This window comes from Burkholderia anthina (assembly GCF_902498995.1).
GTDB classification, from domain to species: domain Bacteria; phylum Pseudomonadota; class Gammaproteobacteria; order Burkholderiales; family Burkholderiaceae; genus Burkholderia; species Burkholderia anthina.
In genome coordinates this window covers 115,343-172,259 of record NZ_CABVLY010000016.1, presented here as the reverse complement: position 1 = coordinate 172,259, position 56,917 = coordinate 115,343, and the positions used below count along the sequence as shown (strand labels likewise).

The 56,917-nt window shown below is 67.4% G+C and carries 50 protein-coding genes, 1 other RNA gene and 1 pseudogene (1 of these 52 only partly in view); 21 read left to right on the top strand and 31 right to left on the bottom strand.

Features of this window, described 5'->3' with window-relative positions; translation table 11 throughout:
* The 6 genes from BME24068_RS20900 to BME24068_RS20875 all read left to right on the top strand — a co-directional run.
* Positions 1-518, top strand: partial view of a LysR substrate-binding domain-containing protein gene (locus BME24068_RS20900; RefSeq protein WP_174927223.1) — the 3' portion only. It extends 436 nt beyond the left edge of the window; the window shows 518 of its 954 coding nt (coding positions 437-954); its start codon lies off the left edge, out of view; it ends in the stop codon at positions 516-518.
* Positions 519-779: 261 nt separating this feature from the next.
* Positions 780-2,066: a Glu/Leu/Phe/Val family dehydrogenase gene (locus BME24068_RS20895; RefSeq protein WP_174927222.1), complete on the top strand. Its 1,287-nt coding sequence runs from the start codon at positions 780-782 to the stop codon at positions 2,064-2,066.
* 241 nt (positions 2,067-2,307) lie between these two features.
* The gene (locus tag BME24068_RS20890; protein WP_162826220.1) at positions 2,308-3,201 is read left to right on the top strand and encodes a glutamate/aspartate ABC transporter substrate-binding protein; all 894 of its coding nucleotides are present in this window, start codon (positions 2,308-2,310) and stop codon (positions 3,199-3,201) included.
* 84 nt (positions 3,202-3,285) lie between these two features.
* A complete protein-coding gene (locus BME24068_RS20885; protein ID WP_174927221.1) occupies positions 3,286-4,026 on the top strand; it encodes an amino acid ABC transporter permease in 741 nt (246 codons plus the stop codon).
* On the top strand, positions 4,026-4,703 hold the full coding sequence (gene gltK, locus BME24068_RS20880; protein ID WP_096506358.1) for a glutamate/aspartate ABC transporter permease GltK: 678 nt from the start codon (positions 4,026-4,028) through the stop codon (positions 4,701-4,703). The genes BME24068_RS20885 and gltK overlap by 1 nt, the downstream gene beginning before the upstream one ends.
* Complete coding sequence (locus BME24068_RS20875) at positions 4,700-5,425, top strand: amino acid ABC transporter ATP-binding protein (protein ID WP_046544940.1); 726 nt, start codon at positions 4,700-4,702, stop codon at positions 5,423-5,425. The genes gltK and BME24068_RS20875 overlap by 4 nt, the downstream gene beginning before the upstream one ends.
* A 127-nt stretch (positions 5,426-5,552) precedes the next feature.
* Here the strand turns inward: BME24068_RS20875 and BME24068_RS20870 are convergent, their stop codons facing one another.
* Both BME24068_RS20870 and BME24068_RS20865 read right to left on the bottom strand, forming a co-directional pair.
* Complete coding sequence (locus BME24068_RS20870; RefSeq protein ID WP_174927220.1) at positions 5,553-10,817, bottom strand: autotransporter outer membrane beta-barrel domain-containing protein; 5,265 nt, start codon at positions 10,815-10,817, stop codon at positions 5,553-5,555.
* Between the two features lie 635 nt (positions 10,818-11,452).
* Positions 11,453-12,367: a class II glutamine amidotransferase gene (locus BME24068_RS20865; protein ID WP_174927219.1), complete on the bottom strand. Its 915-nt coding sequence runs from the start codon at positions 12,365-12,367 to the stop codon at positions 11,453-11,455.
* Positions 12,368-12,573: 206 nt separating this feature from the next.
* On the opposite strand from BME24068_RS20865, the gene pyrC reads away from it, so the two are divergent.
* The 3 genes and pseudogenes from pyrC to rnpB all read left to right on the top strand — a co-directional run bounded on the left by pyrC (position 12,574) and on the right by rnpB (position 14,938).
* Positions 12,574-13,638, top strand: a complete 1,065-nt coding sequence (gene pyrC / locus BME24068_RS20860; RefSeq protein ID WP_096506362.1) for a dihydroorotase — start codon at positions 12,574-12,576, stop codon at positions 13,636-13,638.
* Positions 13,635-14,514, top strand: a pseudogene (locus tag BME24068_RS20855) (DUF3025 domain-containing protein). Before pyrC ends, BME24068_RS20855 begins: the two are co-directional and overlap by 4 nt.
* A gap of 12 nt (positions 14,515-14,526) precedes the next feature.
* Positions 14,527-14,938: RNase P RNA component class A (gene rnpB / locus BME24068_RS20850), an RNA gene on the top strand.
* Between the two features lie 70 nt (positions 14,939-15,008).
* On the opposite strand, the gene BME24068_RS20845 is transcribed toward rnpB, so the two are convergent.
* Entirely contained in the window at positions 15,009-15,473 is a 465-nt protein-coding gene (locus tag BME24068_RS20845; RefSeq protein WP_096506364.1) for an OsmC family protein, read from the bottom strand.
* A 433-nt stretch (positions 15,474-15,906) separates the two neighbouring features.
* Positions 15,907-16,221 (bottom strand): DUF1090 family protein, encoded by a 315-nt coding sequence (locus BME24068_RS35085; RefSeq protein WP_096506366.1) that lies wholly within the window; start codon positions 16,219-16,221, stop codon positions 15,907-15,909.
* Positions 16,222-16,533: 312 nt separating this feature from the next.
* On the opposite strand from BME24068_RS35085, the gene rplM reads away from it, so the two are divergent.
* From rplM to erpA, 3 genes are all read left to right on the top strand, one after another.
* Positions 16,534-16,962, top strand: coding sequence for a 50S ribosomal protein L13 (gene rplM / locus BME24068_RS20835; protein ID WP_009687896.1), 429 nt, complete (start codon positions 16,534-16,536; stop codon positions 16,960-16,962).
* A gap of 11 nt (positions 16,963-16,973) precedes the next feature.
* Positions 16,974-17,366, top strand: a complete 393-nt coding sequence (rpsI, locus tag BME24068_RS20830; RefSeq protein WP_011883283.1) for a 30S ribosomal protein S9 — start codon at positions 16,974-16,976, stop codon at positions 17,364-17,366.
* 206 nt (positions 17,367-17,572) lie between these two features.
* Positions 17,573-17,944, top strand: a complete 372-nt coding sequence (gene erpA, locus BME24068_RS20825) for an iron-sulfur cluster insertion protein ErpA (protein WP_096506368.1) — start codon at positions 17,573-17,575, stop codon at positions 17,942-17,944.
* A gap of 95 nt (positions 17,945-18,039) precedes the next feature.
* Here the strand turns inward: erpA and BME24068_RS20820 are convergent, their stop codons facing one another.
* A complete protein-coding gene (locus tag BME24068_RS20820) occupies positions 18,040-19,188 on the bottom strand; it encodes an anhydro-N-acetylmuramic acid kinase (RefSeq protein ID WP_096506370.1) in 1,149 nt (382 codons plus the stop codon).
* Positions 19,189-19,330: 142 nt separating this feature from the next.
* Here BME24068_RS20820 and tyrS point away from each other — a divergent pair, with 142 nt between their 5' ends.
* The 3 genes from tyrS to BME24068_RS20805 are packed head-to-tail and all read left to right on the top strand — an operon-like array spanning position 19,331 to position 21,713.
* Positions 19,331-20,572: a tyrosine--tRNA ligase gene (gene tyrS / locus BME24068_RS20815; RefSeq protein ID WP_096506372.1), complete on the top strand. Its 1,242-nt coding sequence runs from the start codon at positions 19,331-19,333 to the stop codon at positions 20,570-20,572.
* A complete protein-coding gene (dtd, locus tag BME24068_RS20810) occupies positions 20,569-21,027 on the top strand; it encodes a D-aminoacyl-tRNA deacylase (RefSeq protein ID WP_096506374.1) in 459 nt (152 codons plus the stop codon). The genes tyrS and dtd overlap by 4 nt, the downstream gene beginning before the upstream one ends.
* A 23-nt stretch (positions 21,028-21,050) precedes the next feature.
* Positions 21,051-21,713, top strand: coding sequence for a histidine phosphatase family protein (locus tag BME24068_RS20805; protein ID WP_174927218.1), 663 nt, complete (start codon positions 21,051-21,053; stop codon positions 21,711-21,713).
* 51 nt (positions 21,714-21,764) lie between these two features.
* Here the strand turns inward: BME24068_RS20805 and BME24068_RS20800 are convergent, their stop codons facing one another.
* The 10 genes from BME24068_RS20800 to BME24068_RS20755 form a co-directional block, all read right to left on the bottom strand.
* Positions 21,765-22,904, bottom strand: a complete 1,140-nt coding sequence (locus tag BME24068_RS20800) for a ParB/Srx family N-terminal domain-containing protein (RefSeq protein ID WP_420887517.1) — start codon at positions 22,902-22,904, stop codon at positions 21,765-21,767.
* Between the two features lie 129 nt (positions 22,905-23,033).
* Complete coding sequence (locus tag BME24068_RS20795; protein ID WP_096506377.1) at positions 23,034-23,984, bottom strand: oxygenase MpaB family protein; 951 nt, start codon at positions 23,982-23,984, stop codon at positions 23,034-23,036.
* Between the two features lie 22 nt (positions 23,985-24,006).
* Entirely contained in the window at positions 24,007-25,074 is a 1,068-nt protein-coding gene (ruvB, locus tag BME24068_RS20790; RefSeq protein WP_174927216.1) for a Holliday junction branch migration DNA helicase RuvB, read from the bottom strand.
* A 120-nt stretch (positions 25,075-25,194) separates the two neighbouring features.
* On the bottom strand, positions 25,195-25,776 hold the full coding sequence (gene ruvA, locus BME24068_RS20785; RefSeq protein WP_014898064.1) for a Holliday junction branch migration protein RuvA: 582 nt from the start codon (positions 25,774-25,776) through the stop codon (positions 25,195-25,197).
* Positions 25,777-25,973: 197 nt separating this feature from the next.
* Positions 25,974-26,516, bottom strand: a complete 543-nt coding sequence (gene ruvC, locus BME24068_RS20780; protein WP_096506379.1) for a crossover junction endodeoxyribonuclease RuvC — start codon at positions 26,514-26,516, stop codon at positions 25,974-25,976.
* 151 nt (positions 26,517-26,667) lie between these two features.
* Complete coding sequence (gene purH, locus BME24068_RS20775) at positions 26,668-28,233, bottom strand: bifunctional phosphoribosylaminoimidazolecarboxamide formyltransferase/IMP cyclohydrolase (RefSeq protein ID WP_174927215.1); 1,566 nt, start codon at positions 28,231-28,233, stop codon at positions 26,668-26,670.
* A gap of 44 nt (positions 28,234-28,277) precedes the next feature.
* On the bottom strand, positions 28,278-28,511 hold the full coding sequence (locus tag BME24068_RS20770; protein WP_006476892.1) for a Fis family transcriptional regulator: 234 nt from the start codon (positions 28,509-28,511) through the stop codon (positions 28,278-28,280).
* On the bottom strand, positions 28,508-29,575 hold the full coding sequence (gene dusB / locus BME24068_RS20765) for a tRNA dihydrouridine synthase DusB (protein WP_096506381.1): 1,068 nt from the start codon (positions 29,573-29,575) through the stop codon (positions 28,508-28,510). The genes BME24068_RS20770 and dusB overlap by 4 nt, the downstream gene beginning before the upstream one ends.
* A 143-nt stretch (positions 29,576-29,718) precedes the next feature.
* Entirely contained in the window at positions 29,719-30,906 is a 1,188-nt protein-coding gene (locus BME24068_RS20760; RefSeq protein WP_174927214.1) for a UbiH/UbiF/VisC/COQ6 family ubiquinone biosynthesis hydroxylase, read from the bottom strand.
* Positions 30,907-30,985: 79 nt separating this feature from the next.
* Complete coding sequence (locus BME24068_RS20755) at positions 30,986-32,383, bottom strand: aminopeptidase P N-terminal domain-containing protein (RefSeq protein WP_174927213.1); 1,398 nt, start codon at positions 32,381-32,383, stop codon at positions 30,986-30,988.
* 184 nt (positions 32,384-32,567) lie between these two features.
* Between BME24068_RS20755 and BME24068_RS20750 the strand changes: the two genes are divergently transcribed.
* A complete protein-coding gene (locus tag BME24068_RS20750) occupies positions 32,568-33,182 on the top strand; it encodes a glutathione S-transferase family protein (protein ID WP_096506384.1) in 615 nt (204 codons plus the stop codon).
* A gap of 112 nt (positions 33,183-33,294) precedes the next feature.
* Here BME24068_RS20750 and BME24068_RS20745 read toward each other — a convergent pair whose 3' ends face one another.
* From BME24068_RS20745 to BME24068_RS20730, 4 genes are all read right to left on the bottom strand, one after another.
* Complete coding sequence (locus BME24068_RS20745; RefSeq protein WP_174927212.1) at positions 33,295-34,914, bottom strand: FMN-binding glutamate synthase family protein; 1,620 nt, start codon at positions 34,912-34,914, stop codon at positions 33,295-33,297.
* Between the two features lie 122 nt (positions 34,915-35,036).
* The gene (gene mnmA, locus BME24068_RS20740) at positions 35,037-36,197 is read right to left on the bottom strand and encodes a tRNA 2-thiouridine(34) synthase MnmA (protein ID WP_174927211.1); all 1,161 of its coding nucleotides are present in this window, start codon (positions 36,195-36,197) and stop codon (positions 35,037-35,039) included.
* A complete protein-coding gene (locus BME24068_RS20735; RefSeq protein ID WP_096506387.1) occupies positions 36,194-36,703 on the bottom strand; it encodes an NUDIX hydrolase in 510 nt (169 codons plus the stop codon). The genes mnmA and BME24068_RS20735 overlap by 4 nt, the downstream gene beginning before the upstream one ends.
* 192 nt (positions 36,704-36,895) lie before the next feature.
* Positions 36,896-37,816 (bottom strand): LysR family transcriptional regulator, encoded by a 921-nt coding sequence (locus tag BME24068_RS20730; protein WP_174927210.1) that lies wholly within the window; start codon positions 37,814-37,816, stop codon positions 36,896-36,898.
* A gap of 81 nt (positions 37,817-37,897) precedes the next feature.
* On the opposite strand from BME24068_RS20730, the gene BME24068_RS20725 reads away from it, so the two are divergent.
* Positions 37,898-38,821 carry a carbon-nitrogen hydrolase family protein gene (locus tag BME24068_RS20725; protein ID WP_124827111.1) on the top strand — a complete coding sequence of 308 codons (924 nt, stop codon included), beginning with the start codon at positions 37,898-37,900 and terminating at the stop codon, positions 38,819-38,821.
* Between the two features lie 61 nt (positions 38,822-38,882).
* Here the strand turns inward: BME24068_RS20725 and BME24068_RS20720 are convergent, their stop codons facing one another.
* From BME24068_RS20720 to BME24068_RS20685, 8 genes are all read right to left on the bottom strand, one after another.
* Positions 38,883-39,569: a helix-turn-helix transcriptional regulator gene (locus BME24068_RS20720; protein WP_096506390.1), complete on the bottom strand. Its 687-nt coding sequence runs from the start codon at positions 39,567-39,569 to the stop codon at positions 38,883-38,885.
* A gap of 73 nt (positions 39,570-39,642) precedes the next feature.
* Positions 39,643-40,047, bottom strand: a complete 405-nt coding sequence (locus BME24068_RS20715; protein ID WP_096506391.1) for a VOC family protein — start codon at positions 40,045-40,047, stop codon at positions 39,643-39,645.
* 303 nt (positions 40,048-40,350) lie between these two features.
* On the bottom strand, positions 40,351-41,649 hold the full coding sequence (locus tag BME24068_RS20710; protein ID WP_096506392.1) for a THUMP domain-containing class I SAM-dependent RNA methyltransferase: 1,299 nt from the start codon (positions 41,647-41,649) through the stop codon (positions 40,351-40,353).
* A gap of 165 nt (positions 41,650-41,814) precedes the next feature.
* Entirely contained in the window at positions 41,815-43,938 is a 2,124-nt protein-coding gene (locus BME24068_RS20705; protein WP_174927209.1) for a site-specific recombinase, read from the bottom strand.
* Between the two features lie 510 nt (positions 43,939-44,448).
* Entirely contained in the window at positions 44,449-45,165 is a 717-nt protein-coding gene (locus BME24068_RS20700) for a PqiC family protein (protein ID WP_174927208.1), read from the bottom strand.
* A complete protein-coding gene (locus BME24068_RS20695) occupies positions 45,162-46,781 on the bottom strand; it encodes a PqiB family protein (RefSeq protein ID WP_096505103.1) in 1,620 nt (539 codons plus the stop codon). The genes BME24068_RS20700 and BME24068_RS20695 overlap by 4 nt, the downstream gene beginning before the upstream one ends.
* Positions 46,774-47,403: a paraquat-inducible protein A gene (locus BME24068_RS20690; RefSeq protein ID WP_096505101.1), complete on the bottom strand. Its 630-nt coding sequence runs from the start codon at positions 47,401-47,403 to the stop codon at positions 46,774-46,776. The genes BME24068_RS20695 and BME24068_RS20690 overlap by 8 nt, the downstream gene beginning before the upstream one ends.
* On the bottom strand, positions 47,400-48,065 hold the full coding sequence (locus BME24068_RS20685) for a paraquat-inducible protein A (RefSeq protein ID WP_096505099.1): 666 nt from the start codon (positions 48,063-48,065) through the stop codon (positions 47,400-47,402). Before BME24068_RS20685 ends, BME24068_RS20690 begins: the two co-directional genes overlap by 4 nt.
* Before the next feature lie 259 nt (positions 48,066-48,324).
* Between BME24068_RS20685 and BME24068_RS20680 the strand changes: the two genes are divergently transcribed.
* From BME24068_RS20680 to BME24068_RS20665, 4 genes are all read left to right on the top strand, one after another.
* The gene (locus BME24068_RS20680; protein ID WP_174927207.1) at positions 48,325-48,885 is read left to right on the top strand and encodes a cytochrome b; all 561 of its coding nucleotides are present in this window, start codon (positions 48,325-48,327) and stop codon (positions 48,883-48,885) included.
* 8 nt (positions 48,886-48,893) lie between these two features.
* Complete coding sequence (locus BME24068_RS20675) at positions 48,894-49,454, top strand: YceI family protein (RefSeq protein ID WP_174927206.1); 561 nt, start codon at positions 48,894-48,896, stop codon at positions 49,452-49,454.
* A gap of 64 nt (positions 49,455-49,518) precedes the next feature.
* On the top strand, positions 49,519-50,100 hold the full coding sequence (locus BME24068_RS20670) for a YceI family protein (RefSeq protein WP_096505093.1): 582 nt from the start codon (positions 49,519-49,521) through the stop codon (positions 50,098-50,100).
* Positions 50,101-50,282: 182 nt separating this feature from the next.
* Entirely contained in the window at positions 50,283-51,560 is a 1,278-nt protein-coding gene (locus tag BME24068_RS20665; protein WP_174927205.1) for an MFS transporter, read from the top strand.
* Positions 51,561-51,579: 19 nt separating this feature from the next.
* Here the strand turns inward: BME24068_RS20665 and BME24068_RS20660 are convergent, their stop codons facing one another.
* The 4 genes from BME24068_RS20660 to yajC all read right to left on the bottom strand — a co-directional run bounded on the left by BME24068_RS20660 (position 51,580) and on the right by yajC (position 56,717).
* Complete coding sequence (locus BME24068_RS20660; protein WP_174927204.1) at positions 51,580-53,133, bottom strand: S41 family peptidase; 1,554 nt, start codon at positions 53,131-53,133, stop codon at positions 51,580-51,582.
* Between the two features lie 163 nt (positions 53,134-53,296).
* Positions 53,297-54,247 carry a protein translocase subunit SecF gene (secF, locus tag BME24068_RS20655; RefSeq protein ID WP_096505089.1) on the bottom strand — a complete coding sequence of 317 codons (951 nt, stop codon included), beginning with the start codon at positions 54,245-54,247 and terminating at the stop codon, positions 53,297-53,299.
* 18 nt (positions 54,248-54,265) lie between these two features.
* Positions 54,266-56,287 (bottom strand): protein translocase subunit SecD, encoded by a 2,022-nt coding sequence (secD, locus tag BME24068_RS20650; RefSeq protein ID WP_096505087.1) that lies wholly within the window; start codon positions 56,285-56,287, stop codon positions 54,266-54,268.
* Positions 56,288-56,393: 106 nt separating this feature from the next.
* The gene (gene yajC, locus BME24068_RS20645; protein WP_006476868.1) at positions 56,394-56,717 is read right to left on the bottom strand and encodes a preprotein translocase subunit YajC; all 324 of its coding nucleotides are present in this window, start codon (positions 56,715-56,717) and stop codon (positions 56,394-56,396) included.
* Positions 56,718-56,917 lie beyond the last annotated feature (200 nt).

Genomic DNA, 56,917 nt, shown 5'->3' with positions numbered 1-56,917 from the left:
GCTATCACCACCCGAGCCACCCGGTCGCGCTCGATCCGGCCCGCTACGACATGCTGGTGCTCGGCGCGGAGCCGATCAGCGCGTTCTCGGCGCCGGGCCGCGCGGGCCGGCCGCGCTACACGCTGCCGGGCACGGCCGATGCGCGCGTGCCGTACCTGTCGTATACGCCGAACGCGTATCTCGGCCGGATGACCGAAGTCATCGTTGCGAACGCACCGACGTCGCTGTTCCTCGACCGCGTGTACGAAACCGACATGGCCGAAGGACTGAAGGCGATGGCGCTCGCGGGACACGGCGTTGCGTTCCTGCCGCACAGCGCGGTCGAGGACGCGGTGGCCGGCGGCCGCCTGATCCGGCTCGACCGCGCCGCGCGCGGCGGCACGCATCCGTTCACGCTGACGATGGAGATCCGCCTGTACTGCGACAAGCTCGCGCTGCAGGGCGACGATCCGCGGCAGAAGCTCGTGCGCGCGCTGTGGGACGTCGTGCGCGACGAGCTGCGCGAAACGGCGGATTGACCGAAACCGGCCGCACATTCGCTGACGACCGCCTTGCGGCGCCTGTCGGACGGCTGTCCGGCGGGCGTTCCGCATATTCCCGGAACGATTTTTCACGCACGCGATGCACGACCGATCGCGTGCGTTCTTGCGCAAATCGACCGCAGATTTGCGAAAAATCGCGATCATGCAAGAAACGCATAATCGAATAAGCAAACGGCATTGGATAAAAAAAACGGGTTTTTCGACAATGTGCGCAATCCGTTGAACGTTGGAGCGTCCATGTCTTCGCAACTGCAGTCCATCCCGTCCTACCTTCACGCCGACGATCTCGGCCCGTGGGGCAACTACCTTCAGCAGGTCGATCGCGTCGCACCGTATCTCGGTTCGCTGTCGCGCTGGCTCGAAACGCTGAAGCGTCCGAAGCGCATCCTGATCGTCGACTGCCCCATCGAGCTCGACAACGGCACCGTCGCGCACTTCGAAGGCTATCGCGTGCAGCACAACGTGTCGCGCGGTCCGGGCAAGGGCGGCGTGCGCTACCACCAGGACGTGACGCTGTCGGAAGTGATGGCGCTGTCCGCCTGGATGTCGGTGAAGAACGCGGCCGTGAACGTGCCGTACGGCGGTGCGAAGGGCGGTATCCGCGTCGACCCGCGCAAGCTGTCGCGCGGTGAACTCGAGCGCGTGACGCGTCGCTACACCAGCGAAATCGGCATCATCATCGGCCCGAACACCGACATTCCGGCACCGGACGTCAACACCAACGAACAGGTGATGGCGTGGATGATGGACACGTACTCGATGAACCAGGGCCAGACGTCGACCGGCGTCGTGACCGGCAAGCCGATCGCGCTCGGCGGTTCGCTCGGCCGCAAGGAAGCGACGGGCCGCGGCGTGTTCGTCGTCGGCTGCGAAGCGGCGAAGAAGAAGGGCCTCGAAATCGAAGGCGCGCGCATTGCGGTGCAGGGCTTCGGCAACGTCGGCGGCATCGCGGCGAAGCTGTTCCAGGAAGCGGGTTCGAAGGTGATCGCGGTGCAGGATCACACGGGCACGATCTACCAGCCGGCCGGCCTTGATTCGAACAAGCTGCTCGACCACGTGGCACGCACGGGCGGCGTCGCGGGCTTCGAAGGCGCCGAGCCGATGGCCAACGAAGAATTCTGGACGATCGAAACCGACATCCTGATCCCGGCGGCACTGGAAAACCAGATCACCGAGAAGAACGCGGCGAAGATCCGCACGAAGATCATCGTCGAAGGCGCGAACGGCCCGACGACGACGGCGGCCGACGACATCCTCGGCGCGAACGGCGTGCTGGTGATCCCCGACGTGATCGCGAACGCGGGCGGCGTGACCGTGTCGTACTTCGAATGGGTGCAGGATTTCTCGAGCTTCTTCTGGACGGAAGACGAGATCAACCACCGTCTCGAGCGCGTGATGCGCGAAGCGTTCGCCGGCGTGTGGGCGGTCGCGGAAGAGCACAAGGTGTCGGTGCGTACGGCGGCGTTCATCGTCGCGTGCAAGCGCATCCTGATGGCGCGCGAAATGCGCGGCCTGTACCCCTGATCCGTCATTGCCGATCGTCGATCGGTTGACTACGATCAAAGCATGACGCAATCCACCCGGTTGCGTGCATGAGCCCTCGCGGGCGGTGCCGAATCCGGCACCGCCCGCGTGCGCATTCGGGGTGCCCGAAGCCGGGAGGACGGCTTCGCACAGGGCGATTCGTAGTGCGGTAAACAACCAGTTCTTTCAAAAATATTACTTTGATACACTGGCGCGGGTTTTAGCCAAGGAGATGACCAAAATGAAATACCACAAGGCAGTCCTGATGGTCGCGGCGCTGTGCGCGTTCGCGAGCGGCGCGCATGCACAGGAGACCGGCACGCTGAAGAAGATCAAGGACACGGGCGTGATTTCGCTGGGGCATCGCGAATCGTCGATTCCGTTCTCTTACTATGACCAGAACCAGCAGGTCGTCGGCTATTCGCGCGAATTCCAGATGAAGGTCGTGGACGCGGTGAAGAAGAAGCTGAACCTGCCGAACCTGCAGGTCAAGAACATCCCGGTCACGTCGCAGAACCGCATCCCGCTCGTGCAGAACGGCACGGTCGACATCGAGTGCGGCTCGACGACCAACAACGCCGAGCGTCAGCAGCAGGCCGCGTTCTCCGACACGATCTTCGTGATCGGCACGCGCCTGATGACGAAGAAGGATTCGGGCGTCAAGGACTTCGCGGACCTGAAGGGCAAGACGGTCGTGACCACCGCCGGCACGACGTCCGAGCGCCTGCTGCGCAAGATGAACAACGAAAAGCAGATGGGCATGAACATCATCAGCGCGAAGGATCACGGCGATTCGTTCAACACGCTGGAATCGGGCCGCGCGGTCGCGTTCATGATGGACGACGCGCTGCTCGCGGGCGAGCGCGCGAAGGCGAAGCAGCCGGGCGAGTGGGTGATCGTCGGCACGCCGCAATCGGAAGAGGCGTACGGCTGCATGATGCGCAAGGGCGATGCGGACTTCAAGAAGGTCGTCGACGACGCGATCTCGCAAGTCGAGAAGTCGGGCGAAGCCGCGAAGATCTACGCGAAGTGGTTCGAAAGCCCGATCCCGCCGAAGGGGCTGAACCTGAACTTCCCGCTGTCCGATTCGATGAAGAAGCTGTACGCGAACCCGAACGACAAGGCGCTCGACTGACCACGCGGCCGTTGATGCAGAAATGACGCTACTGAAACGGAAGAGGCCACGCTTCTTCCGTTTCTTTTTGCTGGAGTCTTGCCCATGTCTTACCACTGGAACTGGGGCATCTTCCTGAGCCCCGTCTCGACCGGCGAGCCGACGACTTATTTCGGATGGCTGATGTCCGGCTTCTGGGTGACGATCGAGGTGTCGCTCGCCGCCTGGGTCATCGCGCTGATCGTCGGTTCGCTGTTCGGCGTGCTGCGCACGGTGCCGAACAAATGGCTCGCCGCGATCGGCACCGTGTACGTGTCGATCTTCCGGAACATCCCGCTGATCGTGCAGTTCTTCGTCTGGTATCTCGTCGTGCCCGAGTTGCTGCCCACCGCGATCGGCACCTGGATCAAGCAATTGCCGCCGGGCACGCAGTTCTTCACCGCATCGATCATCTGTCTTGGCCTGTTCACGGGCGCGCGGGTGTGCGAACAGGTGCGCTCGGGCATCAACGCGCTGCCGAAGGGCCAGCGCGCGGCCGGCCTCGCGATGGGCTTCACGCAATGGCAGACGTATCGCTACGTGCTGCTGCCGGTTGCGTACCGGATCATCGTGCCGCCGCTCACGTCGGAGTTCCTGAACATCTTCAAGAACTCGGCGGTCGCGTCGACGATCGGCCTGCTCGACCTGTCCGCGCAGGCGCGCCAACTCGTCGACTACACCGCGCAGACCTACGAGTCGTTCATCGCGGTCACGCTCGCGTACGTGCTCATCAACCTCGTGGTGATGGCGTTCATGCGCTGGATCGAAGGCCGCACGCGGCTGCCCGGCTACATCGGAGGCAAGTGATGCATCAGTTCGACTGGAGTAGTATTCCCGGCGCGATACCGACGCTGTGGTCGGGTGCGATCGTCACGTTCAAGATCACGCTGATCGCGATCGTCATCGGCATCGTGTGGGGCACGCTGCTGGCGCTGATGCGGCTGTCCGGCGTGAAGCCGCTCGCGTGGTTCGCGAAAGCGTACGTGACGGTGTTCCGCTCGATCCCGCTCGTGATGGTGCTGCTGTGGTTCTTCCTGATCGTGCCGCAACTGCTGCAGGGCGTGCTCGGGTTGTCGCCGACGATCGATATCCGCCTTGCCTCGGCGATGGTCGCGTTCTCGCTGTTCGAAGCCGCGTATTATTCCGAGATCATCCGTGCCGGCATCCAGGCGGTGCCGCGCGGACAGGTGAACGCCGCGTTCGCGCTCGGCATGAACTACGCGCAGGCGATGCGCCTCGTGATCCTGCCGCAGGCGTTCCGCGCGATGGTGCCGCTGCTGCTCACGCAGGCGATCGTCCTGTTCCAGGATACGTCGCTCGTGTACGTGATCAGTCTCGCGGACTTCTTCCGCACGGCCGCCAACATCGGCGATCGCGACGGCACGACCGTCGAGATGGTCCTGTTCGCGGGCGCATGCTATTTCGTGATTTGCTCGTTGGCGTCTGCTCTCGTCAAGGGTCTCCAGAAAAAGGTCACAAGATGATTTCCATCAAGAACGTTTCGAAGTGGTACGGCCAGTTTCAGGTCCTCACCGACTGCACGACCGAGGTGAAGAAAGGCGAGGTGGTCGTCGTGTGCGGTCCGTCGGGTTCGGGCAAGTCGACGCTGATCAAGACCGTGAACGGCCTCGAGCCGTTCCAGCAGGGCGAGATCCTCGTGAACGGCCAGTCGGTCGGCGACAAGAAGACGAACCTGTCGAAGCTGCGCTCGAAGGTCGGGATGGTGTTCCAGCATTTCGAGCTGTTCCCGCACCTGTCGATCACCGAGAACCTGACGCTCGCGCAGATCAAGGTGCTCGGCCGCGGCAAGGACGAGGCGAACGAGAAGGGCATGAAGCTGCTCGACCGCGTCGGCCTGAAGGCGCATGCGCACAAGTTCCCGGGCCAGCTGTCGGGCGGCCAGCAGCAGCGGGTCGCGATCGCGCGCGCGCTGTCGATGGACCCGATCGCGATGCTGTTCGACGAACCGACGTCCGCGCTTGATCCCGAGATGATCAACGAAGTGCTCGACGTGATGGTCGAGCTCGCGCAGGAAGGGATGACGATGATGGTCGTCACGCACGAAATGGGCTTCGCGAAGAAGGTCGCCCATCGCGTGATCTTCATGGACAAGGGCGCCATCGTCGAGGACGACCGCAAGGACGATTTCTTCTCGAATCCGAAGTCGGAGCGCGCGAAGGACTTCCTCGCGAAGATCCTGCACTGAGCGTTCGCAACGCATGCGCGCCTGGTGCGCGCCCATGAAAAAACCGCCTGGCCAGCCACCAGGCGGTTTTTTTTCGTCGGCTGCCCGCCGTCCGCGGACTGCGGCGGACGGGCTCGCGCGTCACGCGTTACCAGCTGTAGCGATAACCGACCTGGCCGGTGATCCCGCGCCGGTAGTCGCCGCCGATGTTGCGCGCGTATTTCGCGTTCGCGTATAGCTCGCCCGACTTGCCGAAGCTTGCGGTCACGCCGATGCCGAGTTCGTACCACGTGCGGCCCAGGTGCGTCGCGAACGGCGTGCCGCCGACGACGGTCTGGCCCGGCGACAGGAAGTCGTGCAGCACGTCGGCCGTGAAGTACGGCGTCGCGGCGCCGCCGCCCGCATTCGCGTCGAGGTTCGGCCGGAAGATGCGCACGCCGACGCGCCCGCGCAGCGCGTTGGTCGTCGTGCCCGACACGGCCGACACGTTGTCGTTGAACCCGTTGAGCTTCAGGTACTGGTACATCAGCTGCGCCTGCGGCTCGACGGCGATCGGCGTGCCGCCGATCCCGAACGGCTTGCCGACTTCCTGCGACAGCGCGACGCCGAAACCGTTCTGCGACGCCTCGTTGCCGTAGCTGTCGCGGTAGCGGTTGCCGTAGTGCGTGACCTGGCCGACGCTGTCGAAGTATGTGCCGTCGGACAGATAGCGCGTCCAGTAGCCGCCGATACTCTGCGCGTGCATTTCGACCGAGCCCGTCGATGTCGACAGGTCCTGCGTATCGGCGCGCGCCAGGTCGCTGAAGCTCGCGTTCGCGATGCCGATGCTCGCCGTCACGCCCGCGTGCGTGCTGCCGCCGGCGCTTGCCTGGTCGAGCGTCCAGTCCTTGCCGAACTGCGCGAAGAACGTGCGTTCGTCCGCCGCGAAGCGGCCCGCGTTCGCATCGAGGCTTTGTCCGCCGATGCGGCCCCATACGCCGTCGCGGTTGCCTGGCGCCTGCTTCTCGAGGTTGTAGATGTCGCCGACGCGTTCGTGCAGTCTGCCGAGCGTCGAGAAGCCGTAGTCGACGTTCAGCAGCGGCGTCATCGCATAGCCCGCGACACCCGGACGATAGGCGAGATTGCCGTCGTTACCGTTGCCGTTGCCGGTGCCGGTCGGATCGACCGGGTCGCCGGGATCGGTCGGGTCGGTCGGGTCGGTCGGATCGAGTTGCGAGCGCAGGTACCAGCCGTTGGCGTCGCTTTGTCCGCCGCGATAGAGACGGTATTCGTACGCGCCGGCCTGCACCGGGCCCGCGAGATGGAACGCCGATGCAGTCGTCGTGCCGCCGTTGGCCGTGACGACCACCGGAATCCCGTCGCCCTGCGTCTGCGCGCCGCTGCCGGCCGTGTTCGCGATCTTCAGGCCCGTCGTGCCGCTCGCGGCGCCGCCTTTCACGATCAGTTGGTCGGTCGGCGAGTTGTCGGCGCCGAGGTAGGTGTTCAGCGCGATCGTGCCGCCGTTGCCGACGTAGCTGCCGGTCGTCAGCGTCCGGTAGCTGCCCGCCACCGTCGGCGCGCCCGACGGCGCGGCGAATGCGACCAGGCCCGCGTTGTTCAGGCTGCTCAGCACCGAGCTGTCGGTCATGTGCCATGTGCTGGTGGTGTCGATGCTCAGCGCCACCGGATCGATCTTGCCGGTGAGCGTCGTGCCGTTCGTCAGGAACACGTTGCCGGTGCTCGACGCGTCGGACACGATGTCGCCGGTCAGGTTCACGGCCGACGCGTTGAAGGTCGCGTTGCTGCCGTTCGCGAGATCGAGCAGCGTGCCGTTGCCTGCCGTCACGACCGTGCCGTTGCGCACCGCGATGTCGACCGTGCCGCCGCGTGCGGCGAACGCCGGCCCGGCGACCGAGGCCACGCTGCCGCCGTCGACGAGCACCGAGCTCGTCGCGCCGGTGGCGGACGTATCGGTGCTCAGCACGCCGGCCGTCGCGCCCTTGAGCGTCGTGCCGGTCAGCGCGAGCACGCCGCCGCCGTCGACGGTCGCGCCGTTGCCGGCCGTGCTCGCGATCGACGAACCCGTATCGCCGATGCGGCCGCCGTTCTGCGCGACGAGGCCGTCGGCTGCCGCGCCCGTCGTGGAGAGCTTCGTGCCCGACAGCAGCGCGGTCGCGCCGCTGTCGGCGACGATCGCGTTCGCGCCGGCGCCCGTCGTCGCGACGGTCGTGCCGTTGGCCGCGAGCGTCGAATCCGCACCCGACACGAAGACGCCGCGCGCGGCGTCGCCGGCGGTGCGGATGACGGTCGCCGCATCGGTCGCGATGCGCGCGCCCGCGCCGGTCGACGACAGCCCGTCGGCGCCGTTGCCGGTCGTGCCGATTTGCGTGCCCGACAACGCGATCGTCGTATGGGTGCCGAGGTTGTCGATACCCTTGCCGGAGCCGCCCACCGCGATCGACGTCGCGCCGGCCGCGATTCCGCCGTCCGACACGCTCGCGTCGATCAGCACGCCGTCGGCGCTGCCGTTCGCGACGACGGTGCCCGCGCCCGACAGCGCGACCGATGCGCCCGCGCCGGTCAGGTGCACGCCCGCGACGCCGTCGTCCGCTTCGATCGTGCCCGCGTTGGTCAGCGTTGCCGACGCACCCTGCACGAGCGCGCCGGTGCCGTTCGATACGCGAATCGACGATCCGTTGTTCACCGTGCCGAGCGTGCCGACCACGACGCCCGTCGAGCCGGCGCCGGTCAACAGCACCGTGTTGCGGTTGTCGAGCGTGCCGAGATTCTGCGCGACGAAGCCCGTCACGCCGGCCGTCGACGACGTGACCGCCGCGTCGTTGGTCAGCGTCGTCGCCACCGGCGCATCGACGCTTGCGCCGGTGAGGTCGTGCGCCTGGCCGTCGACGACGCCCGCGATCGCGCCGCCCGCATTCAGGTTGATCGTCGCGCCTGCGTCGATCGTGCCCTGCGCGCCGCCTTCGAGCGTCACCGCGATGCCGTTCGCGCCGTTGACGTTGTAGACGGCGTCGCCGGTCGCGAGCGTGGTGCCGGCACCCGTCGCCAGTACGCCGCGTGCGCGCTGGCCGTTCACGTCCGTCGTCAGCGTGCCGGCTGCCGACGAGCCCGTATAGGCGGCGCCGCCCGCGATCCGGAACAGCGTCGAGTCGTCGGTATCGACGCTCAGGCGCTGCGCGGCGACGTTGATGTTCGAGCCCGCGCCATACGCGTAGAAGCCGATCTGGTTCGTGCCCGACATGAAATGGGGTACCGCGTTCGCGCCGACGTCGATCGTCGCGCCCGAGCGTGCGTGGACGCCGATCGCGCCGTTCCCCGTCAGGTTGAGTGTGCCGTCGAGCGTGGCCTTGGCGAGCGGCCCTTCGGCCCACACGCCGTAGTTGCGCATGTCCGATGCCGGATCGAGCGCGCCGGCGACGTCGATCGTGCCGGTCGACGTCGCCGCCGTCGCGACCGAGCCGGTGCCGACCACCATGATGCCGATGCCGTTGACGCCGTTCAGCGTGATCGTGCCGGTGTTCGTCACGGTCGCCGCGGTGTTCGCCGCGAGCATGCCGACGTTCGCGAGCGGCGTGCCGGCTGCCGCGCCGTTCACGGCGATCGAGCCCGCGTTGAGCAGCGTGCCCGACGACGAGCCGATGCTCGCCATCCCCGCGCCGTTTTGCGTCTGCGAGCCGATGACGATCGTGCCGAGGTTGCTCGCGGTGCCCGATGCGCCGAGCAGGACGCCGTATCCGTGCGCGGACAGCGCGACGTCGCTCGCGGCGGCGGCGGGATCGTACTGGGCCGCGCGACCGAGGTAGATCGTGCCGCCGGCCTCGTTCGTGAAGTTGCCGCCGGCCGCGAAGCCGCCGATCACCTGGCTGTCGAGCGTCGTCGCGTTGACGCCGACGTTGATCGTGCCCGCGTTCGATGCGCTCGCGCCGCTCGTCACGGCCACCGCGTAGTTCTGCAGGTCCGGCTGGTCGCCGTCGAGCGTCCACGCGCCGACGTTCATCACGCCGTTGTTCACGAACGTGGTGCCCGCGCCGCTCGCGTACACGCCGCTGCCTTCCGTGTACGCGTGGAAGTCGAAGTTGCCGGGCGGCGTGCTGCTGCCGGTGTCGACGTTGTCGCCCGATGCGTATCCGGACGAAATCACGCCGTTGTTGACGCCGCTCGCGCCGCTCAGCAGGCGCACCAGCGTGAAGTCGCCCGACAGGCGGCCGTCGTTGATGAAGTGCGCGCCGTTTTCCGCGAGGACGGCCGAGCTGGATGCGATCGTGTTGGTGCCGCGAAAGTCGATCTGGCCGTCCTTGTCGATGTGCAGCGTCGCGTTCGCGCCGGTGCCGTGCATCACCGACAGGTGATCGATCGGCAGCGCGTTCTTGTCGCCGGCCGATACGTCGTTCGCGTACTGGAAGGTTTCCTGCGAGTACGTGACGGCCTGGCCGAACGCGGTGTCGTAGGCGGTCTGCGAACCGAGCGCGCCGCTCTGGACCGAGCGTACGAGGAAGTCGTTGTACGCGGCGAGCGAGGCGGCGTCGGTGACGGTCCACGTGCTGCCGTCGAACGCGGTGAAGGTGCCCGCATAGGCCGGCACGTCGAGCTGCAGGTTGCCGACGGGGCCGCCGCTCGCGAGATAGTCGCCGGTGCCCATCCAGATCTGGTTGCGCGAGTTCCAGTTCACGACGCTGGGCGCCGAGCCGGTGCCGTCCGCGAAGGTCAGGTCCGTCTGCTTCGGCGCGATCGAGATCGCGTTGCCGGGTGCGTCGGGCGCGTTCGCCGGATTGCCGATCGATACGTTCAGCGTGCCGCCGGAGCTTTCGACGGTGCCGATGCGCGTGTTCACGTACTGGTTGCCGTTCACGTCGTGGTAGACGGGCACGGTGGTGGAGCCGGCCGTCGACGCGGAGAACGCGGACGAATCGTAGGTCGCGACCGACGTATGGGTGCCCGTGATCGAGTCGGGCGTACTGACGCTCTGCGTCTTGCCGCCGAGCGACAGCAGCGCCTGGTTCGGGTTGCCCGACACGATCGACGTGCTGCCGATCGGCGCGAGCGTATAGCCCGGGTCGCCGCCGGCGCCTGTCCAGGCGCCGCTCACGCCGACGGTATCGCCGCCCGACACGGTCGTGGCGCCGGCCAGGTTGCTGTTCGCGGTCGGGCTGAAGCTGCCGAGTGCGCAACTGCCGCCGCTTGCGACCGCCGAATTGTCGCCGCAGGTCGACGCGTACGCGGAGCCGGCCGACAGCGCGGCCAGCGCGGCCCCGAGCGCGGCCACGCGCAGCGGCGAGCGGCGGAGCGCCGCGCGGCCGGCGCCGCGACCTGCGCCGGATGTGCTGCCCGAACGCTTGCCGCGCGCCCGTGCGGTTTCCCCAACCGCGATCCAGCAGCCGGCGGTTTCGCTCCATATCGATCGAAATGAGTGATTCACGACATACCCCACTTTCTTTTTTTGAAGTGATATTCACCGCGCTGCGGTGAAAGCGCATTCCGCGGTCGAAAAATGGCCCGGACGGGCGTGCGGCGGCCATTGCCGATTTCGCGCCAGTCGTGATCCGTTACGCCGAGGATGGACGGAGTCTACTAATCGAAATGGCGGGTGATTATCAAAAAAATAAGGAATGTGGCGATAATGCCGATTTAACCGTGTATTTTTTAATTGTGTGGTTAATCGAACTGAAAGCCTTGATGGATAAGGGTTTGAGGTATTTTTTAAAGATTGTTTGCCGATGTCCGGATCGGTGGTCTGACGCACCGATCGTGAAAGATTTCTGGGTTAGAGTCGGGCTTCCGGATTATATGTCTGAAATTAGTGTGTTAAATTTGTTTCGCATATGGATTATTTTCGCTTGAAAATTAATTAAATCAAGCGAATGTTGTGCAAAGCCGATTCGGCGGGCCGGATTGTGGTTTGGATGACACGAAAGCCGAAAAGGACGGGGCCGGGCGGCGCGATTTTCCGTGGCGGCGCGTGTTGTCCGATGCGATGCGCGGAAAGCCGCGTACGCGACTATCGCGCTGCGCGGCGGCGGGAAAGGAAGCGGGGAAGGGCGCGAGCGCGCCCGCTCAAAAGTCGATCGAGTCGTCGGTGTCGTCCGCGGCACTGGCCGCGAGCGCTTCGCGACGTGCCGTGCACGGCGCGGACGCCGACGCGTCGAGCGCCGGATTGCGAAGCTTCTCGAGCACGCGCTCGGGCACCGGAATCTGCATCCGCGCGGCGACGTCGCCGCACTGGAACATGATCAGCTCGCCCGGCTCGAACGACGTCCAGACCTCGTTGTCGGTCAGCGGCTGCGTGGCGATCACCGCGACGCGATCCTCGGGCGTCGTGTATTTCGCGAAGTCGATCGACAGGTCTTCGTCGACCAGGTGCGCGGTCGAGAACGGCCAGCGGCGCACGAGGTAGTGCAGCCGCGTCGAGCAGTGCGCGAAGAGCGCCTGGCCATTCGACATCAGGAAGTTGAACACGCCGTGATCGGTGATGCCGCGCGTCAGTTCGCCCACGCGCTCGAACAGCTCCGGCAACGGCGGCTGCGCGCCCGGGAATGCTTCGCGCAGCCCCTGCATCAGCACGCAGAACGCCTTTTCGCTGTCGGTCGTGCCGACCGGGTGGTAGACGCTGCCGTCGAGGTCGGGTTCGTAGTCCTGCAGATCGCCGTTATGCGCGAAGATCCAGTGCCGCCCCCACAGCTCGCGCATGAACGGGTGGCTGTTCTCGAGCAGGATGTGGCCCTGCGTGGCCTTGCGGATGTGCGCGATCGTGTTCTTGGACTTGATCGGGTAGCGCTTCACCATTTCGGCGATCGGCGACGTGGCCGAGGCCTGCTGGTCGATGAACAGGCGGCAGGCCTTGTCCTCGAAGAACGCGATTCCCCAGCCGTCGGCATGGTGGTCGGTGAGCCCGCCCCGGGCTGCGAAACCTGTGAAGGAGAATGTGACGTCCGTCGGTGCGGCGCAGTTCATTCCTAGCAGTTGGCACATTTTACTTGGGGGCGGGAGGCTGAAGCGGGGTAACGAACCGGGTGAACCCCGGTACAATGCGTGTTCTAGCATATCACCGAGCCTCGAGCGGTAAAAAGCGGATTCCGCCGGCCGAAGGCCTCGTGTTGCGGTTTGCCGTCAGTCGGTCCGCGCACGCGCGTTCCGGCCCCGCAGATGGCCAGCCCGTTCCTCACGACGCCTCTCCTATGACTGCCTCGAACGCTTCCTCCCCGGCGACGCTCACGCTCGCCCGCCCCGACGACCTGCACCTGCACCTGCGCGACGGCGACATGCTGGCCGCGGTGCTGCCGCACACCGCCCGCCAGTTCGCGCGTGCGATCGTCATGCCGAACCTGAAGCCGCCCGTCACGACCACCGGGCACGCGCATGCGTATCGCGAGCGGATCCTGGCCGCGCTGCCGGCGGGCATGGCGTTCGAGCCGCTGATGACGCTGTACCTGACCGACAACACGGCGCCCGACGAAATCCGCCGCGCGCGCGACAGCGGCTTCGTGCACGGCGTGAAGCTGTATCCGGCCGGTGCGACGACGAACTCGGACCACGGCGTCAGCGATCTCGCCAAGTGCGCGAAGACGCTCGAAGTCATGCAGGAAACCGGCATGCCGCTGCTCGTGCACGGCGAGGTGACCGATCCGGCGATCGACATGTTCGATCGCGAGAAGGTGTTCATCGACCGCGTGATGACGCCGCTGCGCCGCGATTTCCCCGGCCTGAAGGTGGTGTTCGAACACATCACGACGAAGGACGCGGCCGACTACGTGCGCGACGCCGATGCGGCGCCGGGCCTGCTCGGCGCGACGATCACGCCGCAGCACATGCTGTACAGCCGCAATGCGCTGTTCGTCGGCGGGATTCGTCCGCATTACTACTGCCTGCCGGTGCTCAAGCGCGAGACGCATCGCGTCGCGCTCGTCGAAGCCGCGACGTCGGGCAACCCGCGCTTCTTCCTCGGCACCGACAGCGCGCCGCATGCGCGCGACGCGAAGGAAACCGCGTGCGGCTGCGCAGGCTGCTACACGGCGCTGCACGCCCTTGAGCTGTATGCGGAAGCGTTCGACCAGGCCGGCGCGCTCGACAAGCTGGAAAATTTCGCGAGCCGCTTCGGCGCCGATTTCTACGGGCTGCCGCACAGCACCGAGACGATCACGCTGCGCCGCGAGAGCTGGGAACTGCCGCGCGAGGTGTTCGCGGGCGACACGCCGGTCGTGCCGCTGCGCGCCGGCGAAACGATCGGCTGGAAGTTTGCGTGAGCGGCGCGCCGCCGCGCGGGGCCGGCCTGACGGCCGGCGTCGCGGCGGCGGATTTTGCGCGGATCGACTGGTCCGCGCCGTGGCTCGCGCATTACGCGGAGCCCGGCCGCACGCTCCGTGCGGCCGCGCTCGAGGGCGAGGCCGCGCTGCTCGATGCGCTGAACGGCGCGCTGCGCGACGGTGATCAAGCGAGCGGCCGCGGCAGGCCGCTGCGCTTCGTGCCGCAAGGCGAACTGCCGTCCGGCATCGCATACGAAACCCATATCGCCGACACCGGCGGTGTGCCCACCCGTCACAATCTTCACGACTTCTTCAATGCGCTCGTCTGGTTCGCCTATCCGCGCACCAAGGCCGCGCTGAACGCGCGTCAGGCCGCGGCGATCGACGCCGCGGGCGGGTGTCGGCCCCGTGCGCGGCACGCTGCGCGATGCACTCACGCTGTTCGACGAGAACGGCGCCGTGTTCGTGACGGCCGACCCGGCGCGCGCCGACGCGTTGCGCAGGTTCGACTGGCAGCGCTTGCTGATCGCGGCACGCGATGCGTGGGGCACGCGCTGCGAGACGCGGCTCGTCGGCCATGCGCTGCTCGAACAACTCGTCGCGCCTTACAAATCCTGTACCGCGCACACGTGGATCATCGAAGTGAGCGCGGACTATTTTTCGTGGTTCGGCGCCGCGCGCGCCGCGCATGTCGATGGGCGGCTCGCCGGCGAACTGGCGACCCGCAACCTGACGAGCCGCGATTTTTCACCGCTTCCGGTGCTCGGCGTGCCGGGCTGGTGCGACGCGAATGCCGCGCCCGCGTTCTACGACGATCCGGACGTTTTTCGCGGCGGCCGCCGTTCGCGCGCCGCCGGCAGCGGCGCGCAGTGCTAGAATGCGCACCGCAAAGCAGGCCAGGCAGTCGCGGCCTCGCCGCCTTCGGGCAGGCGGGGGCGAGGAAAGTCCGGACTCCACAGGGCAGGGTGATGGCTAACGGCCATCCGTGGCGACACGCGGAACAGGGCAACAGAAAGCAAACCGCCGATGGCCCGGCGCAAGCCGGGATCAGGTAAGGGTGAAACGGTGCGGTAAGAGCGCACCGCGGCGACGGCGACGTTCGCCGGCACGGTAACCTCCACCCGGAGCAATTCCAAGTAGGCAGGCGCGCATTTTCGGATGCAGGACGGGGCCCCCGTCTCGTCTGCGGGTAGGAAGCTTGAGCGCGTCAGCAATGGCGCGCCTAGAGGAATGGCTGCCACGCGTTGTGCGCTTCGGTGCGCAGCGTGCACAGAATCCGGCTTATCGGCCTGCTTTGCCGCTCGAATACGAAAGGGCCGGCGCTCCACGGGGAGTGCCGGCCCTTTTTTTCAGGTTCGCGCGCCGGGCGTTCAGCCCGCGACGATGTCGAACGAATGCGTGAGTTCGGCCGTCTTCGCGATCATGATCGACGCGGAGCAGTATTTGTCGTGCGACAGGTTGATCGCGCGCTCGACCGTGGCCGGGTTCAGGTTGCGGCCCGTGACGGTGAAGTGGAAGTGCACCTTCGTGAACACCTTCGGATCTTCGCTCGCGCGCTCGGCCTTCAGCGTGACCGAGCAGCCGGTCACTTCCTGACGGCTTTTCTTCAGGATCAGCACGACGTCGTACGCGGTGCAGCCGCCGGTGCCGACCAGCACCATTTCCATCGGGCGCGGCGCGAGGTTATGGCCGCCGCCTTCCGGCGCGCCGTCCATCGCGACGAGGTGGCCGCTTCCGGTCTGGGCCGCGAACGCCATGCCATCCTGACCCATCCAGCTTACTTTGCATTCCATGCTTGCACTCCAGCGTTGCCTGATTCGGATTCGATCCGGCATTGTAGCCCGCTGCGCAACGGTCGGCTGATGCGCTGCACGACGCGAAACGCCGCGCCGGTGGATGCGGCGCGCGGCGGGGTGCCGAACGGCGATTTCCCCGCAATCTTTAGGGGTTTTGCTCTAGATGGGACCGATTCCCGATCAGGCGTGGGTTGCTCAGATAGTTGATTTCAAAGAAGAAAATGATTCGGTTCGACGTTTTTCCGAAATTCCACATTATGGTGCTCGATTTCGTAATGCAAATTTTCTTGTGAAGTCGGCCGCGCGTTCGTATAATGAGCCTCATTGGTTGTCGCGCTGCGGCAACTTCCGCATGTCTCCTCCACCCTCCTCCAAAGGTGGATTAAGCCCGAACCAGCCGTTCGGGCTTTTTTTCGTCCCATGCAAACACTGGTGCCCAGTTTGCGCGCATCGAAACCACGCTTCGAACCGATTACGCGGGTTGCGCGGGTTGTCGTGCGGCGGGCTGCGACGCTGCGTCGGGCGATGCGGATCCGGGACGGGCGGCCGGCGCGGGAACGTGTGCGGCGGACGCATGGCCGTGGCCGCGCGCGCAGAAATGGCGCACGCGTTCGCGGACTGCGCGCAGGCGGGCGATGCGATCTTCGGCATGGGCGCCGCGGGCATCGGCGATGCGCGCATCGAGTGCGTCGAGCTTGGCCTCGCAACCGGTGCGGGCGGCGACGGCGGGCGCCGCGGCGGCCAGCAACGCGGCTGCGAGAAAGGGCGTAAGTCGTTGTTTCGTCATGTTTGTTTGTTGTTTTCCTGAGTCGACTGGTCTCGCGCGGCGAGGTTCGGCGCCACGCGTCGATGGGTGCCGCCGCCGGGCGCTCGGTTCGCCTGGCTTGTCGGGGCACGATCGAATTCTGGCCCATTTCGCGCACGGCCGGCACGGGGCGTGGATTCTCTTTGACCGCGCTGCGGTATTTCCTTTATAATTCAGGGCTTTTCCGCATTCATGCCCACGGAAAAAGAACAGGGAGAGCCTGCACCGCGCCTCGAAGCGCACACAGACAAGCAGGAAGAACACATCGGGCAAAGCATTTTTTTTGGATCGATCATGAAGACGTTTTCCGCAAAAGCCCATGAGGTGACGCGCGAATGGTACGTGATTGACGCGACGGATAAGGTTCTCGGCCGTGTTGCCAGCGAAGTGGCACGCCGTCTGCGCGGCAAGCACAAGCCTGAGTTCACCCCGCACGTCGACACTGGTGATTTCATCATCATCATCAACGCAAGCAAGTTGAAGGTCACGGGCAACAAGACTCTGGACAAGAAGTACTACCGTCACTCGGGCTACCCGGGCGGTATCTATGAAACGACGTTCGGCAAGATGCAAGAACGCTTCCCGGGCCGCGCGCTCGAGAAAGCGGTCAAGGGCATGCTGCCGAAGGGCCCGCTCGGCTACGCGATGATCAAGAAGCTGAAGGTCTACGCAGAAGCGACGCATCCGCACTCGGCTCAACAGCCGAAGGCGCTCGAGATCTAAGGGGAGCCCACATGATCGGTAACTGGAACTACGGTACGGGCCGCCGCAAGAGCGCAGTCGCACGTGTCTTCATCAAGGCTGGCAAGGGCGACATCATCGTCAACGGCAAGCCCATCGCTGACTACTTCTCGCGCGAAACGTCGCTGATGATCGTGCGTCAACCGCTGGAACTCACGAACCACGGCCAGACGTTCGACATCAAGGTCAACGTCAACGGCGGCGGCGAAACGGGTCAGGCAGGCGCAGTGCGTCACGGCATCACCCGCGCGCTGATCGACTACGATGCAACGCTGAAGCCGTCGCTGTCGAACGCAGGCTTCGTCACGCGCGATGCACGTGAAGTCGAGCGTAAGAAGGTTGGTCTGCGCAAGGCACGTCGCGCAAAGCAGTTCTCGAAGCGTTAATTTCGCTTCCTGGCCGCGCCGCTTTCGGGCGGCGTTCGCCGAAAAACCGCCAGCTTTCGCGCTGGCGGTTTTTTTATGTCCGCGCGGCGGCGCGCCACGGGCGGCACCGCGCATTGAAATCAACAAGAACCTATTGATTTCATGGACATCAGCACGATCTTCTGATCGGCCCTACAATAGCGGCTAAAGCTTTTTGGAGAGTTCGCATGAACGCTGTTACCGAATCCGCAGCAACGACCACCGATATGCCGCTGCCGTTCGTCTTCACCGACGCCGCGGCCGACAAGGTCAAGCAACTGATCGACGAAGAGGGCAACCCCGACCTGAAGCTGCGCGTGTTCGTGCAGGGCGGCGGCTGCTCGGGTTTCCAGTATGGCTTCACGTTCGACGAGGAAGTCAACGAGGACGACACCGTGATGAACAAGAACGGCGTCCAGCTCCTGATCGACTCGATGAGCTACCAGTACCTGGTCGGCGCCGAGATCGACTACAAGGACGACATCAACGGCGCGCAGTTCGTGATCAAGAACCCGAACGCCACGACCACCTGCGGGTGCGGCTCGTCGTTCTCGGTCTGAGCGCACGACGGATCCTGTCCGGTTCAGCGGAATGAAAAACGGGGCTTGATGCCCCGTTTTTTTCGCCCATGCGCGGCGTGACCGCGCGGGGCGCGTCAGCGCGGATACAGTGCGCCGAGCACACGCTCGCCGGCGGCACCGGTCACGCTTGCGAGATTGCCGGGCTGGCGCGCGGTGAAGCGGTAGCCGAGCCACGCGAACGCGAGCGCCTCGACCTGTTGCGGCGGCACGCCGAGCGCGGCCGTCGTGTCGACGGTCGCCGGTACGCCGGCTTTCTGCAGTGCATCCCTGAGCGCCGCGAGCAGCACCGGATTGCGGGCGCCGCCGCCGCACACGAACACGGCCTTGCAACCCGCTGCGTGCTGTGCGATTTCGCGAGCGACCGAGACGGCGGTGAGCGCCGTCAGCGTCGCCTGCACATCCTCCGGCGCAACCTGCGCAAAACCGGCGAGCTTCGCGTCCAGCCACGCGGGATTGAACAGGTCGCGGCCGGTGCTCTTCGGCGGCGGTGCGCTGAAATACGGTTCGTCGAGCAGCGCGTCGAGCAGCGGCGCGTGCACGGTGCCGCGCGCGGCGAACTTGCCGCCGTCGTCGTACGCCTTGCCGAGGTGACGGGTTGCCCACGCATCGATCAGCGCATTGGCGGGCCCGCAGTCGAAGCCGCGCACGTCGCCGCCTTCGCCGGGCAGGATCGTGATGTTGCTGATGCCGCCCAGGTTGCAGACGACCCGCGTCTCGCCCGGCGCGCCGAACACCGTCGCGTGGAACGCGGGCGCGAGCGGTGCGCCATGGCCGCCGGCGGCCACGTCTCGGCTGCGGAAATCGGCGATCACGTCGATATGGGTGAGTTCGGCGAGCAGTGCCGGATTGTTGAGCTGGCGCGTGTAGCCGCGCTCCGGCCGGTGCCGCACCGTCTGGCCGTGCACGCCGATCGCGCGGACCCCGTCGCGCGACAGCCCGGCCGTGCGCTGCAGTTCGTGGCAGCACACCGCGTAGCGTGCGACGAGCGCGTTCGCCGCGACCGATTCGCGGTCGATCTCGTTGTCGCCGGGCTGCTGCAGCGCGAACAGCGCGTCGCGCAGCGATTGCGCGAAGCCGACGAACGCTTCCGCGAGCACGACCGGCGCGCGGCCGGCCTCGAAACGCACGGCGACGCCGTCGACGCCGTCCATGCTGGTTCCCGACATCAGCCCGAAGTAGATGCCGTCGGCAGGATGGGCGGGTTGCGGATGTCGTTGCGGCACGTTGGGTTCTCCTGGATCGTGCGGCGCGGGCCGATGCCGGGCGCCTTGCGCCCGATTATCCGCGCAACCTGACGCGTCGTTAAGCGATGCACGCGCAAGTTATGGGAAAATCCCTGTTTTTGCGACATTCTTCCTGGCACCGATGAGCACCGAACCCAGTTCCAAGCCTGTTTTCCCGATCACCGACGAAGTCCGGCATGCGCTCGCCGTCACGAAGCGCGGCGTCGACGAGCTGCTGATCGAGGAAGAGTTCGCGCAGAAGCTCGCGCGCAGCGCGGCCACCGGCACGCCGCTTCGTATCAAGCTCGGCCTCGATCCGACCGCACCCGACATCCACATCGGCCATACGGTCGTGCTGAACAAGATGCGTCAGCTGCAGGACCTCGGCCACACGGTGATCTTCCTGATCGGCGATTTCACGTCGCTGATCGGCGATCCGTCCGGCCGCAACGCGACGCGCCCGCCGCTCACGCGCGAACAGATCGAATCGAACGCGAAGACCTACTTCGAACAGGCCGCGCTCGTGCTCGACCGTGACAAGACCGAGATCCGCTACAACAGCGAATGGTCGATGCCGCTCGGCGCGGACGGAATGATCAAGCTCGCGTCGCGCTACACCGTTGCGCGGATCCTCGAGCGCGAGGACTTCACGAAGCGCTTCCAGGGCGGCGTGCCGATCTCGATCCACGAATTCCTGTACCCGCTGATGCAGGGCTACGACTCGGTCGCGCTGAACGCCGATCTCGAACTCGGCGGCACCGACCAGAAGTTCAACCTGCTCGTCGGCCGCGAACTGCAGAAGCAGTACGGCCAGGAACAGCAGTGCATCCTGACGATGCCGCTGCTCGAAGGCCTCGACGGCGTCGAGAAGATGTCGAAGTCGAAGGGCAACTACGTCGGCATCAGCGAGAAGCCGACCGACATGTTCGGCAAGCTGATGAGCATCTCGGACACGCTGATGTGGCGTTACTTCGAGCTGCTGTCGTTCCGCAGCCTGGACGAGATCGCCGGCTTCAAGCGCGACATCGAGGGCGGCCGCAACCCGCGCGACTTCAAGGTGCTGCTCGCGCAGGAAATCGTCGCGCGTTTCCATTCGCAGGCCGACGCCGAGCGTGCGCTGGAGGACTTCAACCACCGCGCGAAGGGCGGCGTGCCGGACGATATCCCGTCGGTCACGCTCGCGGGCGCGCCGCTCGCGATCGGCCAGTTGCTGAAGCAGGCGGGCCTCGTGCCGTCGACCAGCGAAGCGCTGCGCAACATCGAGCAGGGCGGTGTGAAGATCGACGGTGCCACCGTGTCCGACAAGGGCCTGAAGGTCGAGGCCGGCGAGTTCGTCGTCCAGGTCGGCAAGCGCCGCTTCGCACGCGTCACGCTGACCGCATGATCGCGCTGATCCAGCGCGTGAAACGCGCCGACGTGCGCGTCGGCGACCGCACGACGGGCGAGATCGGCGCGGGGCTGCTCGCGCTCGTCTGCGCGGAGCGCGGCGACACCGAGGCCGCGGCCGACAAGCTGCTCGCGAAGCTGCTGGGCTACCGCGTGTTCAGCGACGCGGCCGGCAAGATGAACCTGCCGGTATCGAACATCGACGGCGCGGGCCATGCGGGCGGGCTGCTGCTCGTGTCGCAGTTCACGCTTGCGGCCGATACCAACAGCGGGCTGCGGCCGAGCTTCACGCCGGCCGCGCCGCCGGACGAAGGCGCGCGCCTGTTCGACTATTTCGTCGCGGCCGCGCGGGCGCGGCATCCGGTCGTCGAGACGGGCGAGTTCGGCGCCGACATGCAGGTGTCGCTGGTCAACGACGGCCCCGTGACGTTCTGGCTGCAAGTGCGGCCCTGATTCTTTCCCGGAGACGTGCCGCGATGGCCACCACGCAGATTCTGTTCATTCGCCATGGCGAGACGGCCTGGAACCGCATCAAGCGCATCCAGGGCCATATCGACATTCCGCTGGCCGACTCGGGGCTCGCCCAGGCGCAGCGGCTTGCCGCCCGGCTCGCGCGGGAAGCGCGCGAAGGCCAGCGGCTCGACGCGGTTTATTCGAGCGACCTGATGCGTGCGCAGCAGACCGCGCAACCCTTCGCCGATGCGCTCGGGTTGCCGCTGCTGTTGCGCGAAGGGCTGCGCGAACGCGCGTATGGCGTGTTCCAGGGGCATGACAGCACCGAGATCGAGACACGCTTTCCGGATGCCTATGCCGCATGGCAGACTCGCGACCCGGGCTTCGCACCCGACGGCGGCGAGTCGCAGCGCGAGTTCTATCACCGCGTGTTGCATGCGCTCGAACCGATCGTCGCCGCGCATCCGGGCGGCCGGATCGCGTGCGTCGCGCACGGCGGCGTGCTCGATTGCGTGTACCGCTTTGCGAACGGTCTCGACCTGTCGGCGCCGCGCAGCTATCCACTGCTGAACACGAGCATCAACGTCGTCGATTACGTCGATGGCCACGCGCAGGTCGTACAGTGGGCCGACGTGTCGCATCTCGATGCCGAGAGCGACGACGACGGGTATCGCAAGGTACTCTGATCGCGCCGGCCCCGTCCGGCGCGGCCGGCCGGGGCCGCTTCCTCGCAGTGCTTACTGCGGCAGCGCGTGGCGCGCCTTGTAGTCGAACGCGTACGCGATCTTGCCGGGCTTGTCGGCCGTGATCGGCTGGCGCAGCTTGTCGAACTCCCCCTTGCTGTATTTCTTCCCGCCGTTGATCGCATCGGCGCGCCCGAGGTCGGCGCCCGTCTTGCCGTCGATCACCGGGTCCGTTGCCGCGACCATGAGCGTCGACGCATTCCAGACCGCGTTCAGGTAGCCGGTGTCGGCCTTGGCCGGATCGGGATCGGTCGTGCCTGCGCGTGTCACGTCGTAGCTTGCGAGCGAGAACGTGCCCGGCTGCGCGCGCAGCCAGTCGGCCCAGTAGAACTCGAGATAGTCGGTGGATTGCGCGGGCTTGCTGTAGCCGATGTCGCGCGTGAAATAGACGAGCGAACGGTAGCGGTCGTTCGTCATCCCGAGCTTCAGGCCGAGGCCGCTCGGCAGTTGCGCGGTCGTGATCGGTTTGCCTTCGCCGTCTTTCAGGCGCACGTAGCCGCGGCTTTGCATCTGCTGCCAGAACGCATCGCCCGAGTAGTCGCTCAGGTTGTCCTTCACGACGACGTGCACATGCAGCGCCGCACCGCCATCGGGCGTCTCGTAGTAGGTCGACAGGCCGTGATGGCCGTCGGTCAGGTACAGCGTATCGCCGTTCGGGCCGATCACGACCGGGTTCAGCACCGAGCGGTCGCGCGCGTTCGCGTCGGTCGTCGTGCACGTGTAGCTCGCCGTGTCGCGCAGCGTCGACTGTGCCGTGTAGCCGCTCGATGCGACGCCGCCGAGGCCTTCGTCCGCGCAGAAGTCGTCGAATTTCTTGTCCGGCTGCAGTTCGTAGCGGCCGAGCTTGTAGTAGATCTGGTCGTAGCCGATCGCGCCTTGCGTCGGGCGCAGATCGCCGAGCGTCACGTCGACCAGGTCGCCGGCACGGGCGGTTTTCCATTTGCCCGGTTGCGGCGTGACGGTGGCGGGCGGCGTGGGTGTCGTGGGCGTCGTGGCAGTGCCGTCGGACGGGGTTTGGGTGTCCGTGTGCGCGACGGCGGCGACGTCGTCGCCTCCGCATGCGGCGAGCGCGAGAAGGGTGGACAGGCTGGCGGCCAGGGCAAAACGGATCGGCAGACGTGACATCGCGGGCATCGGGAATCGGTCGGGTTGACGAAACGCCGCGCGGACGATTGACGTACTGGACGTGCGACCGTGCGCGGGTGTGAGCCCGTCAGCTTGTCACAAGTATTTGACAGCAAATTGAAATGATCGGAGGGATCGTCAGCCGGGCGGGTTGCTGTCGGGCGGTGTGGCGCTCGCGCGGCGCCGCGCCCGTTTCGAGACGCCGTTGACGAGCGCCCAGCGCAGCACCGGCGCGACGGCCCGTACGCCGGGCCGCACCAGCACGCGCCGCAGCGGCGCGAGCGCCGACAGGCCGAGCATCTGTTGCGCCCACGGCGGCAACAGGTCGATGCCGGCGTGCATCACCAGCGTTGCGGCGGGCCGCAGCGCCGGCTTCGCGACGGGGGCGTTCAGCAGGATGCGCATGACTTCGAAGGTGCGCGGGCCGGCTTCGAGTTCGGGCTGCATGCGCTCGAGGTAGGCGGCGACTTCCGCGCGCGAGCGCGGCACGGCCAGCGCGCCGAGCCGCTCGGCGATCTGCGCGGTTTCCGCGTAGTAGCGATCCTGAAGTTCGCCCGGCAGCGCCGGATTCACATAGCGCAGGTGCGCGGACAGGAAGCTCGACACCTCGGCGACATGAACCCACGTGAGCAGCGCCGGATCGTCGGCCCGGTACACGCGGCCGTCGGGCGCCGTGCCGGACACGCGCAGGTGAATCGCCTTCACGCGCTCGATCAGCGCGAGCGCGTCCGCGCGGCTGCCGAACGTGGTGCCGGATATGAACGTCGCGGTGCGACGCAGCCTGCCGAGGATGTCGGTGCGAAACGACGAGTGATCCCAGACGCCCGCGAGCGCGAGCGGGTGGAGTGCCTGCAGCAGCAGCGCGGAGACGCCGCCCGTCATCATCGATGCGAAATCCGCATGCACGCGCCAGCAGACGGCATCGGGGCCGAACAGCCCCGGGTCGCCCGGCGGCGACGAATAATCGAGCGACGGGCCGCTGCCGGTGGTCAAGTGCGTGATGCCGGCCGCGACCCGCTTGCGGATCGGTTCGACCCAGCGCGGGCCCGGAGCGGGCGCGGCGGGGTGAGGGCTGGGCGGCGTGGTCATGGCTGAGCGGTCGGGCGGCCGGCTACTTGCCGGCGGGCGTGTCCCACGTCCCGCGTTCGGGGTTGCCGGCGTCGGGTGCGGAAAGCCCGAAGTGGCGGTAGGTGAGCAGCGTTGCGACGCGCCCGCGCGGCGTGCGCTGCAGGAACCCCTGCTGGATCAGGTACGGTTCGAGCACGTCTTCGATCGTGTCGCGCTCTTCGCCGATTGCCGCGGCGAGGTTGTCGATGCCGACCGGGCCGCCGTCGAACTTGTGCAGGATCGCTTCGAGCAGCTTGCGGTCCATCAGGTCGAAGCCGACCGGATCGACGTCGAGCATCGCGAGCGCGGCGTCGGCGACGGCGGCCGTGATCTGGCCGTCGGCCTTCACTTCCGCATAGTCGCGCACGCGCCGCAGCAGCCGGTTCGCGATCCGCGGCGTGCCGCGCGAGCGCTTGGCAATCTCCAGCGCGCCGTTCGGATCGATCTGCGCGTTCAGCAGCGACGCCGAGCGCCGCACGATGCGCGACAGTTGCTCGGCATCGTAGAACTCGAGGCGCGCGACGATCCCGAAACGGTCGCGCAGCGGGTTGGTCAGCATCCCCGCGCGCGTGGTCGCGCCGACGAGCGTGAACGGTTGCAGGTCGAGCTTCACGCTGCGCGCGGCCGGCCCTTCGCCGATCATGATGTCGATCTGGTAATCCTCGAGCGCCGGATACAGGATTTCCTCGACGACCGGCGACAGCCGGTGGATTTCGTCGATGAACAGCACGTCGTTCGCTTCGAGGTTGGTCAGCAGCGCGGCGAGGTCGCCCGCGCGCTCGAGCACGGGGCCCGACGTCTGGCGCAGGTTCACGCCCATCTCGCGCGCGATGATGTGCGCGAGCGTGGTCTTGCCGAGACCCGGCGGCCCGAACAGCAGCACGTGATCGAGCGGCTCGGAACGGCGCTTCGCGGCTTCGATGAAGATCTCGAGCTGGCCGCGCACCTTTTCCTGGCCGACGTAGTCGTCGAGCTGGCGCGGCCGCAGCGCGCGTTCGAACACCTCCTCGTGCGACGAGGCGGGCGTGGCGGCGATGATCCGCTCGGTGGCGAGTTTGTCGGTTTCAATCATGCGGCCATTGTACCGCGCACCGTCACCCGGCCGAACTGGCCGAACGGCCGACTGGCGCGCGCCGCACGGCGGCGCGACACTGGCTCCGACAGCCCGTTCGGGCGCCTGCCCGGGCCGCCGTTACACCTTCGACAGTGCCTTGAGCGCGAGCTTGATGCCTTCGGACACGCCGGTGCCGGCCGGCACGTTCTTGATCGCGGCGAGGCCTTCCTTTTCGGAGTAGCCGAGCGCGAGCAGCGCATTGAGGATGTCGGTCGCATGATCGGACGGCGACGCGGCGCCGGCGAGCGCACCGAGGTCGGCGCCGAGCTTGCCCTTCAGCTCGAGCAGCAGGCGTTCGGCGGTCTTCTTGCCGATGCCGGGCAGGCGTGTGAGGCGCGCGGCGTCCTGCATCGTCACGGCCTGCGCGAGCTCTTGCACGCTCATGCCGGACAGCACGGCAAGCGCCATGCGCGCGCCGATGCCGGTGATCTTCAGCAGTTCGCGGAAGGTCGTGCGCTCCTGCGGCGTCAGGAAGCCGTACAGCAGGTGGGCGTCCTCGCGCACGATCTGCTGCGTGAGCAGCACGACGCGTTCGCCCGTTTGCGGCAGGTTGTAGAAGGTGCTCATCGGCACGTCGATTTCGTAGCCGACGCCGTTGCAGTCGACGAGCAGGTGAGGCGGATTCTTTTCGAGCAGGATGCCGGCGATGCGACCGATCATGGATGGCGGGAAGCGAGGAAGAAAGCGCGAGTGTAGCGCAGGTGCGGCGCGATGCCGATGGATTGGCCGTCAGGCCGCCGTGCCGGGTGACGGATGTGCGGGATGCAAGCCGACAGCGGGCAGGGCGAGCAGCACGGGGTGCCGGTGCGATGCGAAGCGCCGTATGTCGCACCGGGCGATTGCCGCGTGTTACGGCGTCAGCCGACGAGGCGCCCGCGCCGCACGCGCAGCCCTTTCTTCGCGAGCGCCGGCGCGAGGCCGCTGATCGTGCCGAGCGTGTTGCCGCTGTGCGCGTGGCAGATCGCCATGCCGAGCGCGTCGGCCGCGTCGCTGCCGGGCTGGCCGGACAGGTTGAGCAGCCGCGTGACCATTTCCTGCATCTGCGACTTGGTCGCGCGGCCGTAGCCGACGACGGCCTGCTTCAACTGCAGCGCCGTGTATTCGGCAACCGGCAGGCCGCCGGCGACGAGCCCGCAGATCGCGGCGCCGCGCGCCTGGCCGAGCAGCAGCGTCGACTGCGGGTTCACGTTGACGAACACCTGTTCGATCGCGGCCTGGTCGGGCGCGTGTTCGCGTACGAGCGTCGAGACGCCCTGGAAGATCGTGCCGAGCCGGGTGGCCAGGTCGGCCGTGGGTGTGCGGATCACGCCGCTGGCGACATAGGCGAGCCGGTGGCCGCTGACGTCGATGACGCCGAAGCCGGTGACGCGCAGGCCGGGGTCGATGCCGAGAATTCGCATGAGTGAGGACAAAAACCTGATGCAGCGATACTACAACGAATGGTGCGACGCACCGGCCGCATGGCCATGTGCGCAGGCGCCGCGCAATAAAAAACCCGGCGGGCGCGATGCCGCCGGGTTGTCGTGCCGAGGCTGCGCGGGCCGCGTGCGATCAGTGACGGAAGTGGCGCACGCCCGTCAGGACCATCGCGATGCCGTGTTCGTCGGCCGCGGCGATCACTTCGTCGTCGCGCATCGAACCGCCCGGGTGGATCACGCAGGTCGCGCCTGCCGCCACGACGACGTCGAGACCGTCGCGGAACGGGAAGAACGCATCCGATGCGACGGCCGAGCCCGCCAGCGTGAGGCCCGCGTTCTGCGCCTTGATGCTCGCGATGCGTGCGGAATCGACGCGGCTCATCTGGCCTGCGCCGACGCCGAGCGTCATGCCGTTGCCGCAGAACACGATCGCGTTCGACTTCACGTACTTCGCGACGCGCCATGCGAACAGCAGGTCGTCCATTTCCTTCGTGCTCGGCTGGCGCTTCGTGACGACGCGCAGCTCGCTCGGCTGCACGTTGCGCGAATCGAGCGATTGCACGAGCAGACCGCCGCCGACGCGCTTCAGGTCGAATGCGTTATGGCCGTCGCCGAGCGCGATTTCGAGCAGGCGCACGTTCTGCTTCGCGGCGAACACCTGCTTCGCTGCGTCCGAGAACGACGGGGCGATCAGCACTTCGACGAACTGCTTCGCGACGGCTTGCGCAGCCGCTTCGTCGACTTCGCGGTTGAACGCGATGATGCCGCCGAACGCCGACGTCGGGTCGGTCTGGAATGCCTTCGCGTACGCATCGGCCGAGTCGTTGCCGACCGCGACGCCGCACGGGTTCGCGTGCTTGATGATCACGCAGGCGGGCGCGTCGAACGTCTTCACGCATTCCCACGCCGCGTCCGAATCGGCGATGTTGTTGTACGACAGTTCCTTGCCCTGCAGCTGGCGGTAGTTCGCCAGCGCGCCGGCCGGCGCCGCGAGGTCGCGGTAGAACGCGGCGCTCTGGTGCGGGTTCTCGCCGTAGCGCAGGTCCTGCACCTTGTCGAACGCCATGTTCAGCGTGGCCGGGTAGGCGCTGCGCGATGCGTGCTGCAGTTCGTCGGTCAGGCTCGTCAGGTAGTTCGTGATCGCGCCGTCGTATTGTGCGGTGTGCGCGAACACCTTCGTCGCGAGACGGAAGTTGGTCGCGTAGCCGATCGCATTGCCGTTCGCCTTCATTTCGTCGAGCACGACTGCGTAGTCGGCCGGGTCGACGACGACCGTCACGTCGCGGTGGTTCTTCGCCGCCGAGCGCAGCATCGTCGGGCCGCCGATGTCGATGTTCTCGATGGCGTCGGCGAGCGTGCAGTCATCCTTCGCGATCGTCGCGACGAACGGATACAGGTTCACGACGAGCAGGTCGATCGTCGGGATGCCGTGCTGTTCCAGCGCCTGCATGTGCTCGGGCAGATCGCGGCGGGCGAGGATGCCGCCGTGCACCTTCGGGTGCAGCGTCTTCACGCGCCCATCGAGCATTTCCGGGAAGCCCGTGTAGTCAGCCACTTCGGTCACGGGCAGACCGGCGTCGGCGAGGAGTTTCGCGGTGCCGCCGGTCGACAGCAACTTGACGCCGAGGTCGGACAGCGACTTCGCGAAGTCGACGATGCCGGTCTTGTCGGAAACGGAAATGAGCGCTTGCTTGATCATGATGGAACCACCAATAGCCAGGGAAACGGGGACGGGACGGCTGCCTACAGCAGGCCGTGCTGCTGCAGCTTCTTGCGCAGCGTATTGCGATTGATGCCGAGGTACTCTGCGGCGAGCGACTGGTTGCCGCCGGCCTGTACGAGCACGACTTCGAGCATCGGCTTTTCGACGCAGGACATCACCATTTCATAGACGTCGTGCGGATTGGAGCCGTCTAGATCCCGGAAATACACGTCCAGGCTCTCGCGGACACATTGTTCGATGTTGTGCTTGCTCATGCTGCTAACTGGTTATGGTCGTCCGACTCGCCCTGGCCGTTTTCCTCTTCGTCATCGACGTAGACGAGGTGGTCCGACAGCGCCTTTTGCGCCTCGAAGAATGCATTGACGGCGGCGAGCTGCTCGCGGGTGGAATCGAGCGTGTTCATTCGGTGCCGGAAGCCATTGGCACCGGAAAGGCCGCGAGTGTACCAGCCGATGTGCTTGCGCGCAGTACGGACGCCCGTGAATTCGCCGTAGAACGCGTAGTGGTCTTCCAGGTGTTCGTTCATCACGTGCTGGATCTCGTCGATCCGCGGCGGGGGCAGCAGCTCGCCGCTTTGCAGGAAATGATCGATTTCGCGGAACAGCCACGGCCGGCCTTGCGCGGCGCGACCGATCATCAGCGCATCGGCGCCGGTTGCATCGAGCACGGCCTTCGCTTTTGCCGGCGACGTGATGTCGCCGTTCGCGACGACGGGAATGCGCACGGCCGCCTTCACGGCCGCGATCGTGTCGTACTCGGCGTCGCCGCGGTAGAGGTCGGCGCGCGTGCGGCCATGCACGGTCAGCATCGAGATGCCGGCGGCTTCGGCCAGGCGCGCGACGGTGATCGCGTTCTTGTGGTCGCGATCCCAGCCGGTGCGGATCTTCAGCGTGACGGGCACCGCGTCGGGCCCGGTGCCGACCGCCGCGACGACGGCCTCGACGATCCGCTGCACGAGCGGCTCGTTCTGCAGCAGCGCGGAGCCGGCCGCGACGTTGCAGACCTTCTTCGCCGGGCAGCCCATGTTGATGTCGATGATCTGCGCGCCGTTGTCGACGTTGTAGCGGGCCGCTTCGGCCATCATCGCCGGATCGGCGCCCGCGATCTGCACCGCGATCGGCTCGACTTCGCCTTCGTGGTTTGCCCGCCGCATCGTCTTCGCGCTCTTCCACAGCTGCGCGTTGGACGCGACCATCTCGGACACGGCGTACCCGGCCCCCAGCCGCTTGCACAGCTGGCGGAACGGACGATCCGTCACGCCGGCCATCGGGGCGACGAACAGGTTGTTACGCAAAACGTGAGAGCCGATAACGGGCATCGCAATGGCACCGCCCGCGAGCGCGGGGCGTCGCGGGCCAAAAAGGGCGGAGGGAAAACGCGCATTTTACCGTATTCCCATGCCCCGCCGATTTGACCCGGTTTGAGTAGCCCGGCCGCGCGCAATGCGCGGCGCGTCGCGCGTCAGTTGCGCTGGCCGAACATCATCTGGCGCGCGATGGCCTTCTTGAGCGGCGGCACGAATTCGAGCGCGGTGAGTGCCGCGCCGCGCAGCAGCGGAAGCGGGCCGGCATCGACCGTGAACAGGCGCGCGAGCGTGTCGGTCGCGCCGATCGTGAAGCGGCGGTCGAGCGCACGCCGCGCGTTGAAGGTGGCGAGCGCGGTCGCTTCGAAGCCTTGCGCGGACAGCGCATCGACGAGCGTGTGCGCATCGCGCAACCCGAGGTTGAGCCCCTGGCCCGCGACCGGATGCAGCGTTTGCGCGGCGTTGCCGACGATCGCGACACGTCCGCTGACGAGCGTTTGCGCGGCATTCAACCCGAGCGGGAACGACGCGCGCCCCGCGATCGCGACGAACCGGCCCATGCGCTCGCCGAATGCCGTGCCGAGTTCGCGCAGGAACGCGTCGTCGGGCAGGGCGGCGCGCCGCGCCGCTTCGTCGGGCGTGCAGCACCACACGAGCGAGTATTCGGCCTGGCGCGGGCCACCAAGCGGCAGCAGCGCGAGCGGGCCTTCGTGCGTGAAGCGCTCCCATGCGACGTGCGGGCGCGGTGCCGAGACCGTGACCGTGCCGACGATCGCGGTCTGTCCGTAGTCGCGCTGGTGTTTGCCGGTATCGGCCTGCTGTTCGTGGAACAGCCCGCCTTCGGCGTTGACGACGAGGCGCGCGCGCAGCGTGCGCTCGCCTTGCGGGCCGTCGAGCGTCAGCGTGACGCCGTCGGCGTCCTGCTGCGGTGTGCGCGCGGTGGTCGACGTGAGCCAGTCGATGCGCGTGCCGTGCACCGCGCTCGCGAGCGCCTGCACGATCGAGCCGTAGCGCACGACGTAACCGAGCGCGGCGAGGTCGTGCTCGTCGCGGTCGATCAGCGTGCGGCCGAAATGGCCGCGCTGCGAAACGTGGATGTGTTCGATCGGCGTCGCGTCGCCGGGCCATGCGAGCGTGTCGAGCAGCACGCGGCTGCCGTGCGACACGGCGATCGCGCGCGGATCGTTCGCGCTCGCGGCCGGTTCGCGTGCGTCGATCAGCGCGATCGACGCGTGCTGCGTCGCGCTGCGTCGCGCGAGCCAGCCGGCGAGTGCGAGCCCGACGGGGCCCGCGCCGACGATGGCGAGGTCGTAGTCCGGCGTGGCCGGGGAGGAAGCGGTCGTCATCAATGTTCGTGAAACGGGGTAACGGTCAACGGCAGCCGACGGCGGCCCGCTGCCGGTCGACGAAGGCGCGGCGGCCGGCTCATGCGCCGTGCGTCGCGCCCGCGCGCATCAGTGCCTCGATCTCGGCCGCCGCAACGGGGACGTCGCGCGTCATCAGCTCGCAGCCGTGCTCGCGCACGATCGCATCGTCCTCGATGCGGATGCCGATGTTCCAGTATTCGGACGGCACGTCGTCGGCGGCGCGCACATACAGGCCCGGCTCGACGGTGAGCGTCATGCCGGGCTTCAGCGTGCGCCACGGCAGCATGCCGTTCGCGTCGCGCGCGGCGAGCCGCTCGCGGTAGTCGCCGCAATCGTGCACGTCCATGCCGAGCCAGTGGCCGGTGCGATGCATGTAGAAGCGCGCGTACGCGCGCTCCGCGATCACGTCGTCGACGTTCGCAAAGCGCGTTTTCGGAATGATGCCGGTATCGAGCAGCCCCTGGGCCAGCACGCGCACGGCCGCGTCGTGCGGCGCCTCGAACGGCACGCCCGCGCGCGTCGCGTCGATCGCGGCCTGCTGCGCGGCGAGCACGATGTCGTACAGCGCGCGCTGCGCGGGCGAGAAGCGCCCGTTGGCCGGGAACGTGCGCGTGATGTCCGACGCGTAGCCGTCGAGTTCGCACGCGGCGTCGATCAGGATCAGGTCGCCGTCCTGCGCGGCCGCGTTGCCGGCCGGGTAGTGCAGCACGCACGCGTTCGCGCCGGCCGCGACGATCGAGCCGTACGCGGGCGCCTGCGCGCCATGCTTGCGGAACGTATACAGCAGCTCGGCCTCGAGTTCGTATTCGCGGACCCCCGGGCGGCACGCCTGCATCGCGCGGCGATGCGCGAGCGCGGAGATGTGCGCGGCACGCATCATGGTCGCGAGCTCGTGCTCGTCCTTCACGAGCCGCATGTCGTCGAGCAGCGGCGTGAGGTCGAGCAGCGCGTCAGGCGCCGCGACGCCCGTACGGGCTTGCGCGCGTACCGCGTCGACCCAGCCGGCGAGCTGGCGCTCGAAGTCGGCCGACGCGCCGAACCGGTAGTGCACGGTGCCCGCGTCGGCGAGCAGGCGCGGTATCTCGGTGTTGATCACGTCGACCGCGTAGGCCGCGTCGAACCCGAACGCGTCGCGCGCGGCTTCGGGGCCGTAATGGAACCCTTCCCAGATCTCGCGATCGGCATTCTTCGCACGGCAGAACAGGATCGATTCCGGCGCGCCATGCGACGCGGCCGCGTTCAGCACGAGCACGGCATCGGGCTCGGCGAATCCTGTCAGGTAATGGAAGTAGCTGTCGAACCGGTACGGGAACGCCGTATCGCGGTTGCGCAGCATTTCCGGCGCGGTGGGGACGATGGCGACGCCGCCGCCCGCGGCACGCAGTGCGGCAAGCACGCGTTCGCGGCGCTGGCGGTAGACGTCGACGGCGAGGGCGGTATCGAGGGGCGCATTCATCGTGCGATTGTAGCGCCGCCGGACGCGACGCGTGAGAGCGGCGGCTGCGAGCCGCGCCGGAAGGGGCCGGGCGGCGGCTGTTGCAAACCATCCACAGGCCGGACGGGCGATTTTCTACCCGGCCACGCCGGCCGGTTATGATCGGCGACAACGTATACTCTCGGCAGTTCCCTTAAAAAGGCAGATGATGAAATTAATCGGTTCGCTCAGCAGCCCGTACGTCCGAAAGGCGCGGATCGTGCTCGCCGAAAAGAAGATCGACTACAAGCTGGAGCTCGAGAACGTGTGGGCGCCGGAAACGGATATTCATGCATCGAACCCGCTCGGCAAGGTCCCGTGTCTCGTGATGGAGGATGGTGCCGCGGTGTTCGATTCCCGCGTGATTTGCGAATACGTCGATACGCTGTCGCCGGTCGGCAAGCTGATTCCGCCGTCGGGGCGCGAGCGCGTCGAAGTGCGTTGCTGGGAAGCGCTGGGCGATGGCGTGCTCGACGCCTCGGTCGCGATCCGTCTCGAATACACGCTGCGCGACGAAGCGCAGCGCAGCGCGAGCTGGATCGCGCGTCAGCAGCGCAAGATCGACGACGGTCTCGTCGCGATGTCGCAGGGCCTCGGCGGCAAGACGTGGTGCGTCGGTAATCATTACACGCTCGCCGACATCGCACTTGGCTGCGCGCTCGGCTATCTCGACTTCCGGATGCCCGAGCTCAACTGGCGCGACCACCACCCGAACCTCGACAAGCATTTCGCGAAGCTGTCGCAGCGCCAGACGTTCGCCGACACGCTGCCGCAAGGCTGAGCACCGCCGGCTGCGTATTGGGCAGACAAAAACAAAAGCGCCCCGCGGGGCGCTTTTGTTTTGGCGGTTTTGGCGGACCGCCCGGGCGACGGGCGGTCCTGCGCATCCGACGTTACTCGATCGATGCGTAGACGGTCTCGCCGAGCACGAACGAATCGCTGCGCGAGATCGGCCACCACTTGTCGTACAGCGTATAGCCGCAGGTCTGGCCGTCGAGCAGCGCGCCCGGCTTCAGGTACTTCAGCAACTGCGACATCAGCCGAACTTCGTGCGGCGCGACGCGCTGCACGATGTGATGCGCGCGCAGCTCGGACGGGTGGCCGAGGCCGGCCGCCTGCACGAGTTCCTGCAGCGCGTGCAGCGTGTTGCGGTGGAAGTTGTACACGCGCTCGGCCTTGTCCGGCACGACGAGCGCGCGCTGGCGCACCGGGTCCTGCGTGGCGACGCCGGTCGGGCAGCGGTCGGTGTGGCAGTGCTGCGCCTGGATGCAGCCGACCGCGAACATGAAGCCGCGCGCCGAGTTCACCCAGTCCGCGCCGATCGCGAGCGTGCGCGCGATGTCGAACGCGGTGATGATCTTGCCGCTCGCGCCGATCTTCACGCGGTCGCGCACGCCGATCCCGACGAGCGTGTTGTGCACCAGCAGCAGCCCTTCCTGCAGCGGCACGCCGACGTGGTCGGTGAATTCGAGCGGCGCCGCGCCGGTGCCGCCTTCCGCGCCATCGACGACGATGAAGTCCGGCACGATGCCGGTTTCGACCATCGCCTTCGCGATCCCGAAGAATTCCCACGGATGGCCGATGCACAGCTTGAAGCCGGTCGGCTTGCCGCCCGACAGCGTGCGCAGCCGCTCGACGAATTCGAGCAGCCCGCGCGGCGTCGAGAATTCCGAGTGCGTGGCGGGCGAGATGCAGTCCTTGCCCATCGGCACGCCGCGCGTCTCGGCGATCTCGGGCGTGATCTTCGCGGCCGGCAGCACGCCGCCGTGACCCGGCTTCGCGCCCTGCGACAGCTTGATCTCGATCATCTTGACCTGCGGCTCGGCGGCCTGCTTCGCGAACTTGTCCGGGTTGAACGTGCCGTCGTCGTTGCGGCAGCCGAAGTAGCCCGACGCGATTTCCCAGATGATGTCGCCGCCGTTTTCGCGGTGGTACTTCGACAGCGAGCCTTCGCCGGTGTCGTGCGCGAAACCGCCTTTCTTCGCGCCCAGGTTCAGCGAGCGGATCGCGTTCGCGGACAGCGAGCCGAAGCTCATCGCCGAGATGTTGAAGATCGAGATGTCGTACGGCTGCGCGCGATTCGCACCGACGCGGATGCGGAAATCGTGGTTCGGCAGCTTCGTCGGCGCGAGCGAATGGCTGATCCATTCGTGCGCGACGGCCTTCACGTTCAGCTCGGTGCCGTACGGACGGTTGTCGGCGACGTTCTTCGCGCGCTGGTAGACGAGGCTGCGCTGCGCGCGCGAGAACGGTTTTTCGTCGGTGTCGTCCTCGACGAAGTACTGGCGGATTTCAGGCCGGATGAATTCGAACAGGAAGCGGAAGTGGCCCCAGAGCGGGTAATTGCGCAGGATCGCGTGACGGTCCTGGTTCAGGTCGTACACGCCGAGCGCGACGAGGGCGACGGGGATGATGATCCACAGCCAGGAAAGCATGTGGGCCGACGCGAGGGCGGCCGCCGCGACGAGCAGCAGGATGGCACACCACATCGCGAGGTAGCGTCGAGAAAGCATGGGGGGGACTCCGTAAGAATCTTGAAATGCCGCCATGCGTACGCTGCGAAGGCGGCGCGCCGGCCGCGACGAAATCGTGTTCCGCCGGGCGCGGCGTGCCGCAAGTCTAAACCGAATGGATGTCAGCGTGCGTCGGCGAACGCCGGCGCGTGGCCTTCGGGGGCGACCCGACCGGGCTGGCCGGTGGCCGCGGACTCGATGATGCCGCCGCCGAGGCAGATTTCACCGTCGTACAGCACGGCCGACTGGCCGGGCGTGACCGCCCATTGCGCATCGTCGAACGCGAGCGAGAAGCGTGCTTCGCCTGCCGGGCCGGGTGCCGCGACGCCGAATGCGCACGCCGCATCGGCTTGCCGGTAGCGCGTCTTCGCGCCGCACGAGAAGCCTTCGGCCGGCGGCTCGCCCGCGACCCAGCTCACGTTGCCGGCGACGAGCTGCCGCGACAGCAGCCACGGATGGTCGTGGCCCTGCACGACGTACAGCGTGTTCGACGCGATGTCCTTCGCGGCGACGAACCACGGTTCGCCGCTGCCGTCCTTGCTGCCGCCGAGGCCGATGCCCTTGCGCTGGCCGAACGTATAGAACGCGAGGCCGATGTGCTCGCCGATGACCTTGCCGTCCGGCGTCTTCATCGGGCCGGGTTTCGTCGGAAGATAGCGGTTCAGGAAGTCGCGGAACGGCCGTTCGCCGATGAAGCAGATGCCGGTCGAATCCTTCTTCTTCGCATTCGGCAGCCCGATCTGCGCGGCGATCTCGCGCACCTTCGTCTTCGGGATCTCGCCGAGCGGGAACATCGTCTTCGACAGTTGCGCCTGGTTCAGCCGATGCAGGAAGTACGACTGGTCTTTCGTATGATCGAACGCCTTCAGCAGTTCGAAGCGACCGTCGCGTTCGCGCACGCGCGCATAGTGGCCCGTCGCGATCATTTCCGCGTCGAGCGACATCGCGTGATCGAGGAACGCCTTGAACTTGATCTCGGCGTTGCACAGCACGTCCGGATTCGGCGTGCGGCCGGCCGAGTATTCGTGCAGGAATTCGGCGAACACGCGGTCCTTGTATTCGGCCGCGAAATTCACGGCTTCCACGTCGATGCCGATCAGGTCGGCCACCGACACGACGTCGATCCAGTCCTGGCGCGTCGAGCAGTATTCGCCGTCGTCGTCGTCTTCCCAGTTCTTCATGAACAGGCCGACCACGTCGTACCCCTGTTCCTTCAACAGCCACGCGGTCACCGACGAATCGACGCCGCCCGACATGCCCACTACTACACGGCGCTTGCTCATTTGTTTACCGCCTGACGGTCGAATGCGTCCGGACGCGGCGCGACCGAATGCGTGTGCACGAAATCGAGCGGAATACGCCGCCCGGCGAGATAGTCGTCGACGCAGCGCATCACCGCGGGCGAGCGGTGCCGCTCGCTGCAGGCGCGCAGTTCGTCGGCGCTCATCCACAGCGTACGGACGATGCCGTCGTCGAGCGTGTGGCCCGGCAACGGCTCGCCGACCGTGCCGCAGAACGTGAAGCGCAGATAGGTCGCGCCGGCGGTGCCGGGGCGCTCGTAGTGCGCGAGATAGACGCCGACGAGCGCGTCGGGAACGAACGGATGCGCGGTTTCCTCGAGCGTCTCGCGGATCACGGCGTCGGCGAGCGTCTCGCCGGCTTCGAGATGGCCGGCCGGCTGATTGATGCGCAGGCCCGTCGAGGTTTCTTCCTCGATCACGAGAAAGCGGCCGGCGCGCTCGATCAGCGCTGCAACGGTCACGTGCGGGGTCCAGATTTCGGGTTTCATGGTTCGGCATTTTACCGGTTGCGCCCGGACGCTGCCGGCCATGTGCTCAGACGAATCCGACCCCGATCGTTCGTCCGGCGCAGGCGGCTCGCCTGCATTGCCGGGCCGCGAATGGGCGGCCCGGCCTGCCGGTGGCAGCGGCGAGCCGGGGGCAGGGGCCCCGCAATCGCCAGCCGAATCGTGCCCCGTTTTTCATGGTGCGACGATCCGGGCGACGCACGCGGCGATCGTATCCCGCACGCGCACGATCGCCGGGTCGCGCTGCGTGCTCGTGCGCCAGCCGATCTCGACCGGGTAGCGCGGCAGCTCGACCGGGCACGCGAGCGCGCGCAGCGACGTCGATCGGGCGATCGCGCGGGCGGCGTGCGCCGGAATCGTCGCCACCGCATCGGAGCCGGCGAGCAGATACGGCAGCGCGGCGAAATGCGTGGTCGACGCCGCGACGCGCCGCTTGTGGCCGAGCGCGGCCAGCGCCTCGTCGACGATTCCGATCACGCCGCCCGACGATACGAGCAGGTGGTCGCGCTGCAGGAAATCGTCGAGCGCCAGCGTGCGCGGCGCGCGAGCGCGGCTGGCCGGATCGATCAGGCACGCGTAGCCGCCGGTGGCGACCGCACGCCGGCTGAGCCCGTTCGCCGAAAACCCGCCCGATGCGATCGCGAGATCGACGCCGTGCCGCAGCAGCGCGTCGCCAGCGATGCCGCTGTGCGTCTGCCGGAAGATCAGCCGGATCCCCGCGGCTTCCTGCGCGACCGCGTCGATCAGCGCACGGCCGAGCGCGATCTCGAAGTCGTCCGACAGACCGATCGAGATCGTGCGGCCGATGCGCTCGCCGCCGTCGGCCGCGATCGCCAGGCTTTCGCGGCAGCGGTCGAGCGCATCGGACAGGATGGGCTTCAGTTCGTCGGCGCGCGGCGTTGGTGCGAGGCCGCGACCGGTGCGCACGAACAGCGGATCGGCATAGATCACGCGCAGCCGCGCGAGCGCCGCGCTGACGGCGGACTGCGTGAGGCCGAGCCGCAGCGCCGCGCGGCTCGCGCCGCCTTCCTCGTACAGCGCCTCGAACACTTTCAGCAGGTTCAGGTCGAGACCGGCGATATCATCTGCGTTCATGTCAGTTATCGTTGTATCGATTTGATCGATGACATCATATCGATAAAGATGGCGTCACCCCATTCATCCGGAGACGCCCTCATGTCCACCTCAGTCATCGCCGCGCTGCAGATCGGCGCATCGCCCGCCGGCACGCGCGCCACGCTCGACACGATCCTCGGCTACGAAAGCGCGATCCGCGACAGCGGCGCATCGCTCGTCGTGCTGCCCGAGGCCGTGCTCGGCGGCTATCCGAAAGGCGAGATCTTCGGCACGCGGCTCGGCTACCGGTTGCCCGAGGGGCGCGATGCGTATGCGCGCTACGCCGCGCAGGCGATCGACGTGCCGGGGCCGGAAACCGACGAGCTGGCCGCGCTGTCGCAGCGCACGGGCGCGAGCCTCGTGGTCGGCGTGATCGAGCGCGGCGGCAGCACGCTGTACTGCACGGCGCTCTTTTTCGATCCGCGTGACGGGCTCGTCGCGAAGCACCGCAAGCTGATGCCGACCGGCACCGAGCGGCTGATCTGGGGGCAGGGCGACGGCTCGACGCTGCCGGTGGTCGACACCGCGGCCGGCCGCGCGGGCGCCGCGATCTGCTGGGAGAACCACATGCCGCTCCTGCGCTGCGCGATGTACGCGAAAGGCGTGCAGATCTGGTGCGCGCCGACCGTCGACGAGCGCGATCTGTGGCAAAGCTCGATGCGGCACATCGCGCACGAAGGGCGCTGCTTCGTCGTGAGCGCATGCCAGGTGCAGCCGTCGCCGCGCGCGCTCGGCATCGACGTGCCGGGCTGGGATCCCGAACGGCCGCTGATCCGCGGCGGCAGCGTGATCGTCGGGCCGCTCGGCGACCTGCTGACGGAGCCGCTGATCGGCGAGCCCGGGCTCGTGACCGCGCGCATCGATACCGACGAACTGGTGCGCGCGCGTTACGACTTCGACGTGGTGGGGCACTATGCGCGCGCCGACGTGTTTTCGCTGCACGTCGACGAGCGGCCGAAGCGTCCGGTGGTGTTCGGGGAATGACGGGCGTTGCCGGGGCGTGCATGCCCCGGCGAACGAACGGCGGCAGCGGCCGCCGCGCGTGTCAGCGCATCGGCGCTTCCGCGATCCGCATGTAGTCGGCGATGCGCCGTCCTTCCATGTCGGGAAACTGCTCGTGCACGGTGATGTCGCCCATCCGCGCGATGTCGAAGGTGCGGAAGTCGTCGCGCAGCTCGCACCACGCGCCGATCGTCCAGCGTCCGCCCCAGTAGACGAGCCCGAGCGGCCACACGCGGCGTTGCGTATGGGCGCCGAGCCGGTCGCGGTAGCCGAAGCTGACGACGTGGCGCGTGTCGACCGCCTGGTGGATCGCGTCGACCTTCCCGCAAAACGTCTCGTCGATGTGGAACGACGGGGCGAACACCGGCAGGCGATCGAGCGCCGTGCGCTTGTCGGCCGGCATCGCGGACGCGATCTTCGCGAGCGCCGAGCGGGCGCCGCCGGCAAAGCGCGCGCCGCCCCAGGTTTCGAGCATGCGCGCGCCCACAGCGAGCGCCGCGAGCTCCTCGGCCGTGAACGTGAGCGGCGGCAGGCTCGCGTTGCGGTTCAGCCGGTAGCCGATGCCGGCTTCGCCTTCGATCGGCACCCCCGACAGTTGCAGGTCGCGCACGTCGCGATAGACCGTGCGCGGCGACACCGACAGCCAGTCGGCGAGCTGCTGCGCGGTCGTCAGACGCCGTCCGCGCAACAGCTCGGCGATCTGGAACAGACGGTCGGCACGGCGCGTCATGACTGCACCTCGACTCCAACGGCTACGGGGACTTCGCGATGATAGCGCCGCGCCGGCCCGGTCGCCGGTGCGCTCAGTGGCATTTCGGCGCGTGCAGGCCGACGCGGTTGCCTTCGGTATCGATCAGATAGCCGATGTAACCGTAGTTGTTCGGCAGCTCGACGACGGTGCCCTGCACGACGCCGCCCGCGCGCTTCACGCGTTCGAGCGCCGCGACGACCGACTCGCCGGCGTTCAGGTACACGAGCACGCCGTTCGCGCTCGGCTTCATCTGCTGCGGATCGAACACGATGCTGCCGCCCGTGCTCGACGCTTCGTGATCGAACATGGCCATCGGCACGCCGCCGATGACTTCGCGCTGCAGCGTGGTTTGCAGCACGGTTTCGTAAAAACGGATCGCGCGATCGAAATCCAGGGACGGAATGTCGAACCACGCGATCGCGCGTTCCAGGGTTGCGGTTGCAGTTGCGGACGTCACGACGAGCTCCTTGTTGTTCGGGTTCTGAATGGAAACCAGCCTTGCATTGCGCCGGGATTGCAGTGTGATCGCGTGCTGCTGACAGCGTGCTGTCAGTAGTCATCGCGGTGCCGACACGCGGCGGTTTCGGCGGGCAGCTTCGGCGGGGGGCGGCCGGGCGGGCCGTGCTGGCGGGGGATCGAAAAGGGGGCGGGTGCGGCACCGCGAGCATCGGCGCCGCGCAAAGCAAAACGCCCGGCGGGTGCCGGGCGTCGTCGGGATGTCAGCAGGCGGCCGCAGCGGCCGTCTTGCGTGTCTCGTGCGTCACGCGTCGCCTTCCGGCGCGGCCGGACGTGCCTTCACGCTGCCGGCGATCAGGTCGAAGCGGAACAGCCGGCATTCGAGCGCGCCGTTGAACAGCGGCGTCTTCGCCGATTCGCGCAGCCGCAACTGGCCCGGCAGCGAACGGTCCGACGTCAGCAGGAACGCCTGCCAGCCGGTGAAGCGCTGCTTGAGCGCATCGCCGAGCGCGTTGAAGAACTCGCTGTCCGGCGCGTCGGTGTGCGTGCGGCGGAATGCGTCGTCGTTGCCGCGGTTGCGGCCCGTTTCACGCACCTCGCCGCGCGCGCTGCGGCCGCGCACTTCGATCCGCTCGCCGTACGGCGGATTCGCGAGGATGATGCCCGGGCCGTCGCACGGCGGCGTCATCCCGCGCGCGTCGACCTGCTTCAGCCATACCGACGGCACGCCCGCGCGTTCGAGGTTCGCGCGGGCCTTCTCGAGCATGTCGCCGGAGATGTCGCTGCCGTACACGCCGAGCGCATCGCGCTTGCCGCGCGCCGCGCGCTTCGCGTCGAGCGCCGGGACTTTCAGGCCCTGCCAGGCGGTGATGTCGTACTGCTTGAGCTTTTCGAAGCCGAAGCGGCGCTCGACGCCCGGCGCCACGCCGAGCGCGATCTGCGCGGCTTCCGCGAGGAACGTGCCGCTGCCGCACATCGGATCGTACAGCGCCGTGCCGGGCGTCCAGCCCGTCAGGCGCAGGATGCCGGCCGCGAGGTTCTCGCGCAGCGGCGCCGCGCCCTTGTCGAGACGCCAGCCGCGCTTGAACAGCGGCTCGCCCGATGTATCGAGGTACAGCGTGCATTCGGTGGCCGTCAGGAACGCGAACACGCGCACGTCCGGCGCACCGGTGTCGATGCTCGGCCGCGAGCCGGTCTTCTCGCGCATCCGGTCGCAGATCGCATCCTTCACGCGCAGCGTCGCGAATTCGAGGCTTTTCAGCGGCGACTTGATCGCGGTGATGTCGACGCGCAGCGTCTGCGTCGACGCGAACCAGCGTTCCCACGGCTGCTCGAGCGCGAGCGCGTAGACGTCCTGTTCGTTGCGGTACGGGCGGTGCGCGATCTTCAGCAGGATCCGGCTCGCGATCCGCGAATGGAGGTTCGCGGCCATGCCGGCGGCCCAGCCGCCGCCGAAATGAACGCCGCCCGGCACCTGCGCGCCCGCGGTGAACGGCGCGCCGTTCAGATGACGGCCGGCGATCTCGGCCAGCTCGGCGGCAAGCGCCGCTTCGAGGCCGCGCGGGCAGGGAGCGAAGAATTCGTACAGGGTGGGCGAGGACATAAGGCGGGTGAGGACGTGCAAAAGTCCACTATTGTACGCGGCGCGGGCGGCCGGAGCCGGCGTGGCGTCCGATTCGGGACGCGGGCGCCGACATGCGGGCCGCCTGCGCGCGCCGGGTGGCCCGCGCGGCGATGCCCGGCGGGGCGCCGCGCGGGCGTCGGGCGGTCAGTGCGAGCCGGGCTGGCCGGCCTGCGCTGCCGGGCCGCCGGCCGGCCAGAACAGCGCGGACGGCTTCGACAGCACCGTGCGGACGATCGCGGCGACCAGCGCGCGCACCTTGGTGCGGCGCAGGCTGCGCGAGCGCACGGCCATCGTGAACGCGAGCGCGAAGCTCACGAGCACGTTGAGGATCGCCATGCTCAGCACGCCGGCGCACGCCCACCACAGCTCGGGCGTGCTCAATGCGTTCTTGCCGAGCACGCCGAGCGCGACGCCGATCGAGCCGGCCGACAGCGTCACGTGCCGCACTTCGAACGGGAACAGGAACACCGTGACGATCGCCGGGATCAGGCCGAGCATCAGGCCGAGGCCGACGTTCGCGACCACGCCCGCGACGTTCGAGCGGCAGAAGTGCGCGAACTTCGCGGCGCCGGCCGCGCCGAGCGTGAGCCGCAGCCGGCGGTTGTACGCGAGCGCGTCGCCGACCCGGTGCAGCACGAACCAGTTGTCGGCCCAGCCCGCGAGCAGGCTCGACGCCCACAGCAGCACGCCCGTGAGCGCCGCATAGAACGGCGTCGGGCCGACCAGCGAGAACGAGTGCAGCGTCGCGTGCGCCTTCTCCGGCGAGATCAGGTTCGCGTGCAGCACGTTGCCCGCGAACAGCTGCACGAGCAGGCACACGGGCAGCACGACGAGCACGTTGCCGGAGATCGCCGCGGCCTGCGTGCGGATCAGTGCGATCACCGACGCGACGAATGCCTTCACGCCTTCTTCATGGCCGGTGTTGTCGAGCTCGCGCGCGAGCGTCGGCGCGGTCATCGCGGGCTGCTTGGTCGCGAGCGTGAAGTGCAGGAAGTGCATCAGCATGAAGCTCGCCGCATAGTTGATGCCGGCGAGCAGCCCTTCGAGCATCGACTGCAGGTGCGCGCCCGTGATCGCGAACTTCACGCAGACCGTCGCGACGGTGACGAGGCCGCCGCCCGCGGCCATGCGCAGCATCTTCAGATACTCGGCGCGGCCGCGCGAGATGTAGTGCTCGCCGGTGTCCGCGTTGGTCTCGACGAGCTTGCGCGCGAACAGCGAGAAGTTGCTGCGCACGAGGTGCGACACGCTCTGGCTGTTCTGGTTCGCATCGACGAGCTCGGCGGTCAGGCGCGCCATGCCGCGCAGATCGTCGCGGGCCATCCACGCGTTGAGCAGCATCTCGGCGCGCAGGATCCGCATGCGCATGCGCTCGACCTGGAACACGATGTCGACCGACACGCCGTTGCGGTACAGGTGCGCGAACACGTCGTCGACCGCGATCCGGCATTCGTCGAGCAGCACGCGCAGGTAGTTCACCTCGTGCAGCAGCTTGTTCGGATCGCCGCCGTCCTCGACGGCCGCGTGCGCGGTCTCGACCGCGAGCATTGCACGCGTGAGGCGGTAGAACGGCTGTGTTTCGAGCGGCTTGCGCGCGTCGCCGTCGGACAGGCGGCTGCGCACCGTCTGCGACAGGCCGGTCGAGCTGATCTGGCAGGTCAGGTTGTGCAGCGCGGCCAGCAGGTCGCGCGAGAACGACCCGGGCTCGTGGCGTTCTTCTTCGGTGACGTCGAACGAGATCAGCGCCGCGAGGCGTGCGAGCAGGTCGTCGGGCAGCGCGTCGATCCATTGCGCGTCTTCCGGCGTCGGGAACATCAGCGTGAACAGCGCCGTCAGCTCGCGGCGGTTCGGCGCGGGCGGGATCAGCGACGAGTCGATCCGCTCGAACAGCGCGCCGAAGAAACCGGAGTGCACCGGCATGCCGGCGTCGCACAGCAGCGAGATGCCGTCGCACTCGCGCAGGACGCCGCGCACGATGCGCGCGGCGTGCGACTTCCACGCGGGATTGCGGTCGAGCACATGGAGCAGATAGCGCAGCCGCGCGTGCGCCGGATACGCGCGCGTGTCGATGTCGCGTTCGGCAGGCGCATCCTGCGCGGCCTGCATCGCACCGTTGCGGCGCAACCAGTGCGCGAGCTCGATCAGCCATTCGCTGCGCTCGGCGTACGACGCATCCGCGTCGGCGTGCGCGAGCAGGGCGTCGAGCTGGTGGCCCGCATTGCGCGACGCGCGCCACTTCTTGATCAGGGTCGTCAGGGAACGAAACATAAACGGAATAGCGAAAGCCCTGGACGGGCGGGTTCGGGATGCCGGCCGGGAATGCGGCGCGGCGCCGGGGAGAACGGATGAGGCTGGTCGGGCTGCCGGGCGGTGCGCGGCAATCCGCGATGCGGCTGCCCCGATACGGTGCATGCGGACACGCGTGCATCGCATCGGGAGACGCGACGATCGGACCGGACGCGGCCCGATTGCCGCTGGCTGACGCGCACGACCGACGGGCGGTGCGAGCCTGAAAGTGCGTAGGATCGTCAATCGGGCGCGAAAACGCAAGCCGACCGCGTTGCGTGGTGCCGGTTCCGGCGGATTTTGACAAACAATGCAAAGCGGCCATTCGGCCGATGCGTGCGCGTCGACGCCGGCCGTGTCGACGAGAACAGGGCGCTCGCGTGTGCGGCTGGCCGCGGATGCCGCGCGATGCCGATGCGTGTTATCGGATGCGCCGCCAGGCCCGGGCGGCCACACGGACGAACGCATCGCACGTTCGTCCGTGTCGTGCGCCTACGCGCCGGACTTACCCGTCGCGCCCGCGTCGCTGCCGGCCGTCGGGTTGGCCGGGCACGGCACGCCGGGCGCCGTGGCCGTCTTGCTGCCGGATGCGGTTGGCGTACCGCGCCGTGCCGCCATCGCGCGCACGCCGGCCGCGGCCTGCGATGCAATCACGTCGAGCGCGCGCCGGTGGCCGGCGACGAGCGCGTCGTAACCGTCGGCGACGGGTTCCGCGACGCTCGTGCGGCACGTCATCACCGCCTGCGTGGCGAGCGAACGCACGCTCCACACCGCATCGATCGCCGCCCGCTTGCCGGGCCACGATTCGAAGCGCTGCACGTTCACGCTGATGCGATAGACGGGCACGCCGGGCGGATACGCGGCGTTCGCGACGTCGATCGTGCCGAGCTGCGCGGCGAGATCGTCCGACAGCGCGCGGCGGATCTCGTCGGCGGGCGGCGCGGCCCAGCGCTCCTGTTCGAGCACGTCGACCTGCGCGGTGTTCTTCTGCACGACCAGCTGGTTCTTCGCGACCTGTTCGGGCACGCCGACGGACGGCACCTCGATCAGGAACGCCGGATTGGCGGGCGCGGTGCGTACGGCCGCCGCGGCGTCGGCCGGGCTCAGCGTATAGAACCGCGCGGGCGGCGAGCTGCATGCGGCGAGCGCGAGCGCGGCGCAGAGTGCCGCCGCGCCGCTCGCGAGCGCGTTCATGCGGGTCGTCGTCATTGTTGATCTCCTGGCTTGCCCTTGATCAGCGATTCGGGATGGCGCTCCAGATAGTCGGCGAGCGCGTTCAGCGATTGCAGCGTGCGCGTGAGTTCCTTCAGCGCGCCGCGCACGTCGGACTGCAGCGGCGAATCCTGCTGCAGCGTCGCTTCGGCGGTCGAGAAGGTCTGCTTCGCGGCCGACAGCGTGTCGCGCGCTTCCGGCGCGACCTGCGTGTCGAGCTGCTTGAACAGCTTGTCGGCGTTCGACAGCGCGCTGTTCAGGTTCGCGCCGATCTGGTCGAACGGCACCTTGTCGAGCTTCTTCGCGATGTCGGCGACCTGCAGCTGCAGCTCGTCGAGCGTGTTCGGCACGGTCGGCAGCTCGAGCGGCTGGCGCGTCGCGTCGATCTTGGCGGCCGGCGCCTTCGGGAAGAAGTCGAGCGCGACGTACAACTGGCTCGTCAGCAGGTTGCCGGTGCGCAGCTGGCCGCGCAGCCCGTGCTGGACGAGCCGCTCGACGATCTCGCGGCGGGCCGGCTCGCCCTTGCTCTCGATCGTTTCGCGGAAACGTCGGCCAAGCCGCTCCGGATACACGTTCATCGTCACCGGCATCAGGAAGTTCTTCGTCTTCGGATCGAATTCGATGCCGATGTTCGTGACTTCGCCGAGCACGATGCCGCGGAAGTCGACCGGCGCACCGACGCCGAGCCCGCGCAGCGACTGATTGAAGTTCATCACGACCTGCAGCGGCTGGCCGTCCGGGTCGCGCATCGCGTCGGTCTCGTCGGAGCCGAGGCGGAACGTCGTGTTGTTCGGCGCGATGGCGCCGCTGTCCTGGTTCGGCGGCGTCTGGAACGCGATGCCGCCGAGGATCACCGTCGCGAGCGACTGCGTGTTCAGCTTCAGCCCGCTCGAATCGAGCCGCAAGTCGACGCCGCTCGCCTGCCACCAGCGCGAGTTCACGCCGACGTACTGGTCGTACGGCGCATTGACGAACACGTTGAACGTGACGCCCGTGCCGTCCTTGTCGAGCGAGAAGCCGACCACCTGGCCGACCTGCACGCGGCGGTAGTAGATCGGCGAGCCGATGTCGACCGAGCCGAGCGAATCGCCGCGCAGCACGTACTGCGTGCCCTTCTGGTCGCCCGTCACGGCCGGCGGTGTCTCGAGGCCGGTGAAGTCGGTCTGCGAATCCTGCCCGTGGCCGGCGTCGACGCCGATGTACGCGCCCGACAGCAGCGTGCCGAGCCCCGACACGCCGGTCGCGCCGACGCGCGGACGCACGATCCAGAAGCGCGAGCCCTTGACCGCGAAGTCCTCGGCTTCCTTCTTCAGCTGCACCTGGACGAGCACGCGCGACAGGTCTTTCGACAGCTTGATCGTCTTGACCATGCCGATCTCGACGTCCTTGTACTTGACCTGGGTCTTGCCCGGTTCGAGTCCTTCGGCGCTGTGGAAACTGATCGAGATTTCCGGGCCGCGCTCGCGCACGGACTTGATCACGAGGCCGATGCCGATCAGCGCGGCGATCAGCGGCACGAGCCAGACGAGCGACGGCAGCCAGCCGCTTTTCGTCGAGATCGTCGGATCGGGCGGCCGGGACGCGTCGTTCTGCGGGCCTTGCGGACTATTCATGGTGTTTCCCTGAGGTTTCGACTGGATCCCAGATCAGGCGGGGATCGAACTGCATCGACGCGAGCATCGTCAGGATCACGACCGAGCCGAACGCGAGCGCGCCGGGGCCGGCCGTGATGACGGCGAGCGAACGGAAATGGACGAGCGCGACGGTGAGCGTCACGACGAAGATGTCGAGCATCGACCAGCGGCCGATGCGCTCGACGATCCGGTACAGCCGCGTGCGCTGCAGCGGCCGCCACGCGGTACGCCGCTGCGCGCTGATCACGAGGATCGTCAGCACGCCGAGCTTGAGCATCGGCACGAGGATACTGGCGACGAACACGACGACCGCGAGCGGCCAGTCGCCCGAGGACCAGAACAGCACGACGCCGCTCATGATCGTGTCCTCCTGCGAACCGACGATCGACGACGTGCGCATGATCGGCAGCAGGTTTGCCGGAATGTACAGGATCACGGCCGCGAGCAGCAGCGCCCACGTGCGCATCAGGCTGTTCGGCGTGCGGAAATGGAGTGCGGCGCCGCAGCGCGTGCAGTGCGCGTGCGGTGCGTCGACCGTCTGCACGAGCCCGCAGACATGGCAGCTGGCGTAGCCCTCGCGGGCGGCGGTGGGCGTCGTCATCGGCGGGCGGCTTCCGGCAGCGGCGCGGCATCGTCGGGCGCGGCGGGCGAGCGGCCGGCGCGCAGGTCGTCGGCGATGTCCCACAGCGTGCGCGGATCGAACATCAGCACGACGGCGATCATCAGCGTGAGCGCGCCGAACGCGAACAGCGCGGCTTCCGGCACGACGCGCGCGAGGCTCACCATCTTCACGATGGTCACGAGGATGCCGAGCATGAACACCTCGATCATCCCCCACGGGCGCACGAGCTGGATCGCGCGCAGCACGGCATTGAAGCCGGGCGGCACGACGCCGCGGCGCATCGGCAGCAGCAGGTACAGCAGCGCGGCCATCTCGACGAGCGGAAACAGCACGGTCGAGCAGAACACCATCACGCCGACGATCGCCATGTCCTGGCGCCACAGCGAATCGATCGCGCCGATCAGCGTCGTCTGCACGCGATTGCCGTTCACGTCCATTTCGAGGATCGGAAACGTCTGCGCGATGACGAACGTGATCAGTGCGGCGAGTGCAAGTGCGCAGATGCGCTCGAGTTGCGCGGCGCTGTTGCGGTAAAGCAGCGCGTCGCAGCGCGGACAGCGCGCGATTTCACGGCCGGTGAGACGCGGTTTATGCAACAGTGCGTCGCATTCGTGACAGGCAATCAGGTCGTATCGTTGCATGGGAGAAGCGGTTGTGCGACGGGCGGGGGGACGCGTCGACGGGGCCGGAACCCGCGCCAATCTTACCAAAACGCTTTTTTCGGCGTGTCAACGTTCGGTTACCGGGTGACTGGTCGGTAACATGGCGTAAACATGGCGGCCCGCTGACCTGCCTGTTCTCAGAGTCCGCGCCCTTCAAAAGGTTGCGGTAGCATGGCGCCCTTGACAAGCGTCGGACGAATTTGCCGGCGCAGCCGTTCGCTCAACTGAGGAATCCAAGATGGCATCGAATCCGCTGTCGGCCAAGCCGGCACGTTACACGCAGACCGCGATCGCGTTGCACTGGCTGATCGCGCTGCTGATCGTCTGCGGCTTCGCGCTCGGCTGGGTGATGACGGACATTCCCGGTTTCACGCCGACGAAGCTGAAGTACTTCTCGTGGCACAAGTGGATCGGCGTGACGGCGTTCGCGCTGGCCGTCGTGCGCGTGCTGTGGCGCGCGACGCACGCGGCGCCGCCGCTGCCGGGCAGTACGCCGGCGTGGCAGCGTGCGGTGTCGCACGGCGTGCATATCCTGCTGTACGTGCTGATGCTCGTGATTCCGGTCACCGGCTACCTGTACAGCTCGGCATCGAACATCCCGGTCGTCTACCTCGGCATCGTGCCGCTGCCGCGCCTGATCGATCCCGATCCGGTGCTGAAGGAAACCTTCAAGACACTTCACGTGTCTTTGAATTACATTTTGCTTGCGCTCGTCTCGTTGCACGTGCTCGCGGCGATCAAGCACCAGCTGTTGGACCGCGACGGCCTGCTGTCGCGAATGCTTCCCTTTGCCAAATGAAGGATCTCATGAAAGTGTCTTTCTCCCGCTCCATGCTGACCGCGTTCGCCGCGGTGTCACTTGTCGCGTCGGCCGCGGCGCACGCCGACGTCGATCTCGCGAAGAGCAAGGTGTCCGCCGTGTCGAAGCAGATGAACGTGCCGACCGAAGGCGCGTTCAAGAAATTCTCCGCGCAGGTGAAGTTCGACCCGGCGAAGGCTGCGCAGGGCAGCGCGCAAATGACGATCGACGTGGCCAGCTACGACCTCGGCGACAAGATGTACAACGACCAGGTCGCGGGCAAGGACTGGTTCGACGCGAAGACGTATCCGCAGGCGACCTTCGTGTCGTCGGCGATCGCGCCGGCGGGCGGCAACAAGTACAACGTGACCGGCAAGCTGACGATCAAGGGCAAGGCCGAGACCGTCACGGTGCCCGTCACCGTCACGCAGAGCGGCGCGACGCAGACCTTCGACGGCGTGCTGCCGATCAAGCGTTCGACGTTCAACGTCGGCACCGGCGAGTGGAAGGACACGTCGGTCGTCGCGGACGAAGTGCAGATCAAGTTCCATCTCGTCGCCACGAAGTAAGCGGCGGGGTGCCGCATGACCCGAATGCCGCGCGAGGGCGCGGCACCGTTCCAAGGAGAAAGAGTTGAAAAAGCATCTGATCATCGCCGCGGGCGCGCTGGCCGCTTCGCTGTCGTTCTCGGCCTTCGCGGAGAGCGCGACGTACCAGTTCGATCCGAGCCACACGTACCCGAGCTTCGAGGCCGACCACTTCGGCGGCCTGTCGGTCTGGCGCGGCAAGTTCGACAAGTCGAGCGGCACCGTGACGCTCGACCGCGCGGCCAAGACCGGCACGGTCGACGTGACGACCGACATCGCATCGATCCACACCGGCAGCGCGAAGCTCGACGAGCACCTGCAGACGCCCGACTTCTTCGACGCGGCCAAGTACCCGCAGGCGAACTACAAGGGCACGATCAAATTCGACGGCGACAAGCCGGTGGCGGTGGTCGGCAACCTGACGCTGCACGGCGTCACGAAGCCGCTGACGCTGAAGATCGATTCGCTCAAGTGCATGCCGCATCCGATGCTCAAGCGTGAAGTGTGCGGCGTCGACGCGGTTGGCGAATTCAGCCGCGACGATTTCGGCCTCGACTACGGCAAGCAGTACGGCTTCAAGATGAAGACGAAGCTGCTGATCACGGCAGAAGCGATCAAGCAGCAGTAACGCGCCCGGCCGGGCCGGCCGTTGCGTGGGTGCTTCGGTTCGTCGGCCCGTCGCGTGCCAGCCGCCGCGCTTCCTTTCAAGGAGCGCGGCGGCTTTTTTTTGCGCGCCTATAATCGTCGGCACAGTTCGCGGCGCGGCAACGGGCGCGTCGCACGGAACATACAACGACAAGGAGATCGCCGATGCACGCCGTCACGCAATCCAGCTCCGTTGCCTCGTCGCCGCGCGTGTGGCGCGCGGTGGTCGCCGCGTCGATCGGCAACGCGCTCGAGTGGTTCGATCTCGTCGTCTACGGCTTCTTCGCGGTCACGATCTCGAAGCTGTTCTTCCCGTCCGGCAACGACACCGTGTCGCTGCTGCTCACGCTCGGCACGTTCGGCGTGTCGTTCTTCATGCGCCCGCTCGGCGCGATCGTGCTCGGCGCGTATGCCGACCGCGCGGGCCGCAAGGCCGCGCTCACGCTGTCGATTTTGCTGATGATGGCCGGCACGCTGGTCATCGCGGTGCTGCCGACCTACGGGACGATCGGCGTCGCGGCGCCGTTGATCCTCGTCGCCGCGCGGCTGATGCAGGGCTTCTCGGCCGGCGGCGAGTTCGGCAGCGCGACCGCGTTCCTCGCCGAGCACGTGCCGGGCCGGCGCGGCTTCTTCGCGAGCTGGCAGGTCGCGAGCCAGGGGCTCACGACGCTGCTTGCCGCCGGCTTCGGCACTGTGCTGAACGCGCAGCTCACGGCCGACCAGATGGCCGCGTGGGGCTGGCGCGTGCCGTTCTTCTTCGGGCTGCTGCTCGGGCCCGTCGCGTACTACATCCGCTCGAAGGTCGACGAGACGCCCGAATTCCTCGCGGCCGAAAGCACCGCGAACCCGTTGCGCGATACGTTCGCGTCGCACAAGGCGCGGCTCGTCGCCGCGATGGGCGTGGTGGTGCTCGGCACCGTCGCGACCTATCTCGTGCTGTTCATGCCGACCTACGGCGTGAAGCAGCTCGGCCTCGCGCCGTCCGCCGCGTTCGCGGCGATCCTCGTCGTCGGCGTGATCCAGATGGCGTTCGCGCCGCTCGTCGGCCACTGGTCCGATCGTTACGGCCGCGTGCGCGTGATGCTCGCGCCGGCGGTCGGCATTCTCGTGCTGATCTATCCGGCGTTCGCGTATCTGGTCGCGCATCCGGGCTTCGGCACGCTGATCGCGCTGCAGGTGCTGCTCGCGTTCCTGATGACCGGCTATTTCGCGGCGCTGCCGGGCTTGTTGTCCGAGGTGTTTCCGGTGCAGACGCGCACGACCGGGATGTCGCTCGCGTATAACGTCGCGGTGACGATCTTCGGCGGCTTCGGGCCGTTCATCATCGCGTGGCTGATCCGCGCGACCGGGATGAAGACCGCGCCGAGCTTCTACCTGATGTTCGCGGCCGTGCTGAGCCTCGCGGCGCTGATCGTGCTGCGCCGGCGGTTCGGGTTCCGGTGAGCGGGCGCGCGGCGGCGCGTCAGCCGTCGCCGCGCTCGCAGACCGGCCGCGCCGGCATCAGTTGCGCGGGCGCGTCGATGGTCTGCACGGGCCCGCCGGCGAGTGCCGCGAGCGCCTGCCGCAACTGCCAGTCGGCGGCCGTGCCGAATTCGCGCTGCGGCAGCGCCGCGCTCTTCGACGTATCGACCTTCGCGCGCGTTCGCTCGTCGCGCAGCTTTTGCCGCGCCGTGCGCACCTGCGCGAACGGATCGGGCGCCAGCCGGTCCGCATACGGCGCGCGGGCGAGATCGACTTCCCGGTACCACAGCAGCACGCCGTCGACGTCCGCGTCGCGGCGCGGCGGCACGAGCCAGTCGGGTACGACACCGTAGCCGTCCATCGGGCAGCCGTTCGGCCGCAGGTTGCGCGCGAACGTGAAATTGAGCCGCGTGCCGTCGATCAGGTCGACGCCCGTCTGCGCCAGCCCCTTCCCGTAGGTCGGCATCCCGAGCAGCCGCGCGCGGCCGAGATCCTTCAGTGCGGCCGCGGTCGCTTCGGCGGCCGAGGCGCTCTGGCCGTCGACGAGCACGACGAGCGGCACGGTACGCCACCAGTCGTCGGCCTGCAGCGGCGCGAGCGGATCCTGGCCGTGCATTACCGGCAGCTCGTAGTCGGGCCAGTTGGTCGTGAAGCGGCGGCGTTTCGTCCCGTCGCGTTCGAGCGTCACCATCGCGGTGCGGTCGCGTCCGGCGAACAGCGCGGTGATGCCGATCGCCGCATTCAGCGCGCCGCCGCCGTTGATGCGCAGGTCGAGGATCACGCCTTTCACCGGCGGCCCCGCGCGGCGCGCGGCCTGCACTGCGTCGATGTAGCTGCCGACCGCGGGCTCCGGGAAGCTCGACAGCCGCGTATAGAGGATATCGCCGTCGAGCCGCTTCGCGGTCGCCGGATGCGGCCTGACGATCGCGCGCACCGGCGCGAAGGTCAGCGTGGCAGCGTCCGGGCCGCGCCGGACCGTGAGCGTCAGCGGCACGCCCGCGTCGCCCTTCGCGAGCTTCACGACTTCGCTGCTGTCGATGCCGACCACGCTTCGGCCGTTCATCGCGACGACGAGATCGTCGGGCCGCACGCCGGCCTGCTCGGCGGGCGCATCGGGGATCACGTCGATGATGTGCAGTCCGTCGGGCCGCGTCTCGAACACGATGCCGATGCCCGGCGTGCCGTCGCGCGCGCGGCGCTCGTCTTCGCGCTGTTGCCGGTGCTCCTCGGCGTTGAAGAAGCGCGCGTACGGCAGCGTCTTGATCCCGTCGTGCACGGTGGCGTCGAGCAACGCGCCGATGTCGACGTCGGTCAGGTGCTGCTTCTTCAGCACCTCGACGGCGGCTTTCAGTTCGCAGAGCTGCGGTTCCCAGTCGGGCGGGCAGGGCGACGGTTGCGACGCGGCAGCAGGCGGGGAAGCGGGAGGCAGGGCGGCGGCGGGTGCGGACGCGGATTGCGCGCGGGCAGCCGATGCGCATGCAACGAACGCAGCCGCTGCGGCGGCACCGGTACTCCAGGCGACGATGCGACGAACGACACGTGTGGCAGGCATCATGAGGACCGCGGCTTCGACGGGTGGCGGGGCGGGAGGCTCATGCGATTGTAGCCGACGGCCCGTGCCGTCGCGCCCGGGGGGCAGCGGGCCGCGGCGCGCGCATGAAAAAAAGGCCGGTCCGCGAGGGACCGGCCTTCGGGTATCCGTCGAAACGGCGCGGCGCTTAAACCTGCGCGCCCGCGTTCGGATCGTCCGGATCGTGCGCGGCCTTCTTTTCCTTGAGCAGGTCTTCGCGCTTGATGCCGAGCCACATCGCGAGCGAGCCCGCGACGAACACCGACGAGTAGATACCGAACATGATGCCGACCGTCAGCGCGAGTGCGAAGTAGTGCAGCGTCGGGCCGCCGAAGAAGAACATCGACAGCACCATCATTTCCGTCGACGTGTGCGTGATGATCGTACGCGACATCGTGGTCGTGATCGCGTGGTTGATCACTTCCTGCACGTTCATCTTGCGTTCGCGGCGGAACGTTTCGCGGATCCGGTCGAAGATGACGACCGACTCGTTGACCGAGTAGCCGAGCACCGCGAGGACCGCCGCGAGCACCGCCAGCGAGAACTCCCACTGGAAGAACGCGAAGAAGCCGAGAATGATCACGACGTCGTGCAGGTTGGCGATCACGCCGGCGACCGCATACTTCCATTCGAAGCGGAACGACAGGTAGATCACGATGCCGATCACGACGCACGCGAGCGCGAGCAGGCCGTCGGTCGCGAGTTCCCGACCGACCTGCGGGCCGACGAACTCGACGCGCTGCAACGTGACGTCCGGGCTCTGCGCCTTCAGCGCGCTCATCACCTGGTCGCTCTGCTGCGCGGACGTGAGGCCCTGCTTCAGCTGCAGGCGGATCAGCACGTTGCGCGACGTGCCGAAGCTCTGCACCTGCGCATCGGCGTAGCCGAGCTTGCCGAGCGTATCGCGCACGGGTTCGAGCTGCGCGGCCTGCGGGTACTGCACCTCGATCACCGTACCGCCGGTGAATTCGACGGACAGGTGCAGCCCGCGGTGGAACAGGAAGAACACGGCGGCGAGGAACGTGACCAGCGAGATCACGTTGAACACCAGCGCGTGCCGCATGAACGGAATGTCTTTACGGATGCGGAAAAATTCCATGGCTTGTTCTCCGGGGCCTTATTGGGTCGAGCCCGGTTTCTTCGGCGACACGCCTTGCTGCGCACGGTTGCGCAGCTGCGGCTTGCCGGCGCGCGGCGCGTTGCCCTTCGCCGGAGCGGCGAGCTTCGCGGCGCGTGCCGTGTCGGTCGATTCGTCCGCCGCGGCGAACGATGCGCCGGCGGCGGCGCCTTCCGGCTTCCACACCTGGCCGATCGCGAGCGACTTCAGCTTCTTGCGGCCGCCGTACCAGAGGTTGATGATCCCGCGCGAGAAGAACACGGCGGAGAACATCGACGTCAGGATGCCGAGGCAGTGCACGATCGCGAACGCGCGAACCGGGCCCGAGCCGAATGCGAGCAGCGCGAGGCCGGCGATCAGCGTCGTGACGTTCGAGTCGAGAATCGTCGCCCACGCATGCGCGTAGCCGGCCTGGATCGCGAGCTGCGGCGGCTGGCCCGCGCGCAGTTCCTCACGCACGCGCTCGTTGATCAGCACGTTCGAGTCGATCGCCATACCGAGCGCGAGCGCGATTGCCGCGATACCCGGCAGCGTCAGCGTCGCCTGCATCAGCGACAGCACCGCGACGAGCAGCAGCAGGTTCACCGACAGGCCGATCACCGAAACCACGCCGAACAGCATGTAGTACGCGATCATGAACACGGCGATCGCGCAGAAGCCCCAGATCACCGAGTGGACGCCCATCTTGATGTTGTCCGCGCCGAGGCTCGGGCCGATCGTGCGTTCCTCGATGATGTCCATCGGCGCGGCGAGCGAACCGGCGCGCAGCAGCAGCGCGAGGTCGGCGGCGGCCTGCGGCGTCGGCTGGCCCGTGATCTGGAAGCGGTCGCCGAGTTCCGACTGGATCGTCGCGACCGTCAGCACTTCGCCCTTGCCCTTCTCGAACAGCACCATCGCCATCGGCTTGCCGATGTTGTCGCGCGACACCGAGCGCACGGCGCGGCCGCCGGCCGAGTCGAGGCGGATGTTGACCGACGGACGCTGGTGTTCGTCGAAGCCGGCCGACGCATCGATGATGCGGTCGCCGGTGAAGATCACGTCCTTCTTCAGCAGCACGGGCACCTGGTTGCCCTGCGTGAACAGCTCGTCGCCCGGCGGCACCGGGTCGTTCGGGTTCGGGTGGGTGTTGAGCGGGTCGGCGAGACGCGCTTCGAGCGTGGCCGTACGGCCGATGATGTCCTTCGCCTTCGCGGTGTCCTGCACGCCCGGCAGTTCGACGACGATGCGGTCGTTGCCTTGCTGCTGCAGGATCGGCTCGGACACGCCGAGTTCGTTCACGCGGTTGTGGAGCGTCGTCAGGTTCTGCTTGAGCGCGGCGTCTTCGACGGCTTTCTGCACGGCCGGCGTGAACGTGCCGACGACTTGCGTGCCGCCGCCGCCGGGCTGCGTCGCCCATTGGAGTTCGGTGACCGATGCGGCGAGCACCTTGCGGGCGTCGTCGGCCGTTTGCGGGTCGCTGAAGTTGACGACGACGGACTGGTCGACGCGGCTCACGCCGCCGTCGCGGATGTTCTTGTCACGCAGCAGCGTGCGGGCGTCGGACGCGTCGGAGTCGAGCTTCTTCGTGAGCGCGCCCGTCATGTCGACCTGGAGCAGGAAGTGCACACCGCCGCGCAGGTCGAGGCCGAGATACATCGGCAGCGCGTGCAGTGCGGTCAGCCAGCGCGGCGACGCGCTCTGCAGGTTCAGTGCGACGACGTACTGCGGATCGTTCGGGTCGGCGTTCAGCGCTTTCTGCAGCAGATCCTTGACGCGCATCTGCGTATCGGTGTCCTTCACGCGCACGCGGATGTTCGCGTTGGACGCGGTGTTCTCGAAGGTGATGTCGTCCGGCTTGATCTGCCCGGACGCGAGCGCGGATTCGACCTGGGTCAGCGTGGTCGAGTCGAGCTTGACCGTGGCCTTGCCGCTCGACACCTGCACCGCCGGCGCTTCGCCGAAGAAGTTGGGCAATGTGTACAGAAAGCCGATGGCGAGCGCCACGACCATCACGACATATTTCCAGAGTGGGTAACGATTCATGAGGGGGCCGAACGGGTGGTTGGCGTGAAAGCGTCGCGTCCGGCGCCGCGGCGGCCTGCTCTCTCAGGCAGACACGGCGCGGGGAGCCGGACGCTCGGTGAAAGCCTTACAGCGACTTGATCGTGCCCTTCGGCAGAATGGTCGTGACGGCAGCCTTCTGCACGGTGATTTCGGTGCCTTCGGCGATTTCGACGCCGATGTAGCCTTCGGTGACCTTCGTCACCTTGCCGACGAGGCCGCCGCTCGTGACGACTTCGTCGCCCTTCGCCATGGCCGCGAGCATGTTGCGGTGTTCCTTCTGGCGCTTCATCTGCGGACGAATCATGATGAAGTACAGCACCGCGAACATCAGGATGAGCGGCAGGAAGCTCATCAGGCTCGATTCGGCGCCACCGGCACCTTGCGCGAAGGCATTGGAAATGAACGGCACGTTGGTCTCTCCGTAGGGGAAGATCGAAAAATAAGCCGGTTATTCTACCACCGGCCCCATGTGCAAACGGCGTGGCAAATGCGCTTTCGGATCAAGCTGTTAAAGCGCGAACCGGCACCGTCGCGACGCGTTTGGAAAGGCAATTGTAATATTTGGCGGTCGTGACCGGCACGTGGAACGCATTATTTAGTACGCGTCCT

Bases quoted from the DNA above. Each gene is read 5' to 3' on its own strand.
- BME24068_RS20895 (WP_174927222.1), top strand. From the start codon at position 780: ATGTCTTCGCAACTGCAGTCCATCCCGTCCTACCTTCACGCCGACGAT.
- BME24068_RS20890 (WP_162826220.1), top strand. From the start codon at position 2,308: ATGAAATACCACAAGGCAGTCCTGATGGTCGCGGCGCTGTGCGCGTTC.
- BME24068_RS20885 (WP_174927221.1), top strand. From the start codon at position 3,286: ATGTCTTACCACTGGAACTGGGGCATCTTCCTGAGCCCCGTCTCGACC.
- gltK (WP_096506358.1), top strand. From the start codon at position 4,026: ATGCATCAGTTCGACTGGAGTAGTATTCCCGGCGCGATACCGACGCTG.
- BME24068_RS20875 (WP_046544940.1), top strand. From the start codon at position 4,700: ATGATTTCCATCAAGAACGTTTCGAAGTGGTACGGCCAGTTTCAGGTC.
- BME24068_RS20865 (WP_174927219.1), bottom strand. From the start codon at position 12,367: ATGTGCCAACTGCTAGGAATGAACTGCGCCGCACCGACGGACGTCACA.
- pyrC (WP_096506362.1), top strand. From the start codon at position 12,574: ATGACTGCCTCGAACGCTTCCTCCCCGGCGACGCTCACGCTCGCCCGC.
- BME24068_RS20845 (WP_096506364.1), bottom strand. From the start codon at position 15,473: ATGCCGGATCGAATCCGAATCAGGCAACGCTGGAGTGCAAGCATGGAA.
- BME24068_RS35085 (WP_096506366.1), bottom strand. From the start codon at position 16,221: ATGACGAAACAACGACTTACGCCCTTTCTCGCAGCCGCGTTGCTGGCC.
- rplM (WP_009687896.1), top strand. From the start codon at position 16,534: ATGAAGACGTTTTCCGCAAAAGCCCATGAGGTGACGCGCGAATGGTAC.
- rpsI (WP_011883283.1), top strand. From the start codon at position 16,974: ATGATCGGTAACTGGAACTACGGTACGGGCCGCCGCAAGAGCGCAGTC.
- erpA (WP_096506368.1), top strand. From the start codon at position 17,573: ATGAACGCTGTTACCGAATCCGCAGCAACGACCACCGATATGCCGCTG.
- tyrS (WP_096506372.1), top strand. From the start codon at position 19,331: ATGAGCACCGAACCCAGTTCCAAGCCTGTTTTCCCGATCACCGACGAA.
- dtd (WP_096506374.1), top strand. From the start codon at position 20,569: ATGATCGCGCTGATCCAGCGCGTGAAACGCGCCGACGTGCGCGTCGGC.
- BME24068_RS20805 (WP_174927218.1), top strand. From the start codon at position 21,051: ATGGCCACCACGCAGATTCTGTTCATTCGCCATGGCGAGACGGCCTGG.
- BME24068_RS20800 (WP_420887517.1), bottom strand. From the start codon at position 22,904: ATGCCCGCGATGTCACGTCTGCCGATCCGTTTTGCCCTGGCCGCCAGC.
- BME24068_RS20795 (WP_096506377.1), bottom strand. From the start codon at position 23,984: ATGACCACGCCGCCCAGCCCTCACCCCGCCGCGCCCGCTCCGGGCCCG.
- ruvB (WP_174927216.1), bottom strand. From the start codon at position 25,074: ATGATTGAAACCGACAAACTCGCCACCGAGCGGATCATCGCCGCCACG.
- ruvA (WP_014898064.1), bottom strand. From the start codon at position 25,776: ATGATCGGTCGCATCGCCGGCATCCTGCTCGAAAAGAATCCGCCTCAC.
- ruvC (WP_096506379.1), bottom strand. From the start codon at position 26,516: ATGCGAATTCTCGGCATCGACCCCGGCCTGCGCGTCACCGGCTTCGGC.
- purH (WP_174927215.1), bottom strand. From the start codon at position 28,233: ATGATCAAGCAAGCGCTCATTTCCGTTTCCGACAAGACCGGCATCGTC.
- BME24068_RS20770 (WP_006476892.1), bottom strand. From the start codon at position 28,511: ATGAGCAAGCACAACATCGAACAATGTGTCCGCGAGAGCCTGGACGTG.
- dusB (WP_096506381.1), bottom strand. From the start codon at position 29,575: ATGCCCGTTATCGGCTCTCACGTTTTGCGTAACAACCTGTTCGTCGCC.
- BME24068_RS20760 (WP_174927214.1), bottom strand. From the start codon at position 30,906: ATGACGACCGCTTCCTCCCCGGCCACGCCGGACTACGACCTCGCCATC.
- BME24068_RS20755 (WP_174927213.1), bottom strand. From the start codon at position 32,383: ATGAATGCGCCCCTCGATACCGCCCTCGCCGTCGACGTCTACCGCCAG.
- BME24068_RS20750 (WP_096506384.1), top strand. From the start codon at position 32,568: ATGATGAAATTAATCGGTTCGCTCAGCAGCCCGTACGTCCGAAAGGCG.
- BME24068_RS20745 (WP_174927212.1), bottom strand. From the start codon at position 34,914: ATGCTTTCTCGACGCTACCTCGCGATGTGGTGTGCCATCCTGCTGCTC.
- mnmA (WP_174927211.1), bottom strand. From the start codon at position 36,197: ATGAGCAAGCGCCGTGTAGTAGTGGGCATGTCGGGCGGCGTCGATTCG.
- BME24068_RS20735 (WP_096506387.1), bottom strand. From the start codon at position 36,703: ATGAAACCCGAAATCTGGACCCCGCACGTGACCGTTGCAGCGCTGATC.
- BME24068_RS20730 (WP_174927210.1), bottom strand. From the start codon at position 37,816: ATGAACGCAGATGATATCGCCGGTCTCGACCTGAACCTGCTGAAAGTG.
- BME24068_RS20725 (WP_124827111.1), top strand. From the start codon at position 37,898: ATGTCCACCTCAGTCATCGCCGCGCTGCAGATCGGCGCATCGCCCGCC.
- BME24068_RS20720 (WP_096506390.1), bottom strand. From the start codon at position 39,569: ATGACGCGCCGTGCCGACCGTCTGTTCCAGATCGCCGAGCTGTTGCGC.
- BME24068_RS20710 (WP_096506392.1), bottom strand. From the start codon at position 41,649: ATGTCCTCGCCCACCCTGTACGAATTCTTCGCTCCCTGCCCGCGCGGC.
- BME24068_RS20705 (WP_174927209.1), bottom strand. From the start codon at position 43,938: ATGTTTCGTTCCCTGACGACCCTGATCAAGAAGTGGCGCGCGTCGCGC.
- BME24068_RS20700 (WP_174927208.1), bottom strand. From the start codon at position 45,165: ATGACGACGACCCGCATGAACGCGCTCGCGAGCGGCGCGGCGGCACTC.
- BME24068_RS20695 (WP_096505103.1), bottom strand. From the start codon at position 46,781: ATGAATAGTCCGCAAGGCCCGCAGAACGACGCGTCCCGGCCGCCCGAT.
- BME24068_RS20690 (WP_096505101.1), bottom strand. From the start codon at position 47,403: ATGACGACGCCCACCGCCGCCCGCGAGGGCTACGCCAGCTGCCATGTC.
- BME24068_RS20685 (WP_096505099.1), bottom strand. From the start codon at position 48,065: ATGCAACGATACGACCTGATTGCCTGTCACGAATGCGACGCACTGTTG.
- BME24068_RS20680 (WP_174927207.1), top strand. From the start codon at position 48,325: ATGGCATCGAATCCGCTGTCGGCCAAGCCGGCACGTTACACGCAGACC.
- BME24068_RS20675 (WP_174927206.1), top strand. From the start codon at position 48,894: ATGAAAGTGTCTTTCTCCCGCTCCATGCTGACCGCGTTCGCCGCGGTG.
- BME24068_RS20665 (WP_174927205.1), top strand. From the start codon at position 50,283: ATGCACGCCGTCACGCAATCCAGCTCCGTTGCCTCGTCGCCGCGCGTG.
- BME24068_RS20660 (WP_174927204.1), bottom strand. From the start codon at position 53,133: ATGATGCCTGCCACACGTGTCGTTCGTCGCATCGTCGCCTGGAGTACC.
- secF (WP_096505089.1), bottom strand. From the start codon at position 54,247: ATGGAATTTTTCCGCATCCGTAAAGACATTCCGTTCATGCGGCACGCG.
- secD (WP_096505087.1), bottom strand. From the start codon at position 56,287: ATGAATCGTTACCCACTCTGGAAATATGTCGTGATGGTCGTGGCGCTC.